Below are 55972 nucleotides of genomic sequence, written 5' to 3'. Positions count from 1 at the left end.
ATGCACAGCTGTCCCATGTAAAAGGTAATTATCTGAAGAAAACAGTTAATCTGTTAATTAGAAAAGCATAGAATAAAAGCGTTTTTCTTTCTTTTGATTTTATTGTCAGAAACAAAGGTTTAAAAAGGAGCTTCCTTCCTTTTCTAAAGAGTAGGTTTTTTATTAACAAAATGCAGCCAGATTTACGCTCAATGATGAATAGATTTATGCATATTAAGTCTAGAAAAAAATTTCAAGCGGTGCTTTTTTCACTTGTTTTGGAGAGCAGTCATAGTTGGAAAATAAAGAAAAAAGCTCAAAGCAATGAGCTTTGAACCAATTTTTATCGTTTTTCAACCAGCAGTAAGATGAAGGTAGCAAGCGGTCCTAAGGCAAGAGATAATAAAAACCAGTTCAGACCCGTTCGATTTTTACCTTAATTGTTTCTTTATATGAGTAACAAAATCTATATTAGCATAAATATCCAAATTTTTGATTGGGATTCCTGAATTAGGGTGGAGAAACGGTGAATTTTTTCATGAAGCAAAATTCTCTATTTTCCTTAACTTAGTGAAGGTAGTAGTGAATAAGAGAAGGATGCACGGAGTAGACGTGAACGTATTGAGGCCGATGATAGTGAAGCTGATGCATATATTGATTCATAAGCCTTTGAATGGCGTCATACACATTGGGCGGATATCCATAATAGCCGTGATGAATACCAACTCGAAACAAGGAAAGGGGCGTCGTGTTATTGGTTCTGCACATTGTTCTACGCTCTTCTGCGCTTTTAACCTTGCGCAGCTGCTCCACCCGCTGGTGCAGCTTTTCGCTGTCCTAGTTCTTGATCGAGTATAAAGATAGCTGCAGGGTTATTTTGGGCGATTTTTAAACGGTCTACAATCGTTTGAGCTTGAGCTTCTTCGTCGACTTGTTCTCGTAAAAAGTCCTGCACGATGACTAACGTTTGAGGGTCATTCGCTTGGTTGATAAATTGAAACGCTTGACGATAAGAATTCGTGACGAACTTCTCATGCTCCAATACTTTTTGAAACGTTTCTAACGGTGTCCCAAACTCACTTGGCTGAGCAGGCAAAGAGCTTAATTCTACCGTTCCGCCGCGGTCAACTAAGTAGTCAATGAGTTTTAGCATATGAGTGCGTTCTTCTTCAGACTGCAGACGCAGCCAGCTGCCCATTCCTTTATAGTTTAATCGATTCATATAGTTAGACATAGCTAGGTATAAAGTCGAAGAGACGTGTTCAAGTTGAATTAAGTTATTGAGCAGCTTTTGAATTTGTTCGTTCATAGTTGTTATTCCTCCTTAGGGAAAAGTTTTTTTTCGTATACTACCTGCAATCATCACGCTTTTAATCTACAAAGATACTATATGTCACGTCTTTAAGTAGGTAACTTGCCCATCCTTTATTGGTGCTTCTTACTTACATATAAGAGTTGTATAATATAGGAATAAAAATAGTTTAAAAGTATTTTTTTAGATGGTTAAAATTACTATGTTCTATTTAACCAATTTAGTGATAAAATTGTCACTCTGTGCAATTTTAATTGGTGTGAAGGAGTCAGAAAAATGAATATGCAACACGTATTAATACCTGGATTTGAAAAGCTTGCGAGCTTTGTTTTCTGGTACCCATTTATTATGTCTTTATTTTGGATTGCAGGCACGCTTATTTACATACGCTATCGCGACCGAGATCCTAAAGTTGATTTTTCAACAATTGCCTGGCCGTTAGTGAGCTTTTTAGTGCCTTGCTATAACGAGGAAGAGACGATTGAAGAAACGCTTAAGCACCTTTTGGCGTTAGATTATCCGTCTAAAGAAATCATCCTTATTAACGATGGCAGTACGGATGGAACAGCTGATATTTTAAAAGAAATCAGCAGAAATCACCCTGAAGTTCGTGTGATTCAGCTTTATGAAAATAAAGGAAAAGCCAACGCGTTACATTTAGGTGCGCACGCATCTAAAGCTGAGTTTTTAATCTGCTTAGATTCCGACGCTATTTTAGATCAAGACGCTCCATATTATCTAATCCACCATTTTCTTCATAAAGGGGAACGGCTGGGAGCCGTTACCGGAAATCCGCGCATTCGAAACCGCAATACGCTGCTGAGTCGCATTCAGCTAGTTGAGTATTCTTCTATTATCGGTTCTATTAAACGGACACAGCGAATTTTAGGAAAAGTAATGACGGTCTCAGGCGTAGTAGTAGCTTTTCGAAAGAAAGCACTTGTAGACGTTGAGCTGTGGGATCGTGACATGATTACGGAAGATATCGCCGTGAGCTGGAAGCTGCAGCAGCGCTTTTGGGATATCCGCTATGAACCGCGGGCATTGTGCTGGATGCTTGTGCCCGAAACCTTAAAAGGAATTTGGAACCAGCGAGTACGCTGGGCTCAAGGCGGACAAGAGGTAATGCTTCGCCACTGGAAAGTGTTATTAAAATGGAAGCAGCGCAGAATTTGGATTGTATACCTAGAGCAGTGGATCAGTACCCTTTGGTCATTCGCATGGCTGTTTGTGACTATCATGCTGCTTGTTACGGCGAGCAGCCCCCAAGACATGCTGTTTTGGTTTACGTTTACGTCATTTTCCCTTGTGTTTATGAGCTTAATTCAACTGTTTATTGCGCTGAAAATTGATTCGAAATACGATAACGTGAAGCGGTATTACGTATGGGCTGCATGGTACCCAGCGCTTTATTGGATTGTGAATACGATTGTGGTAGTGGGCGCATTTCCTCGTGCTATCAGATCTAGAGTGAAAGGAGGCTATGCTACATGGAGCAGTCCAGACCGCGGCTTAACGAAGAGCAAATCATGATTCAAGCCAAACAGCCTCTTGCTCGATTAGTGGTAAGCATCATTGTTTCATCTGTTTTTTGGCTCTATTGTGCCATTGTTCTTTGGTTTTTTCTTTCAGCTGTTATCGGCGTAAATGACCGTTACAGCGGGGTATTAAAAATTGCGTTCAAAACGACGAACGGCGAAATTCGAACGTTTTTAGTAATTGGACTTGCTATTTTTTGCTTCTTTTTCCTGGCTCTGTTTTTATGGAGATCCTACAACAAAAAGAGATTTGGAAGCTTAAACCGACGAAAAGAGCCGGCGTATACGAGTATTAAAGATTTAGAGCGTCTTGAGCTTTTATCTAAGGATCAAATTCAAGAGCTTCAGCGTGCACAGTACATCGAGTTTGATGTTAATCCGTTAAAACATACTGAAGAGAGGAAGCACGCATGAAGAAATATGTATTCTTTCTTTTGATTGCGGCAGCGGTAGTTGGCTTTATTTTCTTTAAAGTAGTGAACTGGGAAGACAAGGCGAAAGCAACAACGACCGTGGAGCCAGCGCTTGAGACGAACGGATGCTTAGGTTTAAATTATCATCGCGTGCGCAAGCATAATTGGTTTAATCGAGTTGTCAGCTCAGTTACAAAGTCTGACGAACTGACAGAGTACAGCGTCTATAGCAATGATTTTGAACATCAGTTAAAAAAGCTGAAGGAACTTGACACTACGTTTGTTACACCAAAAGATATTGAAGCGTATCAGCAAAAAGGCACGTTTCCAAAACGCTGCGTATGGATTTCATTCGATGATATCGACCGTACTGTTTATCAAAACGCGTTTCCTATTTTAAAAAAGGAAAACATTCCGTTTACGCTATATGTAATCGCAGGACAAGTGGGGGCAACGGATTTTCAAAATTTAAACATGGCTTCGTGGAGTCAGCTAAAAGAAATGAAAGACAGCGGCCTTGCGACAATCGGTTCGCATACATATGATATGCACCGTTTAGAAGAAGACAAGCCTTTATTTCTGACGGCTGCTAAATACAGCGCGTTTGCTGAAGATTTACGAAAAAGCAAAGAAACGATTAAGAACCATTTAGGAATAGACCCGGTTTACTTTGCATATCCATACGGCAATACAAATGATGACGTAGCTAAGATTGTAAAAGATGCTGGTTTTCACCAAGCAGCTATCCTAGCCCCCCACCTTATTACAAAAGATAACGATCCTTATTATCTGAATCGAATTATTGTATACAACAAAACCTTTCAAAACCTTATTCTTCCTTGGCTGACACGTACGAGCACGTAAGAAGAAAATGTAAAAAGCCTCTGTCTAAAGCAGAGGCTTTTTTTTGTTCACCATCAAAAGGTATGTCGATTAAGTGAAGAAAGTACACTTTCATTTCTATAAAAATCATTTTAATGGTACCATAGAAAAGTTGTAATAAAAGACATGGATAAACGAAACAATCTATCAATTTTTTACGAACTTCTTGTAAGAAGTTTCTGAAGGTGAAAAGAGGAAAACAGCGATCCTACGTTTGTTATTTTAATAATGTAAGGTAATCAGACAAACCAATCCGTTGTCCGTTACTGGTTAATTTGTATTCATTATTCACGATTCCTCTCTATCATTTCGTCATGGGTTTTGTTTTATCGTTAAAATTTTGATAAAGGTGTATAGGCTATGGAAAATAGGCATTTTGAATATAAATTTAAAGAAGCGCTGAAAAAACTAAATGATATTGAACTTGCGTTAAATGAATCATCGATTGTAGCAATTACGGATAGTCGCGGATTCATCAATCACGTGAACGATAAATTCTGTGAAATTTCTAAGTACGAAAGACATGAGCTTCTCGGTCAGGATCATCGTATTATTAATTCGAAACATCATTCAAGCTTGTTTTTTAAAGAGTTATGGAGCACGATCAGGTCCGGTAAGGTATGGCACGGAGAAATAAAAAATAAGGCAAAAGACGGTTCGTCCTACTGGGTGGATACAACCATTGTTCCTTTTTTAGATGAGCGGGGTAAGCCGTATCAGTACGTATCGATTCGCAATGATATTACAAAACGAAAAGCATATGAAGAGAAAATTAAGCAAATGGCTTATTATGATCCGTTAACCAATTTGCCTAATCGCTACTGGTTAAACAAGCAGCTGAAAAAACTGCTTCTAAATCGAGAATCTCCTGAACTGCTGGCCATTTTATTTTTGGATTTAGACCGCTTTAAATCAATAAATGATATGCATGGCCATCATCACGGCGATGTGCTGCTGAGGCGCGTAGCAGAAAGGTTAAGAAAATGTATTCCTTCCTCTGATTTTATCTCGAGGCACGGGGGCGATGAGTTCATTTTAGTGCTGCATTCACTAAAAACTGTTGAGGAAATTGAAGAAATGACCGAACAGATTGTAAAAGAAATGGCGCTTCCTTTTTATATAGACGGTGATAAAGTGTTAACCTCTACAAGCGTTGGCATCAGCCTATTTTCAAAGGAATGTCAGCAGCATATTATTCCAAAAGACGCAGATGAACTAATCGACCGGCTGATCAAGCAAGCAGATATTGCGATGTATGTAGCAAAACGGAATGGACGAAACACATATGAAATGAGTTCGTCTTCATCTAATGAACGAATAATTAAAACAATCAGCATGGAGAATGAGTTAAAGTATGCGCTAGAAAGAGATGAGTTTCAGCTCGTTTATCAGCCGTTAATCGATTTGAAAACGTCTGATGTCATAGGGGCAGAAGCGCTTATTCGCTGGAATAGCGCAAAGTTTAGTACCGTCTATCCAAATGAATTTTTGCCTATTTTAGAAGAAGTGGGTCTAATTGTGCCGGTTGGCAAGTGGGTGTTAGAAGAAGCGTGTAAGCAGATGAAAGCATGGACGGAGCTGAATTCACTAGCGAGTAAAATAGGAGTGAACGTATCACCTATTCAGCTGAAGTCCTCACGATTCGTAGCGGAGATGGAACAAATTTTGAAAAGAACGGGCCTTGAGCCGCGCTTTCTGGAACTTGAAATCACTGAAAGCGTTATTCAAAACAGTCAAGAATCAAAAAAAGTGTTAAACCGTCTGCGGAGTCTAGGCGTAAAAGTGGCGATGGATGATTTCGGAACGTGCTATTCATCCCTTAGCTATCTCAAACACTTGCCGATTAATACGTTAAAAATTGATAAATCATTTATTGACGACTTAGACGAAGTTGGAAAAGTGCTCGTGGAAACGATTATTCAAATGGGAAAGAAACTTAACTTTGATCTAACTGCAGAAGGAATCGAAAACGAAGAACAGCTGCAGTTTGTGACGGAGCAAGGCTGTCATATCGGTCAAGGCTATCTATTCGATAAGCCGCTTTCTCCCGAGGAAATGAGCCGTTTGTTGAAATGAAGGAAAATCCTATGTACAGAAAGAAGCTCTTTAATAGAGCTTTTTTTATGGTTTTTAATCGTATGGAAGGAGTGAGGAATTTGTGAAAGAGTACGTTGGAATCTGCACAGTATGTCAAAAGAACGTGTACTGTTTAGAGGGATTTTTAAACGGTGTGGTTGTTGAAGGGAAGCTGGTGTGCTTTGCGTGTGAAAAAGAGGAGAAGCGTGACTCTCATAAAAACAAAAACTAGCTACCTGGGGTAGCTAGTTTTTGTTTACTGCGCATTCACTTTTTCAGCTTGCCAGTAATACTCGCTGAACACATCAGAAAAAGCTTTGACGGTATTTGTGAGTTCTTCCATATTGTTATCGACGCCCCCTACTTCAATTAAAATGGAGCGGTCGGATAAGTCTTGATTATATAGCCCGTTATTGCCGCTTGTTTTCTTTTTGCTTAATACTCCGCGGCTAAGACCTGGATATTTTTCCTCTAGTTTTTCATGGATCGCTTTGGCCATTTTCACGTTTTCATCAAATTTCGGATTCGCTTCACCTAATACAATCATCATTTTAGCGTACGATTTGCCGTTAATAGCAGCCGTTGTTTTTTCTTGGCGCAGTGAATCACGATGAATATCGATTAAATAATCGACGTCTTTGTTTTGCTGAAGAGCCGTTTCCACGACGCTGCGAGACATCATATAGGCTCGTCCTGTACCCCAGCCTTTTTCATTCAGCTTTTGCGTCATATTAGTTGTATCTACTTCCGAACCGATTCCGTCTGCTTTTAATTCCATTCCTAGCATTTGACCAACGAGCGTAATGTTGGTTTTGTTATCAACGGCTTTATTTTCATTCGCTTCACCTTGCATACCAAGTAAAGGGAAATAAGATTCCCAGCTGTGCGTGTGGTAGATGTACACAACTTTTCTGTCTCCCGTACTTTGCTTGGCCTGTACTTGAGACTGTTTTTTGCTTTCTTCGTACGTTTTGCTTTCAGCAGGATCCAAATCACGCTCGCCTGAAATGCTTTCGAGAGGAGGAGCCGATTCATGGGGAATCGTGGTATAATCCGTTCCTTCACCGGCTAATAGAATATGAGAATCAAAAATAGAAAAGCCGGGCAGTTCTGATCCAAATAGACTTCTTGTATCTGCCACGCGAATATTCGTCGCCAGCTGCAGGGCGACAGAAGAGAGAGGAGGCGGGGAGAAGTCTTCTTCAAAGGCATGAGAGAAATGATGGTTTTCCGTATGCATGAAGTAGAACAAGCTTTGGGCTTTATAATTTGATAGTGCTTGATAGACAACGTTTGAGCGCAGCGTATGCTGAAGAGTTGAATACGTGACGGTAAAAATAGCGGCTGATGTTAAAAGAACAAATAGTATAGCGATAATTAATGATTTATAAGAAAGGATCCAAAAAAGCTTTTTAGGCTTTTCAGTAAACTTATTTTTCATAGAGTAAACCTCCTCTAATAAAATTTTGAAATCAGCGGATGAGAACTCTAAGAGGAGAATGTTATGTATCTACTATTTACTCTATTAAAAAGAAATAGAAATATGATAGAAACCATGATATTTAACACAACATAAAAAAGCTTATATTAGGGCATACTGTGAAAAAACGGTGCGTATTGGAGCTGGTTAGATGAACGACTCATGGATTTATCATCATTTTATTAATACATTTTTATTTCCTTTAACAATTTTTAGCGTGGCATTTTGTGTGCTGGGGATGTTGCTATACATGCTGTGGAAAGAAAAGCAAAAAGAAGGACCAAAAGAAAACAAGAGCTTTTAAATAAGAGCTCTTGTTTTGTCGAACATTCAGTTAGAAAAAGGGAGGTTCACTTTCTCTAAGAACTCCATTCGGTTGCCAAAAGGATCATCCACGTAAATTCTTTCGACGCCGGTAATGTTTTTGTCTTCTATAAAAGAAATACCGAAGCTAGCCAGATGATCTTTGAACGCAGGGAGGTTTTTGACGTGAAAGCCTGGATGCGCTTTTTTTGCGGGTGAAAAGGCAGGTTCAACACCAATATGCAGCTGATAAGAACCAAATTCAAACCACATGCCGCCGCGCTTTTTTAGACTTTCGGGTTTTTCGACTTCTGTTAAGCCAAGAACGGTTCCGAAAAAGTGTCGTGCTTCGCTTTCTGAATTCGGTGGTGCAGCTAGCTGAACATGATCAATATGCGTCAGTGTAAAAGTCATAAACATTCCTCCTTAAATAGTAGAGTACTAGTTAAGTTTACGTGATGTATCACTGTAAATAAATGACAAAAAGATGATGCTTTTCATAAGAAAAACTTATTATTTTATATACATATAACACCAAATGAAGTATATTTTATTTTGTTGTTATTTAAGAGAATTGGAGATTAATATGGAATATCACTATACGTTAACTAAAGATGATTACGTAGCCTTTAACATGCATCACGCTCAATATTCGGAAAGAGTACAAAAAGTGCTGAGAGTTCAGCGATGGATGTCGCTTATTTTTCTTCTTATTCCTTTGCTTGTTTCGTGGGTTGAAGGAGAATTTTTACTTAGCATGTTCGCAGCGTTTGCACTGCTTGCGGTGCTGTGGTTTCTATTTTATCCGAAGTACTTTTACGGAAGTATTAAAAAGAACATTGTAAAGGTAATAAATGAAGGAGATAACAGCAGTCTGACGGGTAAGCATACTATGATGGTTACGGAAGATGGCTTGGTAGAGAAAAGCTCAAAAGGAGAAGTGAAGACTCCTTGGTCAAGCATCACTCAAATTAGAGAAACCGATGAACATATCTTTATTCTTGTTAGCGCAATGAGCGGATACGTTATTCCTACAAGCACATTTGCAGATGCAAAAGCGCTACAGCAGTTTAAAGAAACGCTGAATGCTGCAAGAGACGAAAAAACAGGCTGAGTAGTAAATAATAATAATGTGGAAAAACGCCCTCTTAGATACTTTTCTAAGAGGGCGTTTTGTTAACAGCAGTCCCAGTTGTATAAAACATCTCTAAAGTTACGGTTGCGAAGGTCTTTTTCTTTAATAAAGAAATTGGCCACACCCGCATCACCAAACATAATATCCGCTTCGTCGTCCATGGCGAATTGAAGAAGCAGAACATCGTATGCTCGCAGCGCTTCATCGTAGTCTCGAGGATCGCTTTGAGTGAAAAAAGCGTATCCGCCCATTTTATGATACTCGCCCGTAAGCTCATCCCAGTAGATTTCTTCAGTTTCTTCATCTTCAAATAAATCTGATTCTATATCATTATATCGATAGTCAGTGGGGGAAGCGGGTTCGATTTTTATTTCAAACTGTAAGCCTACTTCTTGAGGAATAGGGAACATATCCCGGTCAATGTCTTCAAGATACGTAAAATCGGTTGTTAGCTTTTTTTTATCTGTGGTTACGTCTTCATAAAAAACGACGCGAAAGTCTTTTTGAGCCGTAGGATGGTCAAAATCAAGACCGTACATATCGCCCGTGCTTTCGTTATTAGCTCCGCAAATGAAAAATTGAAGCATGCCTTGAATGGGCATATTTTCATAGGAAGGTACTTCAGAAAAATTGATTTGTGCCATCAGGAGCATCGGCTTACCTTGAGAATCAAGAGGATGATTTGCTTCTAGAGGAAGGTAAGGGTTGCCGCCAAACTTGCTTTCATATAATTTTGGACTGTTCATAACCGTATTGATGTGGATGTAAGGCTTACATGTTTTTTCGATTTCTTTTCGGTAAGGTTCTAGCTTAGGAGGCAGTTCTAATTTTGATAGAGGATTCATATGTACTCTCCTTTTTGTTTGAAATAAAAAGAACGTTTGTTCGTATTTTTATTTTACCTTAATACATACTGAAAGGGAAGAGAAATCGTATAAAAAATCCCTTTGCAGAAGCATCTACAAAGGGCACAAAGAAATGATAGCGTTTTCATTAAGAAACTTACTAAATGCCTGCTTATTTAGAAAAGAATCCTTTTAAAGCAAATGCGACGTTTTGCGGTCTTTCCGCTAAGCGGCGCATAAAGTAGCCAAACCAGTCGTTGCCAAATGGAACGTATACGCGCATTGTATAGCCTTCTTTTGCAAGGCTAAGCTGCATGTCTGTGCGGAATCCGTACAGCATTTGAAATTCAAACTGCGTGCGCGGGATGTTGTTTTTGTGAGCGAACTCTTTTACTTTTGCAATAATATTGTGGTCGTGAGATGCAATAGCCGTGTATGTTCCGCTGAGCAAATGTTCTTCAATGATTCGCATATAGTTTTCGTCAATTTGGGCTTTGTCTTGAAACGCCACGGTTGGTGATTCTTGATACGCGCCTTTTACCAATCGAAGAGGAATGCCTTTTAGCTCTTTTACGTCTTGTTCAGCGCGGAACAGGTAAGCTTGAATAACCGTTCCAACATTATCAAACGTCTCGCGAAGCTCTCGTAAAATATCCAGCGTCATTTGACAGTGAGCGTAGTCTTCCATGTCGATTCGGACGAAGTTATCGTATTTTTTCGCTGTTTCAAGAATGCGGCGCATGTTCTCAACGCAAAAACTGCGGTCAATATCTAAACCGAGCTGCGTCATTTTGACAGATAAGTTGCACGTTACACCGGCTTGCCCCATAGCTTCCAGCGTTCTGACATTATATTGAGTCGCTTCGATAGCCTCTTCTTTGCTTGAAACAAATTCCCCTAAATGATCAAGCGTACAAACAAGTCCTTTTTCATTCAGTTCCCGTACTTTTTTGATCGCATGTTCAATCGTGTCGCCAGCTACCACTTGAGCTGCACCAAAGCGAAGACCCCATTTTTTCGCCGCTTTGTTTAGCGCTTTATTTTGGGAAGCGTGAAGAAACACATTTTTAGATACCTCTGCTAACATAAATATCTCCCCCTATAGAAAAAATCCCTTGTTGTTTTAAGATAGAGCAGCCTAAGGCTGCTCTACTGAGTATTAAAGCGTCGTGCTTGTTGTTTTTGCTTGCAGGTGCAGAATCAAGTAATCAGGACCGCCAGCTTTTGAATCTGTTCCTGACATGTTAAATCCGCCAAACGGCTGGTACCCAACGATGGCACCTGTACAACCGCGGTTGAAGTAAAGGTTTCCGACGTGGAACTCTTCTTTTGCCCGTTCGATGTGCTCAGGCGTATTTGAAAGAAGGGCACCTGTTAAACCGTAGTCTGTATTATTAGCAATTTCCATCATATGATCGAAGTCGCGCGCTTTGCAGAATGCTACGACTGGGCCGAAGATTTCTTCTTGCATTAAACGTGCTTTTTCATCTACATCTGCAATAATCGTAGGCTGAATGAAGTAGCCTTTTGAATCATCTGCTTCTCCGCCCGTCATTAAACGGCCTTCTTCTTTACCGATTTCAATGTACTTTGTAATTTTGTTGAAAGAAGCCTGGTCAATAACAGGTCCCATATACGTGTTCACATCTTCAGGACTTCCCATTGTTAATGTTTTTGTCAGCTCAACTGCTTTTTCAAGAACGATATCGTATACGTCTTGGTGAACAACTGCACGAGAGCCTGCTGAACACTTTTGTCCAGAGAAGCCAAATGCTGAATACACAATAGAAGAAGCAGCTAAATCTAAATCAGCATCTTTATCTACAACGACCGTATCTTTACCGCCCATTTCAGCAATAACGCGTTTTAGCCAGATTTGACCAGGCTGTACTTTTGCCGCGCGTTCATAGATGCGGCAGCCTACTTCACGCGAACCTGTAAATGAAACGAAGCGTGTTTTTGGGTGATCTACTAAATAGTCGCCAATTTCGCTTCCGCTTCCCGGCACGTAGTTCAGTACGCCGTCTGGAAGGCCAGCTTCTTTCATTACTTCTACAAATTTTGCTGCGATAACCGGTGTGTTGTTAGCAGGTTTTAATAGAACCGTATTTCCTGCTACGATTGCTGCTGCTGCTGTTCCCGCCATGATTGCTAACGGGAAGTTAAAAGGTGAAATAATAACGCCGACACCAAGCGGAATGTAGTTAAATTTATTTTCTTCACCGTCGCGGCTCTCCACAGGCGCACCGTCTTTTAGCTGCACCATTTGGCGAGCGTAGTATTCAAGGAAGTCAATTGCTTCTGCTGTATCAGCATCTGCTTCTTTCCACGGTTTTCCGGCTTCTTTCACAAGGTAAGCTGAAAATTCATGCTTGCGGCGGCGAATAATGTCCGCTGCGCGGAAAAGAATATCTGCTCGTGCTTCCGGCGCTTCTTTTTTCCACGTATTAAAGGTAGAAAGTGCTGCCTGCATTGCTTTTTCAGCCAAGTCTTGATCTGCTTTTGACACGCGGCCGATAACTTCTGTTTTATTTGCTGGGTTAATGGACTGAATTTGATCTTCTGTTGTAATTAATTCTCCGCCAATTACAAGAGGATAGTCCTTGCCAAGCTCTGATTGTACAAGTTCTAATGCAGATTCAAATGCATCTTTGTTTTGTGCAATCGTAAAGTCTGTAAAAGGCTCGTGTTTGTATTGTTTGATTTCGTTGATATTCATTGTGTTCATTTTCATTACCCCTTTTTTTAGAAAATTTGCAACATAATTAATATTCCAACACCCTATACCTGTATTATAATCACCTTATTATCGTTTTGTACATAGTTTTTTAACAAAAATGTTCAAAAAAATTTAAAAATATACACTTTTGTTTAAATGTACAATGAAGCTATGGTTTTTATAGTGATTTTGAACAAAACGAAAAGAAAGGAGTGTCGGTAAAGTATAAGAAAAGATGTTTTGAAGTAAAGAATTACGATAGGGGAAAGAGTTTATCGGTAGTAAATTAAAATGATCTTCCTTTCAAAAAAACAATAGACAAAGTTGTTCAATATAAATTATCATATAATTCGAAAAGTAATTTTTGTCGAATGAAGCTATCTTTTTCGTCAAGTGAAGGCTTCATTTGAATGTACAGATAGAAGGAGGGTAGAAAAACAGCAGTTATTTGTCCATATTATTGTAAGGGCTTACATATTTAACGCGCGATGCGAAGAACGTGTAATTCTTTAAATGACGGTTCCTATAAGGAGGATTTTAACATGAGTCATCAACCGCCTGAGTTAAAAAAAGAATTAAAAATTCGACACATAACCATGATTTCTTTAGGAGGAATCATTGGTGCCGGTTTGTTCATTGGAAGTGGATCGCTCATTAACGCAGCGGGTCCTGGTTCCATTTTTTCGTACGCGTTTGCCGGTTTGCTGGTGATTTTAGTTATGCGAATGCTGGGGGAAATGTCTACGGCTAATCCTTCAAGCGGCTCGTTCGCCACATATGCCAGAGAAGCACTTGGGCCGTGGGCCGGCTACACAATCGGCTGGCTGTACTGGTTTTTCTGGGTAATTGTTATTGCAGTTGAAGCGATTGCGGGTTCAACGATTATTCAATATTGGTTTCCGTCTTTACCGTCTTGGGGCGTGAGTCTGATCCTGACGTTTTTACTAACGTTAACGAACTTATACTCTGTTAAATCATTTGGTGAATTTGAATACTGGTTTTCGCTTATTAAAGTAGTTAGTTTAGTGCTGTTTTTACTTTTAGGAGGAGCGATCATCCTCGGTTTAATACCGGGAGTAGAGTCTCCGGGAGCATCAAATCTTCTTCATAGAGGAGGATTTCTTCCAAATGGAATCAGCTCCGTCTTTTTAGGAGTGGCGATTGTCATGTTTTCTTTTATGGGGACAGAAATTGTCGCAACAGCCGCTGGAGAATCGGCTCAGCCTGAGCGAGCGATCACCATCGCAACAAATACCGTTATTTATCGTATTTTAATTTTTTATCTTGGGTCCATTTTAATCTTAGTGACTATTCTTCCGTGGGATTCTTCAAGCTTGATGAAAAGTCCGTTTGTTTCGATATTAGAGCTGGTAAACGTTCCGGCAGCGGCTCAAATTATGAACTTTATCGTACTGACTGCTGTTTTGTCTTGCTTAAATTCAGGTCTATACACGAGTTCTCGTATGCTTTACTCAATGGCGCAAAAAGGAGACGCGCCGCGCATGTTTTTGAAAGTGAATAAAAAAGGCATTCCGTTTAATGCCATTGTAGGATGTACCGTGATTTCTTACATCAGCGTTGGTTTTAACTATCTTTCACCTGATAAAATCTTTTTATTTTTAGTAAACGCATCGGGAGGCGTAGCGCTTCTTGTGTACCTTGTTATTGCTTTTTCACAGCTTCGCATGAGAAAGAAATACGAAAAAGAAAAGCCGGAAGCATTAAAAATCAGAATGTGGCTGTTTCCTTATTTAACGTATGGAACGATTGCGGCGATCACAAGTATCTTTATTGCGATGGCATTTATTGATTCACTTCGCACTCAGTTTTATCTCACGCTGCTGATTGCTGTATTTGTGGTATGTTCGTACTTCTTTACGAAAAAGAAAAAAGATGATAGTTCCCTATCAGGACAGGGGAATAAAAGAATTTCTTAATAGAAGAGAAAATCATCACGAGGGGCTAGGGGGAAGTAAATTGGCAAACAAAGAGTTAAAAAGAGGGCTTGAATCTCGTCATATCCAAATGATTGCTCTTGGAGGAACGATTGGGGTAGGGTTATTCATGGGTTCAGCAAGCACCATTAAATGGACGGGGCCATCCGTCCTGCTTGCGTATGCTATTTGCGGCGTTTTTATTTTCTTTATTATGCGTGCAATGGGGGAAATGCTTTACTTAGAGCCAAGTACGGGTTCGTTTGCGACATTCGGTCATAAATATATTCATCCGTTAGCTGGTTATATCACGGCTTGGAGCAACTGGTTTCAATGGGTGATTGTGGGCATGGCAGAGATTATTGCAGTCGGAGCTTATATGCAGTACTGGTTCCCGCATTTACCGGCGTGGGTTCCGGGAATTGTCGCCATGGTCATTCTTGGTGGGGCCAATTTAATTTCGGTGAAATCGTTTGGAGAGTTTGAATTTTGGTTTGCAATGATTAAAATTGTTACGATTGTTCTCATGATTATTGCCGGTCTTGGCCTTATTTTCTTCGGTCTTGGAAACGGCGGCGAAGCGCTTGGCCTGTCGAATTTGTGGGCAAACGGCGGTTTCTTTACAGGCGGATGGTCAGGCTTTTTCTTTGCCTTGTCGCTTGTTATTGCTGCTTATCAAGGAGTAGAGCTTATTGGAATTACAGCAGGAGAAGCAAAAGATCCTAAAAAAACGTTAACAAGTGCAATTCAAAGCTTAATTTGGCGTATTTTAATTTTTTATATTGGCGCCATCTTTGTGATTGTAACGGTGTATCCGTGGAACGAGCTGGATTCACTCGGCAGTCCGTTTGTTTCTACGTTTGCTAAAGTAGGAATTGCAGCAGCGGCGGGCATTATTAACTTTGTTGTCATCACAGCGGCAATGTCTGGGTGCAACAGCGGAATTTTCAGTGCGGGACGTATGCTTTACACGCTAGGTGTAAACGGTCAGGCTCCGGCCTTTTTTACAAAGGTTTCTCGAAACGGTGTGCCTATTTATAGTACCGTTGCGGTGATGATCGGCTTAGCGGCGGGCGTTGTCTTAAATTATATTGCACCGCCAAACGTTTTCGTGTACGTGTACAGTGCGAGCGTGCTTCCAGGGATGATTCCGTGGTTTGTAATTCTTATCAGTCAAATTCGTTTTCGAAAAGCAAAAGGAGCGGCGATGGACCAACATCCGTTTAAAATGCCTTTTGCTCCTGTGACGAACTACGTAACCATCGCGTTTTTACTTATGGTGCTTGTAGGCATGTGGTTTAATGATGAAACGCGCATATCGCTGATTGTAGGCATTATCTTTTTAGCTATTGTTGTGCTGAGCTACTATGTATTAGGTATCGGTAAGCGTACGGAAGTACGGTCTTCCGAAAGACGTAAGCTAGTGAAATAAATGATTTTGTAAGAGAGGCTGAAAAGCATTTTAGTTTAAGAAGAAGATCCGAACGATGAATGTAACGCGTTCGGATTTTTTATTGGAATGGTGAACGTAGGTTTCAGCTCATGCATCTTATTTGTTCGTCTTTAGATTGGATTGATTTAATCTCTTTTGAACAGAGGAGGAGAAGCGAAGTCAGCGCTTTTCTTAGGCCGTTTTCTTCTTTTATTGATGAGGTGCATGGCAAGAAGGAAAAAGAAAAAAGAAAAAACCAGAGTCAAAAGGGCGTGTTCAGGCATAAGATAATCCAACTCAAGCGAAATGCAAGCTGCATTTTTCTTGAGGAAAGAGTAACTAAAGAAAAGGAAGTGTTCGTATGTCTGGAAACGCTGGATATGGTCATGGATCTGGTTTTGCTTTATTAGTTGTATTATTTATTTTATTAGTGATCATCGGCTGCAGCTGCTACGGCGGAGGCTTTGGCTGGTAATTCACTCATTTAAAAAGCCCTATAAGGGCTTTTTCTATGCTTATAAATAACGCTTTTTCCCGTTTTGATAAATGTTTACATGAAAACCGTTTACTTCACTCATAAAGACTTTAGAAGGGAAATCTGCTGCTTTGACAGATGAAGTGATTTCGACAGTTTGATACGTCTTTGGTTCCAACGTAACAGTATGAAGCCTAGGCTTATTCATCATAAGTAAAAAAGGGGAATCTTCTTTAAAATAGGAGCGTTCATCCAGTGCTACTTCAAACGTAATAGGTTTTGAGCTGTGATTTTCAAATGAAAGGTCACAGGTGCCCGTTAATACGGTTTCTTTTTTATTTCTCTTGTATGTACAATTGCTGTTTTCCACATCGTAAGAAACGGCATACATACCTGGTAATACGGTCTTTTGCATCGCTTCAACCATATGACCAGGACCTGATATGACAATAAATGCAGCTAACATCGTTAGTTTTAAACGATGACGATTTAAACTTTTGTAAAGGGCAAAAAGACCAAGTAAAAGTATGATTCCCCACGCATTGCTAGCATATTGAATTCCCGTCCTTGTTTCTTCATCTCCATAGAGGGGAAGACCTAAAAAAGAAAAGACAGAATGACTGAGCGGCGTTGAGTTAGGAAAAGGGATGTTTAAAATAAAAACAGCTAGTAAAAAGGTGAGTCCTTTTATTAAAAGTGATCGTTCACGAATCATGTGGTTCCTCCTTAGCTATAAATCACGTATCATTATATACTATTATTATCTTATTTTGTAATTAATGGCTATTTTTCTGTGCGTGGAGGGAAGATGAATGAAAACTTTGTTATTAGTTAGGCATTGTGAAGCAGAAGGGCAAGAAGCAAAAGCATCATTGACGGAACAAGGCATACAGCAGGCCCAGCAGTTAATAGGTTATTTGAACAAGCTGAGTTATCCCATTGATAAAATTATTTCAAGTCCGTACAAACGAGCCGTTCAAACAATTGAACCTTATGCAAAAGATACTGGTCTCCCTCTTCATATAGATACAAGGCTAGAAGAAAGGCGTTTAAGCGGACAGCCTCTTTTCAACTGGATAGAAGTATTGAAAAGAACTTTTGATGACATAGACTTCAAGGTAGACGGAGGAGAATCGACGAAAGAAGCCACGGTACGTGCTTTAGAGCTGTTTAAAGAAGTAATGAATGAAAAACAGAAAACGACTCTGTTTGTTACGCACGGCAATATGATGACATTAATCCTCAGATATTTTGATCCGAAGTTTGGGTTTAATGAATGGTCGCGTTTAACAAATCCAGATATATATCAAATCGATCTCGAAAAGAAGAACGTTTCCATTACAAGGCTTTGGAATGAGCAGAAAACAAATTGATGAAATAAAAGATTTTTTGTGCATTTGTGCAGAAGATAAGTTTAGCTCAATATAAAAACCTTCTGCCGCATCACAATTCAGAAATGTTGGTAGCCTCAAAGCTGCCCTGTAGGCTCTTAGCAGATACATAATTAGGATAAAGCCTGTCTTAGAACAGAAACTTGCTATTTCTAAATTGATATGTTACACTAAGGTTAATTATTTTTGTTCGGTATGAAATTGAAAGAAGAGAAATATTCTTCAATAGAAATTTTTGTCTGGAAATAGTACGATTGAGCAAGGGTAGTAATATATGCGTGGATTAATTCCACCACTGGAGGAAATAGTATGACTGAAGGTACAGTAAAATGGTTTAATGCAGAAAAAGGTTTCGGTTTCATCGAAATTGAAGGCGGAGAAGATGTATTCGTACATTTCAGCGCAATTCAAGGCGACGGATTCAAATCTTTAGACGAAGGTCAAAAAGTGACTTTCGACATCGAGCAAGGTCAACGCGGTGCACAAGCTGCTAACGTTGTAAAAGCATAATTTTATGCAATCCAAAAAAGACTCCGACTTTGGACGGGGTCTTTTTTTATTGTAACAAACACGCAGGTAACGGAGGAATACGTATGAGTAAAGCAAAAGGTAAAGGCGGCACAGGGCGAGGCACCGGTAAAAAAGGGTGGAACCGCTGGCAGGCGAGTGCAAAAAAGAAGAAAAATGCAAAGCCTTATAAAAGCAAGGGAACAAAAAATGCTGATAAGCCGGAAGGCAACTAATCCTATATGCGCAGTATAATCTGCAATTTCGACTTACTCTGCTTGAGTAAGTTTATTTAATATGGAATTATTTTTTTATTGCTTTTTTGACAGATTGCTGTCACTATATGAAATAATAAAGTGATTTGTGTGAATTTTCTATAAAAATTGATTTTTTTTGCAAACACTTTCATATTTCGACAACCTTTTTGATTTTTATCGGTTATACTTCTTTATAATAGATTATAGAAAGATGCAGGGGAGCATAAAGTGAGAGAGAAAAGCGACAGTTTACCTGTACGCTTTTTACGTTTCTGGACCGTATTGCAGTAGCGTCGTAACAAGTAGATCATGCATCAGTTTAGAACACATCAAAACTCAACTAAGTGTAACGGGGGGATATGAGTGAGCGTAGGCATCGTAATTGAAAAAGTTCAAAATTATGCTATGTTAGAAGATCATGTTTTGGTTGAAATGGTTCACAGCGGAGATGAAAAATCATTGGAGTATTTAATCAACAAGTATCAAAATCTTGTGAGGGGTAAAGCAAGAAAATACTTTTTGATTGGTGCTGAAAAAGAAGATATTGTCCAAGAAGGAATGATTGGACTGTACAAAGCAATTCGCGACTTTAATGAAGACAAGCTAACATCTTTTAAAGGGTTTGCGGAGTTATGTATCACAAGACAAATCATTACGGCAATTAAAACGGCTACTCGTCAAAAGCACGGTCCGTTAAATTCGTACATTTCATTGGACAAGCCTCTGTATGATGAAGAATCAAATTATACGCTGATGGATATGATTCCTGGCGATCAAATTGCTAATCCGGAAGCGGTGCTGATTCATCAAGAAAAAGTGGAAGACCGCGAGTTGAAAATTGCGGAAACACTTAGTGAATTGGAAAGAAAAGCATTGACGCTGTATATGGACGGCCATTCATACGCTGAAATTTCGAAAGAATTAAATACGCACGTCAAGTCAATTGACAACGCGCTGCAGCGTATCAAAAGAAAGTTAGGTCGAGACGTAGAAAGCAGACAAGCTATTTCATAATAGGTAAAAAACAGCCGGGCCTCAAAGGGGTTTCGGCTCTTTTTCACGGTCTTTTAAAATGTCTTGAATAATTTCAATATGAACAGAAGCCCACGATTGTTCACGGAAATGAAGAAACACGCTTGGAATGAGCATAAAAACGTACAGCACCACAAAAATAATCCAAAGCCAGCTGCCGTCTTTAAATAAAAATTGCTGCAGCCGCTGCGAAAATAAAAAAAAGAGCCAAGGCAAAGCAGAAACAAGGATGGGAATGACGCCGGAGCCGTTTTTTTCTTTGGTCATTCGGTAATACACTTTTCGCAAAGTAGCGCTTTCGAGCGTAAGGTAAAGCTGCCGGATTTCTTCCATTTCCGCTAATTCATCAATTTCTTCTGCGTTTTGGTTTTGATGAGCTGCTTTTTTCAGTTTAAGGTAGACTTTATGAGCATCGCCGCGCAGTGAAAACATATACCAGCCTCCCGCATATTGTTTCGTCTTCTTTAACAGAGTTTGCAGGTGCATGTAAATATATACAAAAAGTTTCGTGATACAAAAGAATAAGAAAACAGAAGTGAAAGCGTAAATCATTAGTAGAAAGTAAGAGAAAACAGCTGATTTTCGCCCTTTTTTGCCACCTTTACACATCAAGGAGCAGCACATATACTAATAAAAGAACAATTAGTTACCTAGGTAAATAAAATGAAAGGTGAGGTAGGGAAAAGTGAATAACTTGGTGTTTCATGAGCTTCATCAAAAGTCGAGATTGTCTATTAAAGAAGTAAATGAAGTGTTAAAAGCGTACGGGCTATACAGCTCACAGTATTCAATATTATTTTGTTTAAAGCGATTCGGCTCGATGACGCAAACGGAGATTTGGCAGTATTTAAATGTCGAAGCGCCAACGGTTACCCGCACGTTAACAAGGCTTGAAAAAAGCGGATGGATCGTTCGAAAAGCAGGCAGTGATAAACGAGAGCGCATCGTTTATTTATCTCCTCAAGCGAAGAAAAAGCTTCCGGAAATTCAGCAAGAAATTGAACGTTTAGAAGAAAATTTGCTGATTGCTTTATCCGACAGCGAACAAGATCAGCTTATCTCGTTATTAAAGAAAATTTGTAAATCTACAGAAAAGGGTGAAATGAATGACAAACCAGCAGGAGCCAATCTGGACTAAAAGCTTTATCAGCATTGCGATTACCAACTTTTTTATTTTTGTCGTGTTTTATGCATTGCTAACGCTGCTGCCGATTTATGTATTAGACGCCTTAGAAGGCACGAGTACGCAGGCAGGGCTTGTTGTTACCATCTTTTTATTATCTGCGATTATTGTTAGACCATTTTCAGGGAAAGTCATTGAAAACATTGGAAAGAAAAAAACGCTTGTATTTAGTACCCTCATTTTTGCGCTTTCTTCCTTCTTATATATGTTCATCCACGATTTTAACGTGCTTTTATTACTGCGCTTCTTTCAAGGGATTTCATTCAGCTTAGCAACAACTGTCACCGGAGCGATTGCAGCGGATTTAGTTCCCGCTAAACGACGAGGAGAAGGGCTTGGCTACTTCGGAATGTCAATGAACTTAGCCGTTGTTGCAGGGCCATTTTTAGCCCTAACGCTTCATCAATACATGGCATACAATATTATTTTCCTTGTATTTGGCGTGATTATGCTCGTTGGCTGGCTGTGCGGAATGATGGTCAAAAATCTTCAAGAAAACGCTGCTCCGTCAGTGAAGAAATCATTTTCACTGAGCGATTTGTTTGAAAAGAAATCCATGCCGATTTCATCTGTAGGTATTCTCGTTTCTTTTTCGTATGCAAGCATTATTTCTTTTATTTCTGTGTACGCACAGTCGCTTGGATTGATTAAAACAGCAAGCTTTTTCTTTGTCGTATTCGCAGCTGCGATGCTGATCTCACGACCGTTTACAGGAAGATTATTTGATAAATCTGGCCCAAACATTGTGATTATTCCATCGTGTATTGTCTTTGCGATTGGTCTATTTAGTTTAAGCCTTACACATTCTTCTTGGATGCTGCTGTTTTCAGGTGCGTTAGTAGGTCTAGGCTACGGAACGCTGCTTCCTAGCTTCCAAACGCTTGCGATTCAAGCGGCGCCTGCTCACCGAAGCGCATATGCAACTGCTACATTCTTTACGTTTTATGATAGCGGTATTGCGGTTGGTTCATTTGTATTAGGAATTGCAGCAGGTGCTTTAGGATATTCAAAACTGTACTTTGCACTTGGTATTTTTGTTCTTTTGATTACACTTTACTACAAGTGGATTGCAAATTTACGTCAAAAACAAAAAGCAGCAAATATCCAGGTGGGCATGAAATAAAAAAGCTCGGCGTAATATGCGCCGAGTTTTTTTCTGGATTTTTTACAGGACTTTGGAAGGGAAGCATATTTAAGTCAAAAGGTACTAGCCAATTCCTATCCATCTGCACCATACTTTAACAGGGGAACCATTTACATATAAAACTTCTTGGATGAAATAAAAAACAAAGGAGAACAAATATGAAAGTAATGAAACCTCTTATGGTCACAGCGTTAGGGCTTAGTCTTGCCACTTTTTATGAAGGCGCTTTTCCTGCAGAAAAAGCTGTGCAAGTACAGGCTGCTACAGATGAAAACGTGATTGCTGACAAAGCAAAAACGTATGAAGGAGCGGATTATACGTCTGGAGGAGAGACGCTAAGCGAAGGGTTTGACAGCTCTGGCTTCGTTCAATATGTGTTTAAACAAGCGCTCGATACAAAGCTGCCTCGTTCCGTGAAAGAACAGTCAGAGCTTGGAACAGACGTCGATAAAAACGAGCTGCAAGCGGGCGATGTATTATTTTTTGACACCAATGAAAACGGTGAAGTGAACGTAGCCGCTATTTATATCGGAGACGATGAGATGATTTATGCATCTTCTTCAGACGGAAAAGTCGTGGTGAAAAACATTTCAAGCAGCGCCTATTGGTCATCACATTTTGCCAAAGCAAAGCGAATTACAGGAGCACCGGAAATTGCAAAAGATAATGAAGTTATTGCAGAAGCGCTAAAACATCTCGGCACACCATATGTATTTGGAGGCGAGTCGCCAACGGACGGTTTTGATTGTTCCGCATTTGTTGCATATGTATTTCAACACGCATCGGACGTCTACCTTCCGAGATCAACCGATCAGCAGTGGCAAGTTGGAGAAGAAGTTGCTCGCGCAGATTTAAAGGCAGGAGACGTTATCTTTTTTAAAGACACGTATCGTGAAGGGATTTCACACGTCGGTATCTACGCAGGCGGCAATCAGTTTATTCATGCCAAGCGCAGCGAAAATGTGACGATGGATTACCTGACAAGCAGCTACTGGACGTCTAAGTACGCAGGAGCAAGGCGCTACGATGACTTATCGCTATCAAAAGACAACCCATTTGTGACCGAATCTCTTAAATATGTAGGAGAAGTACCTTATGCACAAGGTGGGACAAGTCCTTCTACAGGCTTTGATACGGCTGGTTTTGTTCAATACATTTATAAAGAAGCAGCTGGAAAAGACATTCCGCGCTATGCGAGTCAGCAGTGGAATGCAGGAGAAACCATTTCACAATCTGACTTGAAGCCGGGAGATCTCGTCTTTTTTGAAGGAAGTTCACTTATTCCATCTATCTATATTGGAAATGACTATGTCGTTCACGTGTCCACATCTGAGGGCGTGAAAATTACAAACTATAAAGTAGACAGCTACTGGGCGCCTAAATACTACGGAGCCAAGCGCATGCCATAAAGGTAAAAACCAAGACAGTCTGGGGCTGTCTTGGTTTTTTAATAGGTAGTCAATTGTTTTTGTATGTCTTTGATTCGCTCTAGCGTTATCCCTTCCCGCTGCTCGACGGCTAAAGGGTGATCGGTTGGCTCTAACTCGATGAGCGGTCTTGTTCCAACAGATCGTGTATGCACATTTGTTTTTAAATTTAACGTTTCGGGATAGCCTGGAATTGAAACTGAAAACCAGCCGAAATAAGGCGGTTCCTTTTCTCTTTTGTCACTTTCCCATAAATCGATCATTCGGCGGAAATTTTCTTCGCTTAAAGAAACCCATATGTTCCAAGTGAAAAATTCTTCTTCATTAAAAACAGGAATTTCAACACAGCCTCTTACGAAAAAATGTTCTTGATTCATGATACAAATCTCTGAATATAGTTCAAAGTCGTTTTGTCTTTCATCGTCTGACGCGTCATAATAGTAAAAAGGAGCTTCACTTGTATAGCTCATAGGCAAAGCAGGCTGAGGGTGTTCACAGGTTAAGTCTTTATAGTGAAGTTTGTTCGTTTTCTTCTTGCCGTATAGTTTTCTTCTTCGCATATTATTTTACACTCCTCAGATAAAAGTATCTTCATTATAATACAAAAAAATAGCTGCTTAAGCGTATAATGTGTAAAAAAGTTTGATTCCCCGTATCTTTTGAACTTCCTTTAATCGTTTAGTAAATAGAGAGTGCAAAAGGAGTGAAAATCATGTCACATTCAAAAAAAATCGAAACACAAACAAAAAGCTTTGACGATGCATGCTGGAACGAGCATTACCCAAAATTGCAGCAGTACTGCCGCTTTTTAGCGCAAAATGCGTGGGACGGAGACGATATTGCCCAAGAAACGTTTTTAAAAGCTCAGCGATATAAAGGTGAAGAGCACAAGTTGTCTTCCGCGCTGTTAAATAAAATTGCGTATCACCACTGGATTGATCTGCTGAGAAAACGAAAGCGTGAAGTAATAGCCGCAGAAGAAGGTTTGGACCAACAAGACGGCAAGCGGGCGTTTGATATGAAAGGACACTCGGTCGAGCTGCTCCTTAGTCAGTTTACGCCAAAGCAAGCAGATATCTTTTTCTTAAAAGAAGGCTTTCGCTATCAGCTAAAAGAAATAGCGTTGATTTTACAAACGTCAGAAACAGCGGTAAAAAGCAATTTACATCGTGCTAAGCAGCGGTTAGAAAAAGACGGTGAGCCGTTTTCTACAGATTCTTTTTGGGATGAAAAAGAGCGTAATGAGCTGTCAGAACTGTTTTATAAAACGTTAGAAGCGCAGGACCCAGCACTTTTGATTCATGCTTTGCCTTCCTTAAAAAGCGTCATTCAAAAACCAACGTATACTCCGAAGTGCACTCTCTGCATGGCTGCATAGCCATATTACGTGTGATAAGGAGGATATATATGAGTACGATTCCATATGTAATTGAACAAAGCAACCGCGGTGAACGTTCGTATGATATTTATTCGAGGCTGTTAAAAGACCGAATTATTTTAATTGGTGATGAAATCAATGATCATATTGCCAACAGCGTGGTTGCGCAGCTGCTGTTTCTTGCGGCAGATGATCCTAAAAAAGATATTTCACTTTATATTAACAGCCCCGGAGGTTCCACTTCAGCAGGGTTTGCGATTTATGATACGATGCAGTATATCGAGCCGGATGTTCAAACGATTTGCACGGGCATGGCCGCTTCTTTTGGCGCACTGCTTCTCCTAGCAGGAGCAAAAGGAAAGCGCTATGCGCTTCCAAATAGTGAAGTTATGATTCATCAGCCGCTAGGAGGGGCTAGAGGGCAGGCGACTGAAATTGAAATTAGCGCCCGCCGAATTTTAAAATTGAAGCAGCATATTAATGAAATCATATCAACACGAACGGGACAGCCGGTTGAAAAAGTGGCAAACGATACGGAACGAGATTATTTTATGAGTGCTGAAGAAGCAAAGACTTATGGAATTATTGACGGTATTCTGTTGCCAAAATAAAGAGACACCAAGGAAGCATAGACGGCAGCGTCTATGCTTTCTTTCTATAGAAGTAAGAAAAAAGACCTTAGTATTATCTTTATTTTTCTTAAAAAGGTAGGTATTATATAAAATATAACAGATTTCAGAAAGAAGGTTTTACACATGCAAGAAGTGATTGGAGTAGAGCAGCGGTCTCTGTTTCAAAAAGTATTAGTAACATTTGTTTTTTCGTTATTTATTTCAACAGTTGGCTTATACGTAGGTCAATATGTGCCGCCGGCTTATTTTATTCCGTTAGCGATTGCTGAACTTGTGATGCTGGTTGCGGCATTTATGTTACGAAAGAAAAAAAGCGTAGGATACGGTTTTACATACGCGTTTTCATTTATATCAGGCATCACGCTGTTTCCGATTGTTAGCTACTATGCATCAGTAGCGGGGGCGCAAGTTGTGCTTTATGCGTTTGGAAGCACGTTCGTTATTTTTACTGTGATGGGTGTGATTGGGGCAAAAACGAAAAAAGATTTAGGGTTTTTAGGCAGCTTTTTATTAGTAGCGCTGTTAGCACTAGTCTGTATCAGCATTTTCTCGCTGTTTAGTCCCTTAACAACGCCTGGACTCATGGCATTCTCAGTGATTGGTACCATCGTTTTTTCACTTTACGTGCTGTATGATTTTAATAAAATGAAGCACGGTGAAATCACGGAAGAGCTTGTTCCACTGCTGGCACTATCTCTTTATTTAGACTTTATTAATCTATTCATCAACTTGCTTCGCTTTTTCGGTATTTTAGGAAGCGATGATTAATAAGAAAAACCTGTTCTCACAACAGGTTTTTTTCTTTTATTTATTCTCCGCCATCCCCATCTCCATCCTCGCTAACGTCATCCTCTGTTTTTTCATAGTTTGGTCCGGTAGCGTAAGGTTCTTTAAAAAACTTTTCAAGCCACATGGAACTTGTAGCGCCCGCGCCGTTTTTAGCGTGAATAAATTCCCTGATTGTATATATTTCAACAACTTGCTTTCGATATTTCCGAAATAAAAATGCGCTGGCAACAACGCCAATGCTGATGATTATATACATATTCATGAAATCCTCCTTATAAAAGGGTTAGTGTTATGTATGCCAGATAAGAAAAGGATACGCGAACCTAAAAGAAGTTCGTTTAGTGGTGCGAGCCTTTGAAAAAATGGTAGTATAGAGCAGGTACATAGAGAACGTAAATTTTTTGAAAGGATGCATGTTAGTGGTGAATTTTAAAGAGTTTTTTACTATTTCTTCGTATGAAGTAATGGAGCATATGAGTCGAAAAGAAAACGGAAAGAATATAGATGAATATGAAGTGATGTTGTATAACGAAAACGTCAGTCAAACAGAAAATGTGATGATTAAGTTTAAAAAGGTGAGCGATGAAATAGCAGTGGAAAAGGTCCAAACGCTCTCTTACTTTGATCAACAGAGTCCCAAACATCCCTGTAAGGTTTGCGGCAGTGAAGTGATGGTAAAAGAGAACAATAGCGAAGAACCAGAAGTTTACGTACATGATTGTTCATTTAACGGTGAGGAAATAGAGGATTGCTTAAGGGAACTAGTACAAAATGAACTTTTACAGGATAGATTTACTCAAGAAGAATTCGACCGGAACTATGGAGTTAACTACCGTGATGACGCTAACCAGCAATATAGCTTTTACGATGCCCAGCAAAGAGATACTTTTTACACCATCTTTAACGATAGTGTTTATCACACCTCTTACGCAGGACCACAAGAGCTCCGCTGCAAGTTTTGCGGGATGGATGAAGAGCTGCTCGTTGTAGACGGAGCTTTCTATCAAAAATGCGCTGTGCTAACTCCACATACAAATCAAATTATTGATATGATTGAAGCAAGGAAACAAAACGAACCAGACGTAACAAAACGTTGAGGAGAGAAAAGGGACCGAAATCTCAGAAGAACATAAAAAAGAAGCTTCCTTTTGAGCGAAAGGAAGCTTATCAAGTTTGTACCTATAGGGTTGAGTGGTGAATAATTAAATAGCTACCGGAATAACTGATGAATCATTAAAATAAACAACTTCTGAAAGAATGGTGCAGCCTTTCAGGTTTTTGAGCTGAGAAAGGGCTTCTTCTTTGCTATCAAACTCGTACATTCTCATTTCACCTTTTCTTACATAACACGTAATTACATACATTTTAGAAGTACCTCCACCTATCATTTATCAATTTATTAATAAAGAGCCATAACGGCTTTTATTCCTATTAAAATAGCGTAAGTGCCCCTGTGACAATAGCAAGGACAATTAGAACAAGAGATGTTAAAATGGCCCATTTAAATGCAAAGCGCTGATGTTCACCAAGATCAACACCTACCATACCTACAAGTAAGAAAGTAGACGCGACGAGTGGACTTAACATATGAACAGGTTGTCCGAGCACTGAAGCTCGCGCAATTTCCATCGGATCAATTCCGTAAGAAGCAGCTGTTTCAGCGAATATTGGTAAAACACCGAAGTAATAAGCGTCGTTACTCATCACGAATGTAAACGGCATGCTTGTTAAAGCAACGATTGTCGGTAAAAACGAACCGAGTGAATCAGGAACTAAATGAATTAACAGGCTTGCCATTTCGTCAACCATTTTAGTGCCGGATAGTATTCCTGTAAAAATACCGGCTGCAAAAACAAGGGCTGCAACAGTTAGTGCGTTGCCTGCATGAGCCATTAAACGTTCTTTTTGATCCTCAAGTTTTGGATAGTTAATCATAAGAGCAAGCGCAAAACCAATCATAAATAAAACAGAAACAGACCAAATGCCAGAAACCAATACGACCATGAGTGCAATGGTTAAAGCTAAGTTAATCCAGATTTTTTTAGGCTGTGTAATATCTTCTTGAGAAGTTAAAGATGCGTCTTCAGCAAACGCAAGCGAGCTTTTTAATTCAAACTGCTCGATGTCAATAGCACCAAGTCGTCTGCGCTCTTTTTTTCCAAGAATATAGCCTGTAAAGACAACCCACAAAGCTCCGCCAATTAACGTTGGAAGAAGTGGAATAAAGAACTCAGATGCATCGAGGTGAAGGGCGACAATCGCACGAGTAGCCGGGCCTCCCCAAGGCGTCATGCTGCTCATAATACTAAGAGAAAGCATCGCAACTGTCGTTAACACTAACGGACTCATATTCAGGCGTTTATAAAGTGGAAGAAGAGCAGAAACCGTAATCATATAAGTGGTTGTACCGTCTCCGTCTAGTGCAACTAAAAGCGATAGAAGAGCCGTTCCGATGACGATTTTAAGCGGATCGCCTTTTACGATTTTTAACAGCTGCTTAATTAATGGATCAAACAGTCCGGCATCAATCATAACCCCGAAATATAAGATGGCGAACAGCAGCATCGCAGCTGACGGAGCTACTTGTTTTAACCCTTCTAGCATCATGTCTCCGACGCCTTTGCCAAAACCTCCAATCACCGCAAAAAGAAGTGGAATGACCATTAAAGCTACGATAGGAGACATCCTTTTTGACATAATGAGATACGTAAAGACAATAATCATTGTAAAACCTAGTATTGCTAGCATTCAAACAACCTCCTTTATTTTCCCTCTTTTCTCTGAAAGCGTTTTCTTTTAGAGTAAAAAAACGTGACTAACATTTCTCATCCCCATGTATGAGTCGTAGTTTGATTATTAAGAATTTTTAAAGCCGCTCTTTACTCCCGCTGATGTTTCTTGTTTTCATGTTAGTACATTTTTAAAAATAAAGGAAATATAGGTTTTTTTAGAAAGTTCATAAAAAATTTTTATAATGGTAGTCTAGAAAAAAGCTTGGTCTAAAAGAGAGATTTTTCCAAGACGCAAACTTTTTAGCTTTGGCTTTATTTTTCACTTAGCTTTAAAAAGTCAATAAACGCTTTCACGACCGCTAGATTCAAATAAGAAGGATCATACATGAGCCACGTGTTTCGAAGCAAAGGTGATTCATCTCGGTATGAAAGTCCGTATGTATATAAGTTGTCGCTGGAGTGGAGGCAAATTTCAGGTAAAATCGCAAAGCCCAAATCATTTTTAACCATTTCTTTGGCTGTTTCTTGCCGGTCAACTTCCATTGCCACAAACGGAGGCTCTGAAAACTTGTCATGCCACCAGTCTTGAATGAGATCTTTTAGCGACGTATCGGTTTTATAGTTAATATAAGGCAGGTTCGGCAAGTCATCGATCGCAATTTCTTTTTTTGAAATTAAGCAAAGCCGCTCTTTTGTCAGCAGTGATTTTTCTCCGTTCCACGGGTAATTGCCTCGTAAAATACCAACATGAACACGCGAAGAGTCTAATAGATTCATAACTTGCGTACTCCAGCCTGTATTCACACTGAACTGCACGTTTGGATAGTGAAGAGAGAACTGCTTTAAAATTTTAGGAAGCTTATGCTGTGCAAAGTTACTCGATACCCCTAAGCGAAGCGTTCCCGTAACGGTTTCGCTCATATTACGCATGCTGTCTTTTGTTTCCTGCAGCTGCTTCCACATATTTTCCGCATAGCGAACAAGATGCTCACCTTCAGATGTAAACTCAATTCCTTTTTTCGTTTTGAAGAAAAGCGACACGCCAAATTCTTCTTCAAGATTTTTAAGGCGGTAGCTTAAAGAAGGCTGCGATACGTAGAGCCTTTCAGCCGTTCGCGTAATGTTCTTTTCTTCGTGAAGCGTTTTAATTAATATCCAATCTTTTTGATCCATCCCGATTCCCCCTTGTATTTAGATTATAAAAAAAATTTTAAAAAGACAATAAATTTTATGTATTTTACTTATGACCACCTCTATTATACGATAAATGGCAAATGAACCGGTTCTAAATAGTAAAAAAATAAAATGGTTTGATGAACGCCTCGGCGTTTGTTAGTAGGGGAGAAAGGTGATTAATATGACGCGCATTCCTGTAACGGTTATGAGAGGTGGAACGAGTAAAGGGGTTTTTATCAATCATGAAGAAATGCCTGTGAACAAATCCGATTGGGAACCGTTTTTGCTAGATATAATGGGAAGTCCGGACCAACGTCAAATTGATGGACTAGGCGGAGCTAATTCGCTGACAAGTAAAATCGCGATTATAAAAAAATCAGATTTAGAGAAAGCTGACGTAGATTACACGTTTGCGCAGGTCAGCATCAGCGAATCTCTCGTTGATTTTAAAGGAAACTGCGGCAATATCTCTTCAGCGGTCGGACCTTATGCAATCGAACAAGGACTTGTACAAGCTGTGGAACCGGTGACTAAAGTGCGGATCTATAATACAAATACCAAAAAAGTAATCGTAGCGGAAGTAGAAGTAGAAAACGGGAAAGTGAAAACAGAAGGATCCTGTATGATTCCTGGAGTGCCAGGCACGGGTTCACCCATTTATCTTTCGTTTGAAAACGGAGAAGGAGCCGTTACCGGAAAACTGCTTCCAACCGGGAACACTATCGATCTTCTGCAAACATCCATCGGGACGATAAAAGCATCAATTGTTGATGTAGGAAATCCGCTTGTATTTGTTAAAGCAGCGGATATTGGCCTAAAGGGAGCAGAACTTCCGCATGAATACACGGACAAACAGCTGAAGCTATTTGAAGAAATTCGCTCCATTGCAGCGGAAAAAGCGGGGCTTGCACCTCAAGACAAAGCAACTAAACTATCACCAGCGGTTCCAAAAATGACGATTATTTCTCCTCCTATGGACCATCGCGACGGGACTGGCAGAGAAAAAGCTGCTTCTCAAATGGACGTATTAATCCGCATGATGTCGATGCAAAAACCGCATCAAACGCTTGCGATTACAGGAGCAATTTGTACAACGGCGGCTATCTATACAAAAGGCACGCTTCCGTCAGAAATGGTTCAATTAAAAGGCGATACCGTTCGACTTGCTCATCCAATGGGAATTATGGAAACCAGCGTGGATTTAAAGAAGGGACAGGTTAACGGAATCAAAGTAGTGCGTACAGCCCGTCTTATTTTTGAAGGATTTGTTTATACAAAGCATACGTATGATGTATGTTTATCAAGTTAATAATGTTCTCTAAAAAAAGCTCTTTCTAGGAAACTAGGAAGAGCTTTTTTATGTTAGACTATTTTTACTGAATATTGAAAAAGTGGGTGAAGGTATGAAAAAAAGAACGTATATTGATCTAAGCCACATCATTGAAGACGGAGTTATCACACATAAAGGCTTGCCGGCACCGATCATTTGTGACTATTTAAGCCGAGAAGAGTCTAGAAAGCTGTATGAACCAGGCACTGAATTTCAAATCGGTAAAATTGAAATGGTCACGAATACCGGTACGTATATTGACGTGCCGTTTCACAGATACAAAGACGGAGCGGATTTAGCTCAAACGGCTATTGATAAAACAGCCGGGTTAGAAGGAATAGTCGTTTCAGTTGACCCGACTTTAAAAGCGATTGATGAATCTCATTTTCAACATGTAGATGTAAAAGGCAAAGCGGTATTAATTCATACGGGATGGGATCACTACTGGAATACAGCCGATTATTTAGAAAATCATCCATACTTAACAGAAAGCGCGGCAGCTTATTTAGTGTCTCAACAGCCCGCTCTTGTTGGAATTGATTCGATGAATATTGATGATACAAAAGGAAAAGCAAGACCAGCTCATACGCTGCTGTTAGGAGCGGACATTGTGATTGCTGAACACTTATGTCGCTTAGATCAACTAACCGAGTCCTTTTTATTTTACGCCGTGCCTCCTAAAATAAAAGGAGCCGGAACGTTTCCGGTAAGAGCATTTGCGGAGGTAGAAAGAAAATGATCCAATTACATAGATACAGCGAAGTACAGGAATTTAAAAACCAAGTAGAGCCGCTTTTATCAAAGAATGAAGTTCTTCATAACTTAGCGCTTGGCATTTTACACAGCTTACATGAAAACAGCAAACCAAATTTTATGGGTGTTATTTTAAAAGACAGCCGTGCTGCGCTTGTGTTGCTGCAAACCCATCCTCGGCAAGTCATACTGTCTCAAATACAGCAGCTAACGGAGGGTGAACTAAGCGAAGCGGCAGAGCTATTACAAGAAATCGACATACCGGGCTTAGTTGGAGAAAGGCAAACGGTTGTATATCTTTCTCAAAAACTAGCGGCGCTAAAAAATCAAGAAGCTTCTTTAAAAATGGATCAGCGTATTTACCGGTTAGACAAAGTAAAAAAAGCTGCGGAAGCTGAAGGAATGCTGGTAAAAGCAAAGTTGGAGCATCTTCCGCTCGTGACAGAATGGATTTGGGAGTTTATGGACGTCATTGGAGACCCTGTATCAAAAGAACAAGCTGTCAAAACAGGAGAAGCTTTTATTAAAGCAGAACGGCTATTTTTATGGGAAGTGAACGGTGAGTATGTCTCGATTGTCAATGCTACGCGTCCAACGGCCCATAACATTACGATTAATTTTGTATACACGCCTCAAAAAGAACGTAAAAAAGGCTATGCCTCAAGCTGTGTATCCACGCTTTCTCAGCTTATGCTAGACAGAGGTTTTCAAACGACAAGTCTATACACAGATATGACAAATCCTACGTCTAACAAGATTTACATGGAAATTCGCTATGAACACGTAGCCGATTCCGCATTAGTTTTACTTCATGAAAAAAAGTAGCAGGCTGTCTGCTACTTTTTCTATTACTTAAGGTTTTTTAACTAAATTAACGTGATTTAACGTTTTGCTATCATCAAAAATGAATTCAAGATCATAGGCGCCGGCATGATAGGTGTACTTCGTTTGAGTAGTACCATCACCTTTTACTTTGCCTGTAAAGTTCGGCTGACCTAATTCTTTCTTTAAGTTAGCTTGCGTGATGGAGCCTAGATTTGTTTGACGCTCTACATTTGTACCAAAATAGCGGATTTCGTTAATGACGTTATTTTGATCATAGCCAAATGCGTATCCAGGGTGACCCATTTCCGCATGATAGTAGTCAAAGTTGTTTGATGAACCTTCAGGCGGGGGACCGAACTGATCGCGAACGTCTTGACGCAGTGTTTTGCCAATTTTGAAGTCTACCGTTAAGCGTGGCACCTCACCTTTTACTGCGGCGTTGTAAATTTCATTAATGTTTTTTACAGCTGTTTGACTTTGACTGTTTGTTTCTTGAGATGTAGCTGCATGTGCTGGTGTATCAAGCTGAGCGACAGGAGCAAATCCAAACGCAGCAATTCCTGTAATCGTTGCAGCCGCCGCTGCTTTTGATATTCGTTGTTTCATTTTCATGATTTTTTCCTCCTATATATAACGATTTAGCAACCTCAGTCTACCTAAAAGAACAGGTAGGCCAGAATAGTCAAGGAGTCTTAGTTTAGTTGGTAACTGATATATATAATGTAACACGTCTTTTAGAATGTAAACGTCAGTTAAAGTGAAAAGCAAAAAACGATTCATTTATCATAGGCGAAAAGATTGGTTTCTGTTCCTTTATTAGGTAAAAAAACGTAATATAGAGAGGGTTCTAATGTTTTATAAAAAACTAGATAATAATTGTAAGTATGATACAAAAAATCAAGTATTTGTTAAATGTATATATTGCTGCTGTGTATCTAGGACTTGGCGTAAAAACAAGTTTAGGGAAATCTGTTGTATTAAATAGAAGAAAAAGAATGGTAAAGGAGAGAAAGTAGTGTCAAAACGATTTGTGCTCACCGTAGCGGCTGGAGGATGTATCATAATCTTCGGCGCGCTGCTGCTCTTAAATTGGGAAAGAGTGTTTGGAGATTATCGTCCCGTTCAAACAGCAACAGCTGTATTCAAGTTAGAAGTGGGAAGTCAAGGTGTAGCAAGGACTACAGATTCAGACGATGCTCTTCATTATATGGTGAAAAAAGGACATTTAGATGAATATATTCAACTGATGAATGAAAAGGGATACGTGTTAAAAGAAAAAGATATTGATCATAATCGACTTGTTTTTAACGATGGACAAGAGGATGAGCAAATTTACTACAAGCGCTTTGCCAGGAAGTATACGATGATTGATGGAGAAGGGTAAAGGATTTACATGGTATTTTAGTAGACTAAAACCTTATAACCCTATCTGTTTTTAAAGTTTTTTGGCGGAAAAGAAAAATAATATTGACAATTATGACAAAAAGCTTAATACTGACTTTATTACATAAAACAAATACAATTTGTTTCCTTATCAAGAGAGGTGGAGGGACTGGCCCTGTGAAACCCGGCAACCGCTGTCTATGACAGAATGGTGCCAAATCCTTAAGAGTGTATCGCTCTTAGAGATAAGGAAGAAGCTGAAACAAAGCTCTTCCTTATTTATTTAAGGAAGGGCTTTTTATGTACAAAAAATAATGAGGTGATAATTTGAACAAAGCAGACCGTATTAAACGAATGAAAACACCGGAAATTGATCCAAAGTATGAAGGACGAGTGCCTCCGGGTCAGGTAGTAACGGAGCGCTTTCCGATTTTACATGAAGGCGACGTGCCGGAGTATAACTTAGAGGAGTGGACGCTTCGAGTGTTTGGATTAGTAAACAAAGAAGTGACGCTTTCGTATCAAGATATATTGGACATGCCGCAAATAACGGTGAAATGTGATATTCACTGCGTAACGAGATGGACAAGGCTTGATAATGAATTTACGGGCGTGCTGTTTACAGACTTTTTAAAAGCAGTTGGCGTGGAGTTAAAAAGTAAATACATCATGCTGCATGGAGATAATGACTATACGTCAAACATTGAAGTAAAAGATTTACTGAGAGACGATATTCTTCTCGCTCATTCCTTTAACGGAGAGCCGCTTACAGCTAAGCACGGATATCCGCTGCGATTGGTTGTTCCGCATTTGTACTTTTGGAAAAGTGTTAAATGGCTTCGAGGCTTTGAAGCTATTGATGAAAATCATCCTGGCTTTTGGGAGCAAAACGGCTTTCATCTTAGAGGAGATCCGTTTAAAGAAGAGCGTTTTTCTGGAGAAGATTTAGGTATTCCAGAAGATGAGTGGGTACATAAAGACTATGATTAATGAAAATGCCTATGCGTGTGCATAGGCATTTTGTCAGCGCTGGCGGTTTAATTCCCACACAACATGGCGAAGTTCAGGCAAAATCAGCTTGGTCATCGCTAGACGAACCGCACCGCTTGATCCTGGTGTAGAAAAAACGGCTTTTTCGTTAATCGTCCCGGCAATTGCCCGGCTCATAATCGCAGCGCTGCCAATATCTTCGGTGTAGCTCAGCATGCGAAACAGCTCGCCAAACCCAACGATTTCTTTATGAATCAGCGCTTGAACGGCTTCAATGGTGACGTCTCGTTTTGTGATGCCCGTCCCGCCGTTTGTGAGAACAACGTCAATGTTCTCATCACTGCAGCCAGCAAGTATGGCTTGTTGAATCGACGTTTGGTCGTCTTTTACAATTTCATAGGAAGCGATCTGCATGTCGTGTTCTTTCAGAAGCTGGATTATTAGCGCGCCGCTTTTATCGGTTTCTTTCGTACGTGTGTCTGATACCGTAATGACTTTGCAGCGAACGGGCTGAGTTGCTTTAGATTTATGTTCGTGTACGCTCATTATGTACCTCCTTTATGATTCCATACGTTTATAGTCACCGTTTTTGCCGCCAGATTTTTCAAGCAGATACGTTTCGCCGATAATCATGCCTTTATCAATGGCTTTGCACATATCATAAACGGTTAGAGCGCAGGCAGAAGCAGCGGTTAAAGCTTCCATTTCAACGCCCGTTGAGCCTTCCGTTTTAACCGTTGCTTCTATTAATAAACGGTACTGATCATTGCTTGTATCCCAGTCAAATGAAAGGTTTACGCCTTTTAATAAAAGAGGATGACACATCGGAATAATGTCAGACGTGCGTTTTGCTGCCATGATTCCCGCTACTTGTGCGACAGCAAGGACGTCGCCTTTTCCAATTTTATGTTCTACAATGGCTTCGTGAATTTCTTTGTTAACAAGTATGCTTGAACGAGCTGTTGCGACGCGGCGCGTAATAGATTTTTCGCTAATATCGACCATGTTGGCACGGCCTTGATCATTAAAATGTGTAAAAGAAGACATCGGTGTTTTCATCCTTTTTCAGTAAATTTTGTTGTATGATAGAAATAGTGAGATATGCTATGATTTTACACCATAGTGCAAAAAGTGAACAGACATAAAGGAAGTGAAGAATGTATGTTAGAAAGCAGAACACCTATTTCAATTCCTGAAGCAATTGAAAAAGTCATGACATATAAAAGAAAAGGCAGCATCGAGCGCGTATCGATCACCGAAAGCTATGGACGCTATTTAGGAGAAGATATTATCGCCGACCAAAACGTTCCTCATTTTAATAAATCGCTTTATGACGGCTTTGCGGTTCGAGCGCAAGACTGCGTAGAAGTCTCAAGTGAACATTCTGTAGAGTTCGAAGTTGTAGGTGAAATCGGCGCTGGCTCTGTTTTTGAAGAAGAAGTAAAGCCGTTTCAAGCGGTGCGCATTATGACAGGAGCGCAAGTGCCTCATTCATGTGATGCGGTTGTGATGCTTGAAGTAACGAAGTCGTATGAAAAAGAAGGCAAAACGTATATGGCGTTAAGCAGGCCAGCTTCAAAGTGGGAGCACATTGCGTTAAAGGGAGAAGAAACAAAAAAAGGAGACGTGCTTGTTTCGAAAGGGACGCGAATCAATCCGGGCGTCACGGCTTTTTTAGCTACGTTTGGCTATGCGGATGTCGCCGTGGTGAAGCAGCCTGTGGTTGGTGTATTAACAACGGGAAGTGAACTGCTTGATGTGAACGAGCCGTTAGAACCAGGAAAAATCCGCAACAGCAATTCTTATATGGCACTTGCGCAAATCGTAAGAAGCGGGGGAATTCCGAAATATTTAGGGAAGCTTGAAGACGATTTTGACCGCTGCTATGAAGCGGTAGAAAAAGCGCTTGAAGAAGTGGATATTTTACTGACAACCGGTGGGGTATCCGTTGGCGACTATGATTATTTGCCGGCTATTTATGAAAAGCTTGGTGCGAACGTGCTGTTTAACAAAATTGCGATGCGACCGGGAAGCGTCACAACAGTCGCAGAACGAAACGGACAGCTGCTGTTTGGACTATCAGGAAATCCTTCTGCTTGCTATGTCGGGTTTGAACTGTTTGTTCGTCCGATTGTTCGCAGTTTTTTACATTCACCACTGCCTCATTTACATAAAACAAAAGCGGTGTTAAACGGACGTTTTAAAGAACCTAATGCTTTTACGCGAATGGTGCGAGGAGAGATTTCAGACGAAGGCGGAAAGCTTGTTGTGACGCCTGTTGGCATGGACAAGTCAGGCGCTATTTCGTCATTAGCTGCAGCAAACGCGCTGATTGTTCTTCCAGGAGGAGAGCATGGATATGATAAAGGAACAGAAGTGAACGTGCTGCATCTTGAAAAAGAAGGTACGAGCTCGCTTTGGGTATAAAAAGTTTATTTTTTATGTAAAAGTTCTAGTCTGAATAGTGTTCAAAATGCTGGTAGATCAATAATGTATCAAATAAATGAAAAAGCGAGTAGGCGAACGGGTCCTTGAGTATTAAGGGCTCGTTTTTATGATGTGTTCTGGAAAGAGCGATTATGTTAACTATAATTGTATAACATATACAGCCTGGAAATGAAAAAACTACCTTGGAGTTAGGGAGAAGGTAGTTTTTTCTATGATGTAATTAGATTTCATGAGTGATGCTTCATTGCATCTTGGCTAGTTTGCTTAATAGACAAGAAATATATTCATACTAATTTCAAAGGCTTCTTTATTTTGGGTATTAGTGAGTAGTTTCAAAAGATATATTTACTTAACGAATAGTAACTAATAACGTTGGGAACTTTATCTATTAACAAAAGGAAAGGAGGAGAAATTATGCGAAAAAAATGGTCTGTTTTATTATGTACGTTAGCTTTAGCTATGATGACTTTCATCTTGCCGGTTAATGCTGAAAACAATAACGTAGATAGAACAAATTATAATGATGACGTAAATACTTATAATGATGACGTAAATACTCGAAATGTCACTACAGCAACTGATGTGGATGATGACAATGATTCACCTTGGGAATTACTAGGATTACTAGGATTAGCTGGTCTTTTTGGTCTTAAAAGAAGAGATGACCGTGAAGAAAAAGTTCGTTAGTATCTATTTTGCATGAGTAGAGATAAATAATGGTTGTCAAAAATTAGCTTTCTAAAGAGTCCATAAAGGTGTCTTCTAGCAATTAGGGACACCTTTGTTATTTTCTATAAAGCACATTACGTTGACTGAATCTGTGTAGGCTTTACATAAAAAGTAGAAAAAGCTCCCTATTTCTGTAGGGAGCTTTTCTGCTGCAGAATCGTTTCTCCCATAGATCGATGCGTGGCGGCATCTTCCACAGGTTAAGTAAATAGTGGAATATTATTGGTATTTTAACTTACAGCTTTTAGTTTTAATTTAGAGTTCAAGCTCCATAAGCTAAATAGCCCGGTCATTAACCCAAGTATAATGCTAGACCAAAGTACCTCACCTGTTAATGAATAAATAAAAGGAAAAAGAACAAACCATAATCCGCTAATAAGGGGAATCCAGTTTTGCCATGAATTCCATCCTGGTTTATTCGCTCCTAAAAGAGATGTGATGACTTGGAGAATTCCAAATACAATACTTGCTGAAGTAGCTCCTCTATCGTATGAAAAACCAAGCATCCACGGGGCAATAACAAACTAAATACCGATTATAGCGTTAATAATACCTCTTATTTTCACCGCATTCCCTCCTCAATGTATGACACTCTTTATGATGTCATTATTAAACTATATGTTTGTAAGTGATGTGTGTTGAGTATTCTTCAACGCCTGTTGAGATTTTTTCAACTTTTAATATAGGAACAAGCACTTCTGTTGATCAGTTCTCATAAGATGTTTCAAAATCAAATATAAGAAAGAGAGTGGAAAACGAATGTACTATTGCGTTACTTGCTGCAGATTGCAAAATGAAAATCTTATTAAGAGTAAGCTGTTTGAAAATGGAGTCTATATAGATCCATTTGTAGGAGAGAAAATCCCTTTAGGTATGTGTGCACATAGATGCAACCACGAGTCATGCAAACGATGTGAAAAAGAACAAATCATCAAAAAGATTGTGCCAAAGGAATTATCTAAATTAAAGAAAGCCATAGAATATTTACCTGCTCATCGTCATGATTCAGAAAAAGTTCCGTTTTCACAATAACTAGCGGCATGCCGCGTCCAGTTCGCTTAATAAAATTCAGTTTTTATTCTGTAAGCTGATTCATCACTAGTTGTACAGCTATTGCATCGTCTAAATAGCCGATTGGAAAGACATAGTCTGGGATAATATCGGTAGGCAAAATAAAATACAATAGCGCACTTCCTAAAATAGAGCGTTTGGCAGCTGACGTTTCTTCGTTACAGTATTCAAGATACATTTGCTTTAGTTGATCAATAAAGGTTCCGACACTGCCTACTTGCTCTATTTTGGTTTGAAAGTTATTACAAATCATGCTGTGTCCTTCGTCTGTCTGTGCATATTGTTTATATTTTGTTAGTTCTTGTTCTACACGTTCAATCGTAAAGTTTGTATCCACTATATTAAAAGATTTAAGTATTTCTTGAATTTTATCGATGGAGTAATGAATGCCTGTTTCTAGTTCATTTTCTGTATGGTTTGAAGCAGCTCCAGTAGGGTCAATCAATGCTTCAAGAGGAGTATTTAAATAGTGTGCAAATTGTTTTAAATGGTGTAGATTTGCTTGCTGTTTTCCATTTATAATCCGTGAGATAGTTGCCGTATCAATCCCCGTAAGTGAGCTAAGTTTCCGCATAGATAAAGCATTTTCCTTTAATAAAGACCTTAATAACAAACCAAGGCTTTGGTCATGTTGGATCTTAGACATAGCGATTCACCTCTTCATATTTTTCAACGCGCAGTGATTATTGTATTGAAGGTTTATCAACAATATATGCAACAAATAAGCAAATCTCCTCAACATTATCAACAAAAGGAGAATACAAAATGGAATGGTTATTCATATTAGGTTTTGCATTATCATCGAGTATAGATAACTTCGGTGTAGGAATATCATACGGAGTTCGAAAGGTAAGGATAAAATGGCTTTCTAATTTACTGATAGCGGCTATTTGTTTCCTCTTTAGCATGGTGGGAATTACGTTTGGTAGGTGGATTTCAACCATCTTACCAGGAGTTTTCCATGTTATTGTAGCCGTCGTATTATTAACGCTAATTGGGATTCGAATTATTTTATTAGTCGGCTCCCAGAGAAATAACGGAATTGATCAATTAGATAGTACGGGTCAAGTAAAAGTACACTCTATTGGATGGATAGAAAGCAGTGTTTTAGGTGTAGCACTTTCAGCGAACGCACTTACAAACGGTCTAGGAGCTGGTTTGCTTGGGTTATCACCTTTAGCTATTTCGCTTACATCAGCATTTGGCAGTTTTATCACAGTATGGCTAGGGGTAATGGTGGGGCAAAAAGCCGCAAATGTTCAAATTGGGAAATTTACATTGAGTCAATGCGGAACGTTAATAAGCGGAATTACGATTTTAATTGTAGCCTTTACTCAAATATTTTAAAAGAAAAGGCGCCACTTACTAAAGCAAGTGGTGTTTTTTTTGTGTGTTTTGTAGTAACTAGTTTTCCATAGGTTATACAAACTAAAAAATAGATGATTAATACTCTTATCAATGCTACATAAGAATTTATTTAATGAAGAGGTAAGAAAACTTCATTCTTTCTTATTAAGTTTTAATCGTATTTGAGAAGGGTATAGTATTATTTAGTCAAAGCGCCGGAATAACTGTCGCAACTGTTATCTCGTTTGCAATCAATATAGATACACTATTCTAAAAACCAGCTGTACACCCCAAAACAAAGCTGGGAACATCTAGTTTTGACAGACAAGAATGCAAAGCGTAGAATTGTTCTAATGAATAGATAATTCACTAGTTTAAGAGTCTTAAAATTTAGGTTGATTTTATATAAGGGAGCGTACACACTTGAAAAATCAGTTTGCTCAATTAATACAGAATAATGAAAGCGTTCATATTTACTACAATATTGACGATATGAGAAGTTACTTAGATAATCTTGTGTCTTATATTGTTTCGGGGATTGAACAAGAGAGACATACGTTAGTTATCGAAAGTGAGAGACTAATTCCGCTGATTTTTAAAAAATTAGAGGGAATTCTGACTAAAGACCGACTAGCATATATACATACCATTAATAATTTTGATTATTACTGTTCAAGTGGAAGCTTTCAGCCTGCCATCATTTTTGAACATCTCTCTAAACACTTAGATCCTTTTTATAAAAACAATACGGCTTTTCAAATATGGGCTCATGTCGAATGGGGACAGCAAGAAGGAATTATACCTATTTTAGAAGAGTTTGAAAATGAAGCCGACAAATTAGTAAATAAAGGCGGATTACATTTAGTATGCGCGTATGATGAAGAGAGAGTACCGGAAGTTCTTAAACTTGCTTTAATGAAGTGCCATCCATACTTAATTTTAGAAAACAAAATTATTCCATCCAATTTATATGTAATGACAGATGCAGTGTAAGTAATAGTGTGCTTGAGCTTTTATTTTTAAAAAACAAAGGTAAATAAAGAGCAAATAAAGAGGCTTATAATTTAAGGCTCTTTATTTGTTGGTTTCTAAAGTTATTATGCTAGCTGAAATTGCACCTTGAATAACTTGTTTAAGTGTGTAGGAACTTATGAATAGAAGGAAAAAGCCTGCATAACTGTGCATGAAATGTCGGATAGCCTTATTCAAATCCTGTTATTCTGATAATAAGGGAGGTCATACAAATGGATTTGCTTAGAAATATGAATAGAGCTTTACACTATATTGAGGAGAATTTAACGAATGATATCGACTTTAGAGAAGTAGCAAGGCTGGCTCTTTGCTCTGAGTATCACTTTAAAAGAATGTTTTCTTTTCTTGCAGGTATTACTTTATCAGAATATATTCGCCGAAGACGACTTACACTTGCAGCATTTGAACTTAAAGATAGTAACATTAAAGTCATTGATGTTGCGATCAAGTACAATTATAGCTCACCGGATTCGTTTACAAGGGCTTTTCAAAATCTACACGGTATAACTCCTTCGGAAGCTAAAAAAAATGGGAGTTCACTTAAAGCATTTCCAAAAATGACCTTTCAGTTATCAATTAAAGGAGGAAATGAAATGAATTATCGAATTGAGGAAAAAGAGGCCTTTCATATAGTTGGTATTAAAGAAAGAGTTCCTATCATTTTTCATGGAGTTAACCCAAAGATTGCTGCTATGTGGGAAAGCTTAAACGATGAAACAGTACGTAAATTAAAAGAACTTTCTAATGTTACACCATTGGGTTTGCTTAGTGCATCTCTGAACTTTTCTGAAGGGAGAATGGAGGAAAAAGGACAGCTGGACCATTATATCGGTGTAGCTACAACTAAGGATTGTCCCGATGATTTAGTACAACTTGAAGTGCCAGCTGGAATATGGGCTGTATTCGAAGCAGTCGGACCATTTCCTGAGACATTACAAAATGTATGGGGACGAATTTATTCAGAATGGTTTCCATCCTCAAATTATGAGCAAGTAGAAGGGCCGGAAATATTATGGAATGAACATAAAAATGTAACGTCGCCAACCTTTAAAAGTGAAATATGGATACCGGTGTTAAAAAAGTAATGATGACTCCGTAATGAAGAGAAAAGGTAGAAAAAGCAGTAAATGTTCAAATTGGGAAGTTTACATTAGGTCAATTTAGAACATTAATAAGCGGGATTACGATTTTAAATGATTTTGGTAACATATTTTTATTTGTAGTGATATGTCTTTGTTTAATTATTTTTCCGGTTGTCCAATTCTTTTCAGCAAGGCGATATAGCAGCTAGATTGGTATAGACTATATAAACTATTTATTTACTGCAAAAAATTCTTTTTTATCCTAGAATTCAATAAGATAGAGCAGATTCCAAACGGCACTGAGCAACTAAGAGAAAAAAAGAGGAATGATTTAAATAAACCCAAGTTTAAAAAAAAATTGTTATCATCTATTGAGATAAGTAGTGAAATAAGTATGGAGCTAATGGCCGCAGTTATAACAGCGAACACAACACAACATACCATACTAGTTCAACTATATGCTTATGCCTCTTTTGATTCTTTACAATGGCATCAATTATGAAAGAAGAAGGAATTCCTAATACAATTCCAAATGGTGAAATTGAAGAACTGTTAACTAAATATCCCGGAGCTCCAAAGATAGAGCTGAAAGGGACTACGATAGAGCTGAAAGGGACTACCTATTATCCGTATCATCAATTCGTTGACTGGCTGTCGTCTAATGAAATTTATAAGGTGTAAAGGAGAAGAAGCATTTAGTCTTTAAAGGCTAGATGCTTCTTTTTTGAAGATTGGATTCTAATGCCAACGTCACATTTAAAATGAAAAAGATGTCGCCAAGCATGTACTGGGGGATGACTACGGTTTTAGCCGTTGTTTTATATGGATATCAATACATGGTGGAAAAAGTAATTAGACAAACCAATGATTCTCAATCAAGATTACAAGCGCTTAAAGCAAATATCCCAAAAAAATCTTCTAATAGCGGAAGGTCTTTTTTATTTTTGTAGGGGGGTATAACGTATTCATTGAATCTTTAATAGTTTACTTATCTTTTTTCATTTTCCATAATAAGTTTGTAATGAATACGCTAAAAAAGCCAATAGAAATTAAACAAAAACCAGTTTGATACAAAATGAAATTCCAGCTGTCTTCAAAAGAAAAAAGTGTAATTCTTCCTGATTCTATAATATCAATACTAATAAATAAGAAAACGGTAATAAAATATATTAAAAAGAACTTTTTGTAGAAATAGCTTTTATAATCACTGCTCAATTTACTCACCTCAACTTAATTTTACGGCAAGTTTATCTATATGTTTATTGTTTTAATTAAAAGCGGCCTAATTTAGGGGGGATTATCATGAATTATAGCAAAGGCAGGTCTTTGTACTGCGGAGAAGGCACATGATGGTAACTGAAAGTACATACCATATTTATAAATTATAATTTTTCACCTATATTTAATTCTGAATATTTAAATTTATTTATATTTAAAATTGATATAATAGATATTAATAAAAATAGAAAGAGAGGAAGAAATATGTTTAATCAATATCCTATTGGGAAATTTACCGTGAAAGAAAATATTCAGAAAGAAGATATTCAAGGGTGGATTCATGACATTGGAGATGCACCAAAGCAATTAGCTGATGCTGTAGAAGGTCTGACAAACGAGCAATTAGCTACGCCTTATCGAGAAGGCGGTTGGAAATTAAGTCAAGTTGTCCATCATTTAGCTGACTCCCATATTAATGCTTATACTCGTTTTAAATTAGGGTTAACAGAGCAAGCGCCTACTATTAAAGCATATGATGAAGTGGCTTGGTCAACTTTGCCTGATAATGATTTACCTATAGAAGTTTCTCTCCAACTTTTTTCAGCTTTACATAAGCGGCTTCATAAATTGTTAAACTCCCTTGATGAAAAAGATTTGAAGAAAATGATCCACCATCCTGAAAACGGGGAAGTGACGATTGAGCAATTAATAGCTACTTACGCTTGGCATGGAAAGCATCATGTTGCTCATATTACGACATTAAGAAATCAAAGAGGTTGGTAGAATGGCATTTAATTAACATATGTTAGAACCAAAAAAGCTCTTTTTAAAAGCTTTTTTGGTTTTAATAAAAGACATTATACTAACTAAAGAGTATACAGCTTAAAAACAGAAAAACTCCCTCAATGCGTTAAGGAAGTTATCTCTAATCCTGAATAGTAATTCATTCATCCTGCATATAGCCATTATATTGTACGGTGATGACTTATTTTTATAAGCCATCAGATCTGACTTTTGAAACACCTAAGGCAAGGTTTTTCCACAAAGTTTGTTCAACCACTCCGGCGTCCACCGTACGACAATCAACAATAAGTATGACTTCCGAATGTTTGCCGCGTAAAAGCCGTTGATTTTTCTTGATTACTTTAAACATAAATAGTTTAATTCCTAGTCCTAAGATAAATCCGATAAAGGCACTAATGAGTCCCCAGTAGATGGGGCCCCAGCTTAGTTTAAACCCAATGCTTGCACCAATGACTGAAAAGGCTGTGGCTAGAGCCATTCCTAGATCAATAAGAGAAACTCCATCAGCTCGATGAAGGCTATCAAAAAGCCGGCGATCTTCCGTTCGATTATTAAGGGGGACAATAAATATATCTTCTTTCTTTATCCCTTTTTTTTCTAGCTCTGAAACAGCTAATTCTATGTAACTGGAGTATTCAAATGTAGAAAAGACCTGCATGTTTTCACTCCACCTTTTTTCTTGTCCCAATACAAAAGCTTGGATGTTGATACGTTTTCTCGTTCAGCTAACACGTATATTCTATTTAAATCAACGGTTGTCCGGTAACTATCCCATATAGCAAAAATATACACGGGGATATAAATAAGAAGCCACCTTGTATTAAGCACGTCTTTTGCCATATCAATGTTTCCTTGGAAAGAATAAATCATGGCTAAATTTACATGAAATTTAATATTTATGACGACTTCCCATACGAACAACACAAAGCCGCGAAGGTATTTAGACAGTAGTAGGTGCCCAAACCCTGGAAAAGCCGCTGATCACCAAGCGATAATATAAGGATTTCTTAAATGGATTTGAGTCGTTCCAAATATACTGACATGAGCAATATAGCGTCTTGCACTATTGTCATTTTTATAATTATTCATTTACGATCGATCTCCCATGGCTTCGAAAAAAATATACTTTTTATACCTATCATCCATATTTAATATGGTCTTGTTCATTTATTTTATGCAGTTCATTGATATACACCTAATCTTTATCAAAATGAAGGGTTCTTTGACGAGAAAAAGCTCTTTATTTTTCTATAAAGAGGTGGTTAGATGCTTCACGGCGTCTTAACTCATTTGTTCAAGATATAGAAATATCTTCAATTTAGTTTTTATTTCATGAATCAAGAACTCTTTTCTACTTTTTCATCTAATGCTCTTATAGCTCCGATCATTAACCTGTTTAATACTGATTTGACTGTAAGACTAAGTAAAGTATGATACCATTTCCCATTTTCAAGGTCTTCTCCATCTAATTAAATTTGTCTTTTTTCTGCCCAGAGTTCGATTAAAAACATTGGAAAGATGAATAAAATAATTTTATATATGATAACTAAGGGTTTATCGTTTTTTGTTAGTAGTTTCTCTTAAAAGATTATTATGTATTCCAGAATTAATTTGATACTGTTTATAAACGTACATTATGTCCACTGCCTTTTTATATTCTATACAACATAATAAAAAGGGAAAAAACTACTGCTCCTGTGCAGTAGTTTTCATAGTCGTTGAAATATAGATGTTATTATATTGATAATGCTCTACTGCATCTTGAGTAGTTTGCTCTCGTTAGTGCTCTTTATTTGAGAAAGAACTGCTAATGTGGAATGAATCAGCAGTTCCTTCTTATAGCATGTTGTAGGATTGACTTAATGTAAAATTTTCACGTTTTATACGAATTTTATGATTAACAATCCGTGTTTTTTGACTTGTGAAGAGGTGGTGGAACTAACCAGCCTTTTTCTTTGTTAAGTCGCAAAAACTTTCCACCAAGAGCTACTTTTTGCATGTGAATTTGACCAAACATTGCTGCAATATCTTCGCGAATAGATTGGCCAATCAGTTGACTGCAAGCAACTAGACCAGCAGCTATATCCAGTGAAATAGCCGCAGCAACTTCGGGGTCTTGAACACGTGCACCTACTGGAATATCATCTAAACAAGCTTCTGGACGTTCAGGCGGAGTTGGAGGTAAAGCCACTCCATTTTCTTTTAATAGCTTTTCTACACCTTTCATTTCCTGCTGACATTGTTCAATCGTTTCTTGTACCAACTTATGTAGATCCTTGTCCCCTACATGATTTAGAAACGTTTGATAACCAGCTACTAATCCTTTCGAAGCAGAAAGAAACGACCATGTTCCAAATACTTCACCGTAATGCATCGGTTCATCTGTAGGATTTCCACTTAAAATACCCATTGTTATCCTCCTTAACATATTCATAATAATGTGCCACCTTTCTTACTATGCACATACTTAACGTTTCCATATGATGTTTTATTATTCTTTTAGATATAAAAAGGAATTTTATCAGTGAATACAATCCACTATTTTACGTATACTATTCAAGATGCCTATAAGGGCATCAGTCACAATACCCTTGTTATACAGAGAGCTGCCTTCTTTGGCAGTTTTTTTGTTTTGTCATGTTTTATGTGGCTTTCTACTTGTAATGATAAATAAAAAATGTCCATAATAAAAAGAAGAGTGGGTATCCACTCTTCCTTCAGCCATCACTTTATAAAGTTGTCTTAGAAACGTCCGCCGCCAAGTTGTTGCTCAGCTAATTGCACAAGACGCTTTGTAATTTCGCCACCTACTGATCCATTTGCACGTGCAGTTGTATCAGCACCAAGGTTTACACCAAATTCGCTAGCGATTTCATATTTCATTTGATCGATTGCTTGTTCAGCACCGTTTACTAATAATTCGTTACGGCTACCACTGTTGTTGTTTGCCATGTTGTGTCACCTCCTTGTTTTTCTTAAGTTTCCTAGGGGTCAAGAAGTATATACATGGTAAATGATGGGTGTTTATTTCCTTATCAGAATGACATACTAATTTTTAGAAACAACCGACACTGTAAAAAGTGGGATTAGATGTTTCATTTCCTTGTTATCTAAAAGTTGCCATGTGAGAAGAGGGTTGCAATTGCTATTGCAATCCTCTTTAGGGACGTATCAATGGTTATTTTTATACGAAACATAAAATTAAAAATGTAAGAGAGGAAGAGATTGTATTGTCAAAGACACGTCAGAAAAAAGAATACTGTAAAAAGTGCAGAAAAGAAACTATACATACCCTCACAGAAGATGCTTTAGAAATTAATTGTTACTGCCACGAATGTCATTCACAACACGATATCGTAAAAACATTTTTTTAATCATTTCTTAAAGTTTCATTCTCCAATAGACGAATAAATAACTACTTTTTTAGATATATCCATAGCTAAACTCCCTATTCGCCTTCGCTATTGAATTTCATTTTATACAATTATAGAAGCAGAGAAGAACGGGTAAAGTAACCGGGAAGATTTTTAGTGGAGGTGAACGAGAAGTGAGGAGTAGGGAAAGAGATTTTATAACCATTGAAAATGAAAAAGGTATTGAAAAACAATATGCAGTTGAGGCTTTATTTGATATGAGAAATCAGACTTATGCTTTGCTGCAATCGAACGGAGAAGTACTGTTGATGCGCGTTGAAGATGAAAAGGGTGAACAATATCTTGTTGGATTGACTGATTCTGAGGAACGTGACTCCATTTTAGATGCTTATCAAATTGCTGTAGAGGCTACGCCTGCTGACGAAGAATTTCGCTAATATGATGAGGAGTAGTACGTTATGAAGGAGAAAATTGTAGATGCAACTCATTTGGAGCAAAAAATGCGGATTGAAAAAGTGATCAATGGAATGACCTTTACGAAAAATTTCCGGTCTGCTACGGCAGAAGAATGGTACGTATTTCTTCCAGGTTATGAAGATCCAAGAACAGGTGGAGCTGCAGGGAAAGCGATGATTCATTATAACCTTTATGGAAATAGAGATGTGTTTATCAACACTACAGTCATCTTAGATGATCCAGCGCTATTTAAAGGAGAAACCCATCCTCTTGTTTATGCAATTGCAGATGAACTTGTCAACAGGCTAGTTGGCTATGCTGATACCTTGCTTTCTGTCCATGCCGGTGAAAACTCGTTTGATGCAGAATATAAACAAAACAATCATTAATCTTGATTTTTTTCAATTAAATCTTCTCTTAAAAAGAGGCTGAGACAAACGTATTTTAAAAAGATCCGAACGGTTCATCGTTCGGATCTTTTTATTATGATGGTAAACGTAGGTTTCATATGTTTTGTTGCTTCTAGCGCCCGCCCGTGGAAAGCGAAGTCTTGTATGGAAATCAATAGGGGTGTCAATCCACACTTGCCCTTTAATAACATAGGCAGGATACATTTCATTATCAATCATATAATGAGCGATCCTTTCATGAAGCTCCATAGCTTCGTTGAATTGCTTTTAATATTTTGCGAACTTTTGGTGCTGCCGTTCCCGTAAGGGCTATCTATCTAAACAATGATTGTTCAATTTTTTGAATGTTTTAGAAAAAGAGGTCAGGGTATTACAATTACCATAAACGAATTAATTGATATAAACCATTTTTTTACTAGAAGGAGGAACTGCTCATGACAAAAAATGTGATAGGTACGTATGATAATGAAGAAGATATTGTAACCGCTATTCAAAACTTAAAGACACAAGGTTTTCAAGAGAAGGACCTTTCTCTTGTAACCAGCAAAGATATCGATAAAGAGGACTATTCGAGAGTAGAAAGCAGAGAGGGAATTGACGTCAAGAAGGTTGAAACCGCAGCACAAAATCACCAGGATGAGTCGATTATGGATAAAATTAAACATATGTTTTCACCAGATCACCCTAAAGAGATTCGTAGTGATAAAGCAAGAGTAGAAAAGCGTTTAATTAACTTAGGTGTCCCTCTTACAGAAGCAGGACCTTATGCAGATGATCTGCAAAAAGGAAAAGTATTATTGTTAGTAAGAGCTAATAGAGAGACAAAAACAAATTCTTTCTTAGGAAGTAGAGAAGATTCTCCTTTTGCAAAGGGTGACTCCGTTTATGATAAATCATTATACGGAGAACATCGTAAGCATGAATAGGTAGGAAGAAGAATAAAATTCGAGTTTGTGGGCAAACTAAGAACATAGGAACCCCAACTCCTCATCTTTCATTAAGTATGTGTTTTTTAAAAGCTGCTCATTTGAGCAGCTTTTTCTTTTTTAGCGGAAATATTAGTATGAAAGCTAACTTGTATGAAAGCTTAAAAGGAGGGGAAGCTAAGTAAAAATGAGCGTTGATACGGAGGAACGGAAAATTGCAAAAAAAGAATCGATTAACATCTCCTGAAATTGCAAATTTATGGACACACTATATCCGTGAAACTTTATCTGTATGTGTAAATAAATATATGCTTCACACGATTCAAGATCCTGAGATACATAGCCTTTTTCAAACGGCTCTTCACTATTCATTTAAACACATAGATGCTTTAAAAGCATTATTTAAGAAAGAGAAGTTTCCTCTTCCTAAAGGATTTACAGAAGAAGACGTAAACTTAGAAGCTCCTCCTCTATTTACGGATGTTTTGTGTCTTAAATCCCTTTATATGATGAGCACACACGGACATAATGAAATGAGTTTATCATTTGCGACTTCCTTACGCCCAGACATTGTAGATTTTTATTATCAATGCAACCTTGATGCGATGGAGATTTATAAAAAAGCTAAGGATCTTCTTATTTCAAAAAAACTTTATCAGCGACCACCTACTTATATAACACCTAATAAGGTGGAAATGATTGAACACTACCACTATGTAACGGATGTGTTCGGTAAACAGAGACCGATAAATACAATAGAAAGTGGACATGCTTATTATAATTTAAACAAAACATTTATTGCGAAAGCGATGATCCTTGGCTTTTCACAAGTTTCAAAAAATCAAAACGTACGAGCATTATTAGAAAAAAGTCTGCAAGTAAAAAACAAGCACATTGACATATTTTCATCCCTATTAACCAAAGACAATCTTCATCTACCTCAATCATGCGAAACAGAGGTTACAAATTCCAATATTTCTCCTTTTTCAGACCGGCTTATGCTTCTTCAAACGGGTTTCTTTTTTGGTGTAGCAGTTACTTATTATAACGCAGCTCTTATTGCAAGTATGAGAGCTGATATTTCAGCACACTGTGAAAAGGCGGCCTTGGATAGCTTGTGGATTTATAGCCGTATTGGGAAAGATATGATTGATAATCAGTGGATGGAACAGCCTCCCGAAGCAGACGACCGTAAAAGGTTAGATGATTAGAAAAACGTTCTTAATAAATTAATGTTTAATCCTCCGAGCATGCTACTACAGATGTTGTAAAAATATTTACGTATAAAAAGAAAGAGCTGCTGTTCAGGAACGGTAGTTTTTTTGGATGTATCTACTATACACTTCTAGTTAGCATATATAACGTTAACCAGAAGAAACTCACCAAAAAGAAGCCCTTGCTATAATTAGCAAAGGCTTTCAAAATTATGAGAATCACAATTAATAGGAACACCTTAAAAGACATTTTTGAAGTTTTAAGCCTATTTATTATATTTTTCCTGATTCTAAGCAGTAAGTTTTGAATCGTTCCTATCTTTAGATGCTTGATTCTGGTTTCTTAAAAGAAATGCACCAAATAGAGTAAAGGTAGTGACAATAACCCCCATGATTAAGTATGTTTGACGAAAACCAATTGAATCGTATAGATTTCCTACGATAGGAGAGAGTATAACAGCTCCTAGCTGCATCGCGAATTGGTAGCCAACCAAATATAAAATTGAAGAGAATTTTGTATCAAAATGTGTAGCCAGATATTTAAACACAGAAACGATGATAATGGCAAACTCTGGTGCGTTAAGAAGCTTAATAAATGAAATGCTGTATGGATCTGATACTAGACCTGAACCTATTACGCGCAAAATCATAATAATTCCCGCTAAAATTAAACCTCCTTTAGGACCTACTTTACGGACAATAAATGGAGCAACTAATAACATACCGGATTCTAAAAAGACCTGACCTGCATTTAAGTAACCAAATATTTGGTTTCCTAATTGTTCTGTTGGAAACAGAGAGGCATAATATACAGGAAATTGCTGGTCAAAGACATTATAAATACAGCCCGTCCCGAGCATAAAAATCATAAAAACCCAGAAATCTTTTCGTTTAAATAAACTGCCCAAATCTTGCACAGAAAGGGACTTTGCCTTCTTTTCTTCGATAGTGGATACTTCTACTTTTGTAAGGAAAATAACAAGTAATAAGAGAATGCCTGATCCCGATGCAATCCAAAAGTTGATATCAGGGTTAATGTTAAGCATTCGTCCTCCAATAGCAGCTGCCACGGCGGCCCCTATTGATCCCCAAAGTCTTGCACGACCGAATTCAAACTCATGCTTTCTGCCAACTTTTTCGATATATGACTCGATAGCTGAGATACCAGCTAAAAAAGTGATGGCAAGATAAGACCCGCCTGTCAGGGCTCCTATCCAAAAATTCCAGTTTAAAAGAGGTTGATAGATGAAAATGAGAAATGGTCCAGATAAAATAACTAAAATTGAAATGAAGTATAATAAATTTTTTCGTAAGCCCAATTTGTCAGAGATATATCCATAAAGCGGTTGGAAAAGCATAGTGAAGACAGCGTTTACAGAAAAAACAATACCCGTTTGTGCTCCGGAAAGGTTAAGGCTTTGTCCCAACCAGATAGCAAAAAAAGTGAAAATAGAGGCAATAGATAAGAAGAACAAGAAAAAGAAACTGCTTAGCTTCCAGTAAAGTTTATTGTTTTGCATATTTAAATCCCCTTTGCTGTTTATGTATCTAAATTTTATTTTAGAAAGCGTTTTCGATTTGATTGTATTATATATGGTACCGATTTCATATGTCAACAAGAAATTAATTAACAAAAATGCCCTTTAAAAAAGGTTTTTTTAAGTATAATGTGTTTTTTGAGTGTGGTACTGGTTTCTCACTTGTGAAATAAATCTTTTTAAGTATGCTGGTTTATTAATCATGAAACATTTTATATAAAAAGGTTCCGTTTTAAAGAGTCACAGCGATTTTACTGATATTCTTATTGAACACACGATATAGAGATGCAAACGAATTCATTCATTGCATTTTGGCTCTTTTTTAACGTAAAATAGGTATGAAACTGATTTCAGTTAGTGATGGAGTGATAAATAAATGCCTACCATATATGACGTAGCAAAATTATCGGGGTTATCAAAAACAACCGTTTCCCGTGTTATAAACAATCATTCATATGTTTCAGAAGAGAAAAAAAATCTGGTGCTAAAAGCAATGGAAGAGCTTAACTATACCCCGAACCCTTCGGCAAGAAAGTTAAGAGGACAGGTAACAACTACAATTGGTGTCATTGTACCAAGAATCGTAAATCCATTTTTCTCTTATTTAGTCGATTCAATTGAACAAGTTGCTTATAAAAACGGCTATCACGTATTAATCTTTCAAAGTAATGAAGATAAAGAGAAAGAATTGGTCTTTTTAAATTTACTAAAAACAAAGCAAGTTGACGGAATTATTATGACCTCTATTGAAAATGACTGGAGTATCATAGAACCGTTTACTGAATCTGGTCCTATTTTGTTATGCAATGAATATGTAAACAACGCAAATGTTCCAATTGTTCGATTAGATCAATACAAGGGTGCGTATATAGGCGTAAAGCATTTACTTGAAAAAGGCCACCGGAAAATTGGGTACTGTACAGGTGGATTGTTTGCAGAGGAAGGCAAGGACAAGGACCGTAATCAAGGTTATCAAAAAGCACTTCAAGAGGCAGGGATCGAGCCGGATCCAAAATGGATCTTTGTTAATCAACACAGTATTGAAGACGGAAAACAAGTAGTTAAAAAAATCCTGTCAATGGAGGATCGTCCAACAGCTATATTTACAGGGAGTGATGAAATTGCCGGGGGAATGATGATTGAAGCCAAAGAGTGCGGTCTAAAAATACCTAATGATTTGGCTATTATTGGCTTTGATGATCAACCTCTTGCGCAAATGTTAGATCCAAAGCTAACAACTATACGACAACCTATTGACCAGATGGGGATTAAAGCAATGGAAACTCTTATTGATATGTTGAATGATTCTGAAGTGAAAGTGGAAACTTTTGAACTTCCAATCGAGCTGGTTGTTCGAAGTTCAACGTAATGGGAGATATCAGATGAAGGTGAGAGCTGGATTTATTCGTTCTCACCTTTTTTTGAAAAATTTTCAGAAAAGTTGTTGAAACCGTTCCCATGATGTAATACAATGAATTTATCTTAAATGAGAAGGGTTATATCAGACTTTTTAATAGCATAATTTTTTTAACCATATATGGTATCGGTACCATATGAACGAAGAATAAGTACATAATTTAATATAAAAATACGGGAGCTGATAAAAATGGTTCAACTAAGTGAAAGAATGAATGAAGAAAGCGCTACAATAAAGAATAGACAATGGTGGAAGGAAGCAGTTGTATATCAAATTTATCCGAAAAGTTTTTATGACTCTAATGGTGACGGAATTGGTGACTTAAAAGGAGTTATTCAAAAATTAGATTACTTAAAAGAGTTAGGTATCGACGTTATTTGGTTAAGCCCAGTCTATCAATCACCAATGGACGATAACGGATATGACATCTCTGATTATCAAGCAATTGCAGAGGAATTTGGCTCTATGGAAGATATGGATCTATTAATCCATGAAGCTAAAAAAAGAAATATAAAGATTATTATGGACTTAGTAGTTAATCATACTTCGGATGAACATGAATGGTTCATAGAATCAAAAAGTGATGTAAATCATCCTAAAAGAGATTGGTATATTTGGAGAAACGGAAGAAAAGACGGGGCCCCGCCTAACAATTGGAAATCTATTTTTGGCGGTTCGTGCTGGGAGTATGATGAGCAAACCGGACAGTATTATCTTCATGCATTTTCTAAAAAACAGCCTGATCTTAATTGGGAAAACCCTGATCTTCGAAATGCCGTTTATAAAATGGTCAGATGGTGGTTAGATAAAGGAATTAGCGGCTTTAGAGTAGACGCCATTACATTTATAAAAAAACGACAGGACTTTGCTGATTCGCATGATGGAATTAATGTAATTGAAACCAACCAACAAGGCATTCATGAATTTTTAAGTGAACTACGTAAAGAAGCTTTTACTTCACATGATATCTTAACCGTGGCAGAAGCACCTGGGGTATCATACAAAGAATTGCCTATTTATGCGGGGGAAGACGGACATTTTAGTATGCTTTTTGAGTTCGATCATGTCGATTTAGATGTAGGAAAAGAAGGAAAATGGTATGAACCTTATAATTGGAATCTGCTTGATTTCAAAAAAGCCATTTCTGACAGTCAAACGTTCTATAACAACACAGGGTGGGGAGCGCTTTATTTAGAAAACCATGACCAGCCTCGTTCTTTAAACAAATTTATTAAACCAGAAGATATAGGATGTATTCCAGCTAAAATGTTAGCTACCGTCTATTTCTTCTTAAAAGGAACGCCATTTATCTATCAAGGGCAAGAAATTGGAATGACAAATGTACAGTATCCATCAATTGAGCATTATAATGACTTGGCTTCAATCGATCAATATTACTCTGCGCTGAAAGAAGGCTTCTCAAAAGAGGAAGCATTAGCAGCGATTTGGAGACG

Annotated in this window: 63 protein-coding genes, 1 pseudogene and 1 riboswitch (1 of these 65 running past the window's edge); of the genes and pseudogenes, 40 read left to right on the top strand and 24 right to left on the bottom strand. The window is 38.2% G+C overall.

The genetic code is table 11. The features are described from left to right. Window positions 1–546: 546 nt before the first annotated feature. Together OK414_RS20080 and OK414_RS20075 are read right to left on the bottom strand one after the other, a co-directional pair. Window positions 547–747, bottom strand: coding sequence for a hypothetical protein (locus OK414_RS20080; protein WP_128819961.1), 201 nt, complete (start codon window positions 745–747; stop codon window positions 547–549). A gap of 22 nt (window positions 748–769) precedes the next feature. Next, complete coding sequence (locus OK414_RS20075) at window positions 770–1288, bottom strand: ferritin (protein ID WP_016765147.1); 519 nt, start codon at window positions 1286–1288, stop codon at window positions 770–772. A 279-nt stretch (window positions 1289–1567) separates the two neighbouring features. On the opposite strand from OK414_RS20075, the gene pgaC reads away from it, so the two are divergent. From pgaC to OK414_RS20050, 5 genes are all read left to right on the top strand, one after another. Further along, complete coding sequence (gene pgaC / locus OK414_RS20070; RefSeq protein WP_095378602.1) at window positions 1568–2824, top strand: poly-beta-1,6-N-acetyl-D-glucosamine synthase; 1257 nt, start codon at window positions 1568–1570, stop codon at window positions 2822–2824. Further along, window positions 2782–3243, top strand: coding sequence for a poly-beta-1,6-N-acetyl-D-glucosamine biosynthesis protein PgaD (pgaD, locus tag OK414_RS20065; protein WP_034649662.1), 462 nt, complete (start codon window positions 2782–2784; stop codon window positions 3241–3243). Before pgaC ends, pgaD begins: the two co-directional genes overlap by 43 nt. Further along, window positions 3240–4106 carry a polysaccharide deacetylase family protein gene (locus tag OK414_RS20060; RefSeq protein WP_263044977.1) on the top strand — a complete coding sequence of 289 codons (867 nt, stop codon included), beginning with the start codon at window positions 3240–3242 and terminating at the stop codon, window positions 4104–4106. The genes pgaD and OK414_RS20060 overlap by 4 nt, the downstream gene beginning before the upstream one ends. Window positions 4107–4484: 378 nt before the next feature. Then, window positions 4485–6200, top strand: a complete 1716-nt coding sequence (locus tag OK414_RS20055; protein WP_263044976.1) for a putative bifunctional diguanylate cyclase/phosphodiesterase — start codon at window positions 4485–4487, stop codon at window positions 6198–6200. Between the two features lie 82 nt (window positions 6201–6282). Further along, window positions 6283–6432, top strand: coding sequence for a hypothetical protein (locus OK414_RS20050; protein WP_016765142.1), 150 nt, complete (start codon window positions 6283–6285; stop codon window positions 6430–6432). Window positions 6433–6456: 24 nt separating this feature from the next. Here the strand turns inward: OK414_RS20050 and spoIIP are convergent, their stop codons facing one another. Continuing rightward, the gene (gene spoIIP / locus OK414_RS20045; RefSeq protein WP_034649672.1) at window positions 6457–7641 is read right to left on the bottom strand and encodes a stage II sporulation protein P; all 1185 of its coding nucleotides are present in this window, start codon (window positions 7639–7641) and stop codon (window positions 6457–6459) included. Between the two features lie 190 nt (window positions 7642–7831). On the opposite strand from spoIIP, the gene OK414_RS20040 reads away from it, so the two are divergent. After that, window positions 7832–7984, top strand: coding sequence for a hypothetical protein (locus tag OK414_RS20040; protein WP_263044975.1), 153 nt, complete (start codon window positions 7832–7834; stop codon window positions 7982–7984). A 26-nt stretch (window positions 7985–8010) separates the two neighbouring features. Here OK414_RS20040 and OK414_RS20035 read toward each other — a convergent pair whose 3' ends face one another. Continuing rightward, window positions 8011–8397 carry a VOC family protein gene (locus tag OK414_RS20035; protein WP_016765139.1) on the bottom strand — a complete coding sequence of 129 codons (387 nt, stop codon included), beginning with the start codon at window positions 8395–8397 and terminating at the stop codon, window positions 8011–8013. Between the two features lie 172 nt (window positions 8398–8569). Here OK414_RS20035 and OK414_RS20030 point away from each other — a divergent pair, with 172 nt between their 5' ends. Further along, the gene (locus OK414_RS20030) at window positions 8570–9097 is read left to right on the top strand and encodes a YcxB family protein (RefSeq protein ID WP_263044974.1); all 528 of its coding nucleotides are present in this window, start codon (window positions 8570–8572) and stop codon (window positions 9095–9097) included. A gap of 62 nt (window positions 9098–9159) precedes the next feature. Here the strand turns inward: OK414_RS20030 and OK414_RS20025 are convergent, their stop codons facing one another. The 3 genes from OK414_RS20025 to pruA form a co-directional block, all read right to left on the bottom strand. Further along, the gene (locus tag OK414_RS20025) at window positions 9160–9963 is read right to left on the bottom strand and encodes a YwqG family protein (RefSeq protein ID WP_263044973.1); all 804 of its coding nucleotides are present in this window, start codon (window positions 9961–9963) and stop codon (window positions 9160–9162) included. Window positions 9964–10135: 172 nt separating this feature from the next. Then, the gene (locus OK414_RS20020) at window positions 10136–11050 is read right to left on the bottom strand and encodes a proline dehydrogenase family protein (RefSeq protein ID WP_047930632.1); all 915 of its coding nucleotides are present in this window, start codon (window positions 11048–11050) and stop codon (window positions 10136–10138) included. A gap of 72 nt (window positions 11051–11122) precedes the next feature. Then, a complete protein-coding gene (gene pruA / locus OK414_RS20015) occupies window positions 11123–12691 on the bottom strand; it encodes an L-glutamate gamma-semialdehyde dehydrogenase (protein WP_016765135.1) in 1569 nt (522 codons plus the stop codon). Window positions 12692–13224: 533 nt separating this feature from the next. Between pruA and OK414_RS20010 the strand changes: the two genes are divergently transcribed. From OK414_RS20010 to OK414_RS20000, 3 genes are all read left to right on the top strand, one after another. Continuing rightward, the gene (locus OK414_RS20010; RefSeq protein WP_013084495.1) at window positions 13225–14619 is read left to right on the top strand and encodes an amino acid permease; all 1395 of its coding nucleotides are present in this window, start codon (window positions 13225–13227) and stop codon (window positions 14617–14619) included. A gap of 40 nt (window positions 14620–14659) precedes the next feature. Further along, a complete protein-coding gene (locus OK414_RS20005) occupies window positions 14660–16048 on the top strand; it encodes an amino acid permease (protein WP_095378595.1) in 1389 nt (462 codons plus the stop codon). A 361-nt stretch (window positions 16049–16409) separates the two neighbouring features. Further along, window positions 16410–16523 (top strand): YjcZ family sporulation protein, encoded by a 114-nt coding sequence (locus tag OK414_RS20000; protein ID WP_013058504.1) that lies wholly within the window; start codon window positions 16410–16412, stop codon window positions 16521–16523. A gap of 40 nt (window positions 16524–16563) precedes the next feature. Here OK414_RS20000 and OK414_RS19995 read toward each other — a convergent pair whose 3' ends face one another. Beyond that, on the bottom strand, window positions 16564–17238 hold the full coding sequence (locus OK414_RS19995; protein WP_205661811.1) for a hypothetical protein: 675 nt from the start codon (window positions 17236–17238) through the stop codon (window positions 16564–16566). Between the two features lie 97 nt (window positions 17239–17335). Between OK414_RS19995 and OK414_RS19990 the strand changes: the two genes are divergently transcribed. The 4 genes from OK414_RS19990 (at window position 17336) to sigH (ending at window position 19692) form a co-directional block, all read left to right on the top strand. After that, window positions 17336–17896, top strand: coding sequence for a histidine phosphatase family protein (locus OK414_RS19990; RefSeq protein ID WP_016765131.1), 561 nt, complete (start codon window positions 17336–17338; stop codon window positions 17894–17896). 327 nt (window positions 17897–18223) lie between these two features. After that, entirely contained in the window at window positions 18224–18424 is a 201-nt protein-coding gene (locus tag OK414_RS19985; RefSeq protein ID WP_013058502.1) for a cold-shock protein, read from the top strand. Window positions 18425–18501: 77 nt separating this feature from the next. Beyond that, window positions 18502–18657 carry a DUF3934 family protein gene (locus tag OK414_RS19980; protein WP_162837669.1) on the top strand — a complete coding sequence of 52 codons (156 nt, stop codon included), beginning with the start codon at window positions 18502–18504 and terminating at the stop codon, window positions 18655–18657. Window positions 18658–19041: 384 nt separating this feature from the next. Further along, window positions 19042–19692 (top strand): RNA polymerase sporulation sigma factor SigH, encoded by a 651-nt coding sequence (gene sigH, locus OK414_RS19975; RefSeq protein WP_013058500.1) that lies wholly within the window; start codon window positions 19042–19044, stop codon window positions 19690–19692. 21 nt (window positions 19693–19713) lie between these two features. Here sigH and OK414_RS19970 read toward each other — a convergent pair whose 3' ends face one another. After that, window positions 19714–20142 (bottom strand): hypothetical protein, encoded by a 429-nt coding sequence (locus OK414_RS19970; RefSeq protein ID WP_034649688.1) that lies wholly within the window; start codon window positions 20140–20142, stop codon window positions 19714–19716. Between the two features lie 253 nt (window positions 20143–20395). On the opposite strand from OK414_RS19970, the gene OK414_RS19965 reads away from it, so the two are divergent. The 3 genes from OK414_RS19965 to OK414_RS19955 all read left to right on the top strand — a co-directional run bounded on the left by OK414_RS19965 (window position 20396) and on the right by OK414_RS19955 (window position 23446). After that, window positions 20396–20848: a MarR family winged helix-turn-helix transcriptional regulator gene (locus tag OK414_RS19965; protein WP_034649691.1), complete on the top strand. Its 453-nt coding sequence runs from the start codon at window positions 20396–20398 to the stop codon at window positions 20846–20848. Next, window positions 20817–22016: an MFS transporter gene (locus tag OK414_RS19960; RefSeq protein ID WP_034649694.1), complete on the top strand. Its 1200-nt coding sequence runs from the start codon at window positions 20817–20819 to the stop codon at window positions 22014–22016. Before OK414_RS19965 ends, OK414_RS19960 begins: the two co-directional genes overlap by 32 nt. 179 nt (window positions 22017–22195) lie before the next feature. Further along, a complete protein-coding gene (locus OK414_RS19955) occupies window positions 22196–23446 on the top strand; it encodes a C40 family peptidase (protein WP_205661810.1) in 1251 nt (416 codons plus the stop codon). 38 nt (window positions 23447–23484) lie between these two features. Here the strand turns inward: OK414_RS19955 and OK414_RS19950 are convergent, their stop codons facing one another. Continuing rightward, window positions 23485–24024 (bottom strand): DUF2199 domain-containing protein, encoded by a 540-nt coding sequence (locus tag OK414_RS19950; protein ID WP_263044972.1) that lies wholly within the window; start codon window positions 24022–24024, stop codon window positions 23485–23487. Window positions 24025–24176: 152 nt separating this feature from the next. Here OK414_RS19950 and OK414_RS19945 point away from each other — a divergent pair, with 152 nt between their 5' ends. The 3 genes from OK414_RS19945 (at window position 24177) to OK414_RS19935 (ending at window position 26242) form a co-directional block, all read left to right on the top strand. Then, entirely contained in the window at window positions 24177–24842 is a 666-nt protein-coding gene (locus OK414_RS19945; protein WP_263044971.1) for a sigma-70 family RNA polymerase sigma factor, read from the top strand. A 29-nt stretch (window positions 24843–24871) separates the two neighbouring features. Continuing rightward, window positions 24872–25453, top strand: a complete 582-nt coding sequence (gene clpP / locus OK414_RS19940; protein WP_013084484.1) for an ATP-dependent Clp endopeptidase proteolytic subunit ClpP — start codon at window positions 24872–24874, stop codon at window positions 25451–25453. A 144-nt stretch (window positions 25454–25597) separates the two neighbouring features. Further along, the gene (locus OK414_RS19935; RefSeq protein WP_263044970.1) at window positions 25598–26242 is read left to right on the top strand and encodes a Bax inhibitor-1 family protein; all 645 of its coding nucleotides are present in this window, start codon (window positions 25598–25600) and stop codon (window positions 26240–26242) included. Between the two features lie 40 nt (window positions 26243–26282). On the opposite strand, the gene OK414_RS19930 is transcribed toward OK414_RS19935, so the two are convergent. Then, on the bottom strand, window positions 26283–26525 hold the full coding sequence (locus OK414_RS19930) for a hypothetical protein (protein ID WP_216874547.1): 243 nt from the start codon (window positions 26523–26525) through the stop codon (window positions 26283–26285). Window positions 26526–26676: 151 nt separating this feature from the next. On the opposite strand from OK414_RS19930, the gene OK414_RS19925 reads away from it, so the two are divergent. After that, window positions 26677–27360 (top strand): hypothetical protein, encoded by a 684-nt coding sequence (locus tag OK414_RS19925; RefSeq protein ID WP_211186124.1) that lies wholly within the window; start codon window positions 26677–26679, stop codon window positions 27358–27360. A 105-nt stretch (window positions 27361–27465) separates the two neighbouring features. Here the strand turns inward: OK414_RS19925 and OK414_RS19920 are convergent, their stop codons facing one another. The 3 genes from OK414_RS19920 to OK414_RS19910 all read right to left on the bottom strand — a co-directional run bounded on the left by OK414_RS19920 (window position 27466) and on the right by OK414_RS19910 (window position 30168). Further along, a complete protein-coding gene (locus OK414_RS19920; protein WP_016765121.1) occupies window positions 27466–27627 on the bottom strand; it encodes a hypothetical protein in 162 nt (53 codons plus the stop codon). Window positions 27628–27694: 67 nt separating this feature from the next. Then, complete coding sequence (locus tag OK414_RS19915; RefSeq protein ID WP_263044969.1) at window positions 27695–29011, bottom strand: CitMHS family transporter; 1317 nt, start codon at window positions 29009–29011, stop codon at window positions 27695–27697. Window positions 29012–29307: 296 nt separating this feature from the next. Beyond that, window positions 29308–30168 (bottom strand): LysR family transcriptional regulator, encoded by an 861-nt coding sequence (locus OK414_RS19910; RefSeq protein ID WP_136789701.1) that lies wholly within the window; start codon window positions 30166–30168, stop codon window positions 29308–29310. Window positions 30169–30352: 184 nt separating this feature from the next. Here OK414_RS19910 and OK414_RS19905 point away from each other — a divergent pair, with 184 nt between their 5' ends. The 3 genes from OK414_RS19905 to OK414_RS19895 all read left to right on the top strand — a co-directional run bounded on the left by OK414_RS19905 (window position 30353) and on the right by OK414_RS19895 (window position 33079). Next, entirely contained in the window at window positions 30353–31480 is a 1128-nt protein-coding gene (locus tag OK414_RS19905; protein ID WP_263045150.1) for a 2-methylaconitate cis-trans isomerase PrpF family protein, read from the top strand. A 94-nt stretch (window positions 31481–31574) separates the two neighbouring features. After that, window positions 31575–32240, top strand: coding sequence for a cyclase family protein (locus tag OK414_RS19900; protein ID WP_263044968.1), 666 nt, complete (start codon window positions 31575–31577; stop codon window positions 32238–32240). Continuing rightward, window positions 32237–33079, top strand: a complete 843-nt coding sequence (locus OK414_RS19895) for a GNAT family N-acetyltransferase (protein ID WP_263044967.1) — start codon at window positions 32237–32239, stop codon at window positions 33077–33079. The genes OK414_RS19900 and OK414_RS19895 overlap by 4 nt, the downstream gene beginning before the upstream one ends. Window positions 33080–33106: 27 nt before the next feature. Here OK414_RS19895 and OK414_RS19890 read toward each other — a convergent pair whose 3' ends face one another. Beyond that, window positions 33107–33691 carry a YjgB family protein gene (locus OK414_RS19890; protein ID WP_263044966.1) on the bottom strand — a complete coding sequence of 195 codons (585 nt, stop codon included), beginning with the start codon at window positions 33689–33691 and terminating at the stop codon, window positions 33107–33109. Between the two features lie 403 nt (window positions 33692–34094). Here OK414_RS19890 and OK414_RS19885 point away from each other — a divergent pair, with 403 nt between their 5' ends. Together OK414_RS19885 and OK414_RS19880 are read left to right on the top strand one after the other, a co-directional pair. Continuing rightward, window positions 34095–34463, top strand: a complete 369-nt coding sequence (locus OK414_RS19885) for a hypothetical protein (RefSeq protein ID WP_263044965.1) — start codon at window positions 34095–34097, stop codon at window positions 34461–34463. Window positions 34464–34607: 144 nt separating this feature from the next. Beyond that, window positions 34608–34714: riboswitch (SAM riboswitch) on the top strand. 75 nt (window positions 34715–34789) lie between these two features. Further along, the gene (locus tag OK414_RS19880) at window positions 34790–35452 is read left to right on the top strand and encodes a sulfite oxidase-like oxidoreductase (protein ID WP_013084470.1); all 663 of its coding nucleotides are present in this window, start codon (window positions 34790–34792) and stop codon (window positions 35450–35452) included. Window positions 35453–35485: 33 nt separating this feature from the next. On the opposite strand, the gene OK414_RS19875 is transcribed toward OK414_RS19880, so the two are convergent. Together OK414_RS19875 and moaC are read right to left on the bottom strand one after the other, a co-directional pair. Continuing rightward, window positions 35486–35998, bottom strand: a complete 513-nt coding sequence (locus OK414_RS19875) for a molybdenum cofactor biosynthesis protein B (protein ID WP_263044964.1) — start codon at window positions 35996–35998, stop codon at window positions 35486–35488. Between the two features lie 12 nt (window positions 35999–36010). Further along, a complete protein-coding gene (moaC, locus tag OK414_RS19870) occupies window positions 36011–36499 on the bottom strand; it encodes a cyclic pyranopterin monophosphate synthase MoaC (RefSeq protein ID WP_013084468.1) in 489 nt (162 codons plus the stop codon). Window positions 36500–36613: 114 nt separating this feature from the next. Between moaC and glp the strand changes: the two genes are divergently transcribed. Together glp and OK414_RS19860 are read left to right on the top strand one after the other, a co-directional pair. Further along, the gene (glp, locus tag OK414_RS19865; protein WP_034649711.1) at window positions 36614–37879 is read left to right on the top strand and encodes a gephyrin-like molybdotransferase Glp; all 1266 of its coding nucleotides are present in this window, start codon (window positions 36614–36616) and stop codon (window positions 37877–37879) included. A gap of 435 nt (window positions 37880–38314) precedes the next feature. Then, window positions 38315–38587, top strand: coding sequence for a WGxxGxxG family protein (locus tag OK414_RS19860; RefSeq protein WP_034649716.1), 273 nt, complete (start codon window positions 38315–38317; stop codon window positions 38585–38587). A 272-nt stretch (window positions 38588–38859) separates the two neighbouring features. On the opposite strand, the gene OK414_RS19855 is transcribed toward OK414_RS19860, so the two are convergent. Then, window positions 38860–39147 (bottom strand): hypothetical protein, encoded by a 288-nt coding sequence (locus OK414_RS19855; protein WP_263045149.1) that lies wholly within the window; start codon window positions 39145–39147, stop codon window positions 38860–38862. Between the two features lie 241 nt (window positions 39148–39388). Between OK414_RS19855 and OK414_RS19850 the strand changes: the two genes are divergently transcribed. Next, on the top strand, window positions 39389–39661 hold the full coding sequence (locus OK414_RS19850; RefSeq protein ID WP_171776745.1) for a DUF3973 domain-containing protein: 273 nt from the start codon (window positions 39389–39391) through the stop codon (window positions 39659–39661). 43 nt (window positions 39662–39704) lie between these two features. Here OK414_RS19850 and OK414_RS19845 read toward each other — a convergent pair whose 3' ends face one another. Continuing rightward, on the bottom strand, window positions 39705–40346 hold the full coding sequence (locus OK414_RS19845) for a DUF1232 domain-containing protein (RefSeq protein WP_263044963.1): 642 nt from the start codon (window positions 40344–40346) through the stop codon (window positions 39705–39707). Window positions 40347–40465: 119 nt separating this feature from the next. On the opposite strand from OK414_RS19845, the gene OK414_RS19840 reads away from it, so the two are divergent. From OK414_RS19840 to OK414_RS19820, 5 genes are all read left to right on the top strand, one after another. After that, complete coding sequence (locus OK414_RS19840) at window positions 40466–41047, top strand: manganese efflux pump (RefSeq protein WP_176583189.1); 582 nt, start codon at window positions 40466–40468, stop codon at window positions 41045–41047. 423 nt (window positions 41048–41470) lie between these two features. Continuing rightward, window positions 41471–42040 (top strand): MEDS domain-containing protein, encoded by a 570-nt coding sequence (locus tag OK414_RS19835; protein WP_263044962.1) that lies wholly within the window; start codon window positions 41471–41473, stop codon window positions 42038–42040. Window positions 42041–42291: 251 nt separating this feature from the next. Continuing rightward, window positions 42292–43164, top strand: a complete 873-nt coding sequence (locus OK414_RS19830) for an AraC family transcriptional regulator (protein ID WP_034649732.1) — start codon at window positions 42292–42294, stop codon at window positions 43162–43164. 483 nt (window positions 43165–43647) lie between these two features. Beyond that, entirely contained in the window at window positions 43648–43842 is a 195-nt protein-coding gene (locus OK414_RS19825) for a hypothetical protein (RefSeq protein ID WP_263044961.1), read from the top strand. Window positions 43843–44643: 801 nt separating this feature from the next. Beyond that, window positions 44644–45162, top strand: coding sequence for a YfiT family bacillithiol transferase (locus OK414_RS19820; RefSeq protein WP_263044960.1), 519 nt, complete (start codon window positions 44644–44646; stop codon window positions 45160–45162). A 208-nt stretch (window positions 45163–45370) separates the two neighbouring features. On the opposite strand, the gene OK414_RS19815 is transcribed toward OK414_RS19820, so the two are convergent. From OK414_RS19815 to OK414_RS19800, 4 genes and pseudogenes are all read right to left on the bottom strand, one after another. Further along, window positions 45371–45841: a hypothetical protein gene (locus OK414_RS19815; protein ID WP_047933587.1), complete on the bottom strand. Its 471-nt coding sequence runs from the start codon at window positions 45839–45841 to the stop codon at window positions 45371–45373. Between the two features lie 56 nt (window positions 45842–45897). Next, a pseudogene (locus OK414_RS19810) lies at window positions 45898–46272 on the bottom strand (hypothetical protein); the annotation flags it as partial. Window positions 46273–47080: 808 nt separating this feature from the next. Next, a complete protein-coding gene (locus OK414_RS19805; RefSeq protein WP_013058453.1) occupies window positions 47081–47593 on the bottom strand; it encodes a DUF3231 family protein in 513 nt (170 codons plus the stop codon). 332 nt (window positions 47594–47925) lie between these two features. Beyond that, complete coding sequence (locus OK414_RS19800; protein WP_034649738.1) at window positions 47926–48135, bottom strand: alpha/beta-type small acid-soluble spore protein; 210 nt, start codon at window positions 48133–48135, stop codon at window positions 47926–47928. 595 nt (window positions 48136–48730) lie between these two features. On the opposite strand from OK414_RS19800, the gene OK414_RS19795 reads away from it, so the two are divergent. The 4 genes from OK414_RS19795 to OK414_RS19780 all read left to right on the top strand — a co-directional run bounded on the left by OK414_RS19795 (window position 48731) and on the right by OK414_RS19780 (window position 51560). Beyond that, window positions 48731–48994 carry a DUF1292 domain-containing protein gene (locus OK414_RS19795; RefSeq protein ID WP_034649740.1) on the top strand — a complete coding sequence of 88 codons (264 nt, stop codon included), beginning with the start codon at window positions 48731–48733 and terminating at the stop codon, window positions 48992–48994. Window positions 48995–49015: 21 nt separating this feature from the next. Then, window positions 49016–49402 (top strand): hypothetical protein, encoded by a 387-nt coding sequence (locus tag OK414_RS19790; protein ID WP_034649743.1) that lies wholly within the window; start codon window positions 49016–49018, stop codon window positions 49400–49402. Between the two features lie 455 nt (window positions 49403–49857). Beyond that, on the top strand, window positions 49858–50349 hold the full coding sequence (locus tag OK414_RS19785; protein ID WP_263044959.1) for a general stress protein: 492 nt from the start codon (window positions 49858–49860) through the stop codon (window positions 50347–50349). 215 nt (window positions 50350–50564) lie between these two features. Next, complete coding sequence (locus tag OK414_RS19780) at window positions 50565–51560, top strand: DUF3231 family protein (protein ID WP_263044958.1); 996 nt, start codon at window positions 50565–50567, stop codon at window positions 51558–51560. Between the two features lie 293 nt (window positions 51561–51853). On the opposite strand, the gene OK414_RS19775 is transcribed toward OK414_RS19780, so the two are convergent. Beyond that, window positions 51854–53083, bottom strand: coding sequence for an MFS transporter (locus tag OK414_RS19775; protein ID WP_263044957.1), 1230 nt, complete (start codon window positions 53081–53083; stop codon window positions 51854–51856). A 394-nt stretch (window positions 53084–53477) separates the two neighbouring features. Here OK414_RS19775 and OK414_RS19770 point away from each other — a divergent pair, with 394 nt between their 5' ends. Then, window positions 53478–54470 carry a LacI family DNA-binding transcriptional regulator gene (locus OK414_RS19770; protein ID WP_263044956.1) on the top strand — a complete coding sequence of 331 codons (993 nt, stop codon included), beginning with the start codon at window positions 53478–53480 and terminating at the stop codon, window positions 54468–54470. Window positions 54471–54707: 237 nt separating this feature from the next. Next, window positions 54708–55972: the 5' portion of an alpha-glucosidase gene (locus tag OK414_RS19765; RefSeq protein WP_205661796.1), read on the top strand. The gene runs 445 nt beyond the window's last position; only the first 1265 of its 1710 coding nucleotides appear in the window; the start codon lies at window positions 54708–54710; its stop codon lies beyond the right edge, outside the window.

Origin of the sequence: Priestia sp. JV24, from assembly GCF_025910025.1 — a bacterium.
GTDB classification, from domain to species: Bacteria; Bacillota; Bacilli; order Bacillales; family Bacillaceae_H; genus Priestia; species Priestia megaterium.
The sequence above is the reverse complement of the archived record's forward strand: the minus strand, read 5'-3'. Positions and strand labels throughout refer to the sequence as shown.

What these genes read in the sequence shown, in the direction of transcription:
- OK414_RS20080 (WP_128819961.1), bottom strand. Translation starts at nt 747, where the DNA reads ATGTGCAGAACCAATAACACGACGCCCCTTTCCTTGTTTCGAGTTGGT.
- OK414_RS20075 (WP_016765147.1), bottom strand. Translation starts at nt 1,288, where the DNA reads ATGAACGAACAAATTCAAAAGCTGCTCAATAACTTAATTCAACTTGAA.
- pgaC (WP_095378602.1), top strand. Translation starts at nt 1,568, where the DNA reads ATGAATATGCAACACGTATTAATACCTGGATTTGAAAAGCTTGCGAGC.
- pgaD (WP_034649662.1), top strand. Translation starts at nt 2,782, where the DNA reads ATGGAGCAGTCCAGACCGCGGCTTAACGAAGAGCAAATCATGATTCAA.
- OK414_RS20060 (WP_263044977.1), top strand. Translation starts at nt 3,240, where the DNA reads ATGAAGAAATATGTATTCTTTCTTTTGATTGCGGCAGCGGTAGTTGGC.
- OK414_RS20055 (WP_263044976.1), top strand. Translation starts at nt 4,485, where the DNA reads ATGGAAAATAGGCATTTTGAATATAAATTTAAAGAAGCGCTGAAAAAA.
- spoIIP (WP_034649672.1), bottom strand. Translation starts at nt 7,641, where the DNA reads ATGAAAAATAAGTTTACTGAAAAGCCTAAAAAGCTTTTTTGGATCCTT.
- OK414_RS20040 (WP_263044975.1), top strand. Translation starts at nt 7,832, where the DNA reads ATGAACGACTCATGGATTTATCATCATTTTATTAATACATTTTTATTT.
- OK414_RS20035 (WP_016765139.1), bottom strand. Translation starts at nt 8,397, where the DNA reads ATGACTTTTACACTGACGCATATTGATCATGTTCAGCTAGCTGCACCA.
- OK414_RS20030 (WP_263044974.1), top strand. Translation starts at nt 8,570, where the DNA reads ATGGAATATCACTATACGTTAACTAAAGATGATTACGTAGCCTTTAAC.
- OK414_RS20025 (WP_263044973.1), bottom strand. Translation starts at nt 9,963, where the DNA reads ATGAATCCTCTATCAAAATTAGAACTGCCTCCTAAGCTAGAACCTTAC.
- OK414_RS20020 (WP_047930632.1), bottom strand. Translation starts at nt 11,050, where the DNA reads ATGTTAGCAGAGGTATCTAAAAATGTGTTTCTTCACGCTTCCCAAAAT.
- pruA (WP_016765135.1), bottom strand. Translation starts at nt 12,691, where the DNA reads ATGAACACAATGAATATCAACGAAATCAAACAATACAAACACGAGCCT.
- OK414_RS20010 (WP_013084495.1), top strand. Translation starts at nt 13,225, where the DNA reads ATGAGTCATCAACCGCCTGAGTTAAAAAAAGAATTAAAAATTCGACAC.
- OK414_RS20000 (WP_013058504.1), top strand. Translation starts at nt 16,410, where the DNA reads ATGTCTGGAAACGCTGGATATGGTCATGGATCTGGTTTTGCTTTATTA.
- OK414_RS19995 (WP_205661811.1), bottom strand. Translation starts at nt 17,238, where the DNA reads ATGATTCGTGAACGATCACTTTTAATAAAAGGACTCACCTTTTTACTA.
- OK414_RS19990 (WP_016765131.1), top strand. Translation starts at nt 17,336, where the DNA reads ATGAAAACTTTGTTATTAGTTAGGCATTGTGAAGCAGAAGGGCAAGAA.
- OK414_RS19985 (WP_013058502.1), top strand. Translation starts at nt 18,224, where the DNA reads ATGACTGAAGGTACAGTAAAATGGTTTAATGCAGAAAAAGGTTTCGGT.
- OK414_RS19970 (WP_034649688.1), bottom strand. Translation starts at nt 20,142, where the DNA reads ATGTTTTCACTGCGCGGCGATGCTCATAAAGTCTACCTTAAACTGAAA.
- OK414_RS19960 (WP_034649694.1), top strand. Translation starts at nt 20,817, where the DNA reads ATGACAAACCAGCAGGAGCCAATCTGGACTAAAAGCTTTATCAGCATT.
- OK414_RS19955 (WP_205661810.1), top strand. Translation starts at nt 22,196, where the DNA reads ATGAAAGTAATGAAACCTCTTATGGTCACAGCGTTAGGGCTTAGTCTT.
- OK414_RS19950 (WP_263044972.1), bottom strand. Translation starts at nt 24,024, where the DNA reads ATGCGAAGAAGAAAACTATACGGCAAGAAGAAAACGAACAAACTTCAC.
- OK414_RS19945 (WP_263044971.1), top strand. Translation starts at nt 24,177, where the DNA reads ATGTCACATTCAAAAAAAATCGAAACACAAACAAAAAGCTTTGACGAT.
- clpP (WP_013084484.1), top strand. Translation starts at nt 24,872, where the DNA reads ATGAGTACGATTCCATATGTAATTGAACAAAGCAACCGCGGTGAACGT.
- OK414_RS19935 (WP_263044970.1), top strand. Translation starts at nt 25,598, where the DNA reads ATGCAAGAAGTGATTGGAGTAGAGCAGCGGTCTCTGTTTCAAAAAGTA.
- OK414_RS19930 (WP_216874547.1), bottom strand. Translation starts at nt 26,525, where the DNA reads ATGAATATGTATATAATCATCAGCATTGGCGTTGTTGCCAGCGCATTT.
- OK414_RS19925 (WP_211186124.1), top strand. Translation starts at nt 26,677, where the DNA reads ATGTTAGTGGTGAATTTTAAAGAGTTTTTTACTATTTCTTCGTATGAA.
- OK414_RS19920 (WP_016765121.1), bottom strand. Translation starts at nt 27,627, where the DNA reads ATGTATGTAATTACGTGTTATGTAAGAAAAGGTGAAATGAGAATGTAC.
- OK414_RS19915 (WP_263044969.1), bottom strand. Translation starts at nt 29,011, where the DNA reads ATGCTAGCAATACTAGGTTTTACAATGATTATTGTCTTTACGTATCTC.
- OK414_RS19910 (WP_136789701.1), bottom strand. Translation starts at nt 30,168, where the DNA reads ATGGATCAAAAAGATTGGATATTAATTAAAACGCTTCACGAAGAAAAG.
- OK414_RS19905 (WP_263045150.1), top strand. Translation starts at nt 30,353, where the DNA reads ATGACGCGCATTCCTGTAACGGTTATGAGAGGTGGAACGAGTAAAGGG.
- OK414_RS19900 (WP_263044968.1), top strand. Translation starts at nt 31,575, where the DNA reads ATGAAAAAAAGAACGTATATTGATCTAAGCCACATCATTGAAGACGGA.
- OK414_RS19895 (WP_263044967.1), top strand. Translation starts at nt 32,237, where the DNA reads ATGATCCAATTACATAGATACAGCGAAGTACAGGAATTTAAAAACCAA.
- OK414_RS19890 (WP_263044966.1), bottom strand. Translation starts at nt 33,691, where the DNA reads ATGAAAATGAAACAACGAATATCAAAAGCAGCGGCGGCTGCAACGATT.
- OK414_RS19875 (WP_263044964.1), bottom strand. Translation starts at nt 35,998, where the DNA reads ATGAGCGTACACGAACATAAATCTAAAGCAACTCAGCCCGTTCGCTGC.
- moaC (WP_013084468.1), bottom strand. Translation starts at nt 36,499, where the DNA reads ATGTCTTCTTTTACACATTTTAATGATCAAGGCCGTGCCAACATGGTC.
- glp (WP_034649711.1), top strand. Translation starts at nt 36,614, where the DNA reads ATGTTAGAAAGCAGAACACCTATTTCAATTCCTGAAGCAATTGAAAAA.
- OK414_RS19860 (WP_034649716.1), top strand. Translation starts at nt 38,315, where the DNA reads ATGCGAAAAAAATGGTCTGTTTTATTATGTACGTTAGCTTTAGCTATG.
- OK414_RS19850 (WP_171776745.1), top strand. Translation starts at nt 39,389, where the DNA reads ATGTACTATTGCGTTACTTGCTGCAGATTGCAAAATGAAAATCTTATT.
- OK414_RS19845 (WP_263044963.1), bottom strand. Translation starts at nt 40,346, where the DNA reads ATGTCTAAGATCCAACATGACCAAAGCCTTGGTTTGTTATTAAGGTCT.
- OK414_RS19840 (WP_176583189.1), top strand. Translation starts at nt 40,466, where the DNA reads ATGGAATGGTTATTCATATTAGGTTTTGCATTATCATCGAGTATAGAT.
- OK414_RS19830 (WP_034649732.1), top strand. Translation starts at nt 42,292, where the DNA reads ATGGATTTGCTTAGAAATATGAATAGAGCTTTACACTATATTGAGGAG.
- OK414_RS19825 (WP_263044961.1), top strand. Translation starts at nt 43,648, where the DNA reads ATGGCATCAATTATGAAAGAAGAAGGAATTCCTAATACAATTCCAAAT.
- OK414_RS19820 (WP_263044960.1), top strand. Translation starts at nt 44,644, where the DNA reads ATGTTTAATCAATATCCTATTGGGAAATTTACCGTGAAAGAAAATATT.
- OK414_RS19815 (WP_047933587.1), bottom strand. Translation starts at nt 45,841, where the DNA reads ATGCAGGTCTTTTCTACATTTGAATACTCCAGTTACATAGAATTAGCT.
- OK414_RS19805 (WP_013058453.1), bottom strand. Translation starts at nt 47,593, where the DNA reads ATGGGTATTTTAAGTGGAAATCCTACAGATGAACCGATGCATTACGGT.
- OK414_RS19800 (WP_034649738.1), bottom strand. Translation starts at nt 48,135, where the DNA reads ATGGCAAACAACAACAGTGGTAGCCGTAACGAATTATTAGTAAACGGT.
- OK414_RS19790 (WP_034649743.1), top strand. Translation starts at nt 49,016, where the DNA reads ATGAAGGAGAAAATTGTAGATGCAACTCATTTGGAGCAAAAAATGCGG.
- OK414_RS19785 (WP_263044959.1), top strand. Translation starts at nt 49,858, where the DNA reads ATGACAAAAAATGTGATAGGTACGTATGATAATGAAGAAGATATTGTA.
- OK414_RS19775 (WP_263044957.1), bottom strand. Translation starts at nt 53,083, where the DNA reads ATGCAAAACAATAAACTTTACTGGAAGCTAAGCAGTTTCTTTTTCTTG.
- OK414_RS19770 (WP_263044956.1), top strand. Translation starts at nt 53,478, where the DNA reads ATGCCTACCATATATGACGTAGCAAAATTATCGGGGTTATCAAAAACA.